The organism is Streptomyces sp. 8N114 (assembly GCF_052245835.1).
Taxonomy (GTDB): domain Bacteria; phylum Actinomycetota; class Actinomycetes; order Streptomycetales; family Streptomycetaceae; genus Streptomyces.
The window spans coordinates 1-56,014 of record NZ_JBQQBT010000012.1 but is presented as its reverse complement, the minus strand read 5'-3'; the positions used below and the strand labels follow the sequence as shown (position 1 = coordinate 56,014).

At 71.4% G+C, this 56,014-nt stretch carries 51 protein-coding genes and 1 pseudogene; 25 read left to right on the top strand and 27 right to left on the bottom strand.

The window, feature by feature from the left end:
• The first annotated feature begins 55 nt into the window (after positions 1-55).
• The 3 genes from ACTWQF_RS23380 to ACTWQF_RS23370 all read left to right on the top strand — a co-directional run bounded on the left by ACTWQF_RS23380 (position 56) and on the right by ACTWQF_RS23370 (position 2,306).
• Complete coding sequence (locus ACTWQF_RS23380) at positions 56-856, top strand: metal ABC transporter ATP-binding protein (protein ID WP_443281597.1); 801 nt, start codon at positions 56-58, stop codon at positions 854-856.
• The gene (locus ACTWQF_RS23375) at positions 853-1,785 is read left to right on the top strand and encodes a metal ABC transporter permease (RefSeq protein WP_443281596.1); all 933 of its coding nucleotides are present in this window, start codon (positions 853-855) and stop codon (positions 1,783-1,785) included. The genes ACTWQF_RS23380 and ACTWQF_RS23375 overlap by 4 nt, the downstream gene beginning before the upstream one ends.
• 107 nt (positions 1,786-1,892) lie before the next feature.
• Positions 1,893-2,306 (top strand): Fur family transcriptional regulator, encoded by a 414-nt coding sequence (locus ACTWQF_RS23370; protein ID WP_443281595.1) that lies wholly within the window; start codon positions 1,893-1,895, stop codon positions 2,304-2,306.
• Positions 2,307-2,540: 234 nt separating this feature from the next.
• On the opposite strand, the gene ACTWQF_RS23365 is transcribed toward ACTWQF_RS23370, so the two are convergent.
• Positions 2,541-3,365 (bottom strand): TetR/AcrR family transcriptional regulator, encoded by an 825-nt coding sequence (locus tag ACTWQF_RS23365; RefSeq protein ID WP_443281594.1) that lies wholly within the window; start codon positions 3,363-3,365, stop codon positions 2,541-2,543.
• Between the two features lie 86 nt (positions 3,366-3,451).
• Between ACTWQF_RS23365 and ACTWQF_RS23360 the strand changes: the two genes are divergently transcribed.
• Both ACTWQF_RS23360 and ACTWQF_RS23355 read left to right on the top strand, forming a co-directional pair.
• Positions 3,452-4,393, top strand: coding sequence for an ATP-binding cassette domain-containing protein (locus ACTWQF_RS23360; protein WP_443281593.1), 942 nt, complete (start codon positions 3,452-3,454; stop codon positions 4,391-4,393).
• A complete protein-coding gene (locus ACTWQF_RS23355; RefSeq protein WP_443281592.1) occupies positions 4,386-5,132 on the top strand; it encodes an ABC transporter permease in 747 nt (248 codons plus the stop codon). Before ACTWQF_RS23360 ends, ACTWQF_RS23355 begins: the two co-directional genes overlap by 8 nt.
• Positions 5,133-5,150: 18 nt before the next feature.
• On the opposite strand, the gene ACTWQF_RS23350 is transcribed toward ACTWQF_RS23355, so the two are convergent.
• Positions 5,151-5,813: a TetR family transcriptional regulator gene (locus ACTWQF_RS23350; RefSeq protein ID WP_443281590.1), complete on the bottom strand. Its 663-nt coding sequence runs from the start codon at positions 5,811-5,813 to the stop codon at positions 5,151-5,153.
• 139 nt (positions 5,814-5,952) lie between these two features.
• Between ACTWQF_RS23350 and ACTWQF_RS23345 the strand changes: the two genes are divergently transcribed.
• Together ACTWQF_RS23345 and ACTWQF_RS23340 are read left to right on the top strand one after the other, a co-directional pair.
• Positions 5,953-6,114 (top strand): hypothetical protein, encoded by a 162-nt coding sequence (locus tag ACTWQF_RS23345; RefSeq protein WP_443248531.1) that lies wholly within the window; start codon positions 5,953-5,955, stop codon positions 6,112-6,114.
• A gap of 2 nt (positions 6,115-6,116) precedes the next feature.
• Positions 6,117-6,389, top strand: coding sequence for a DUF4190 domain-containing protein (locus tag ACTWQF_RS23340; protein WP_443281589.1), 273 nt, complete (start codon positions 6,117-6,119; stop codon positions 6,387-6,389).
• Positions 6,390-6,487: 98 nt separating this feature from the next.
• Here the strand turns inward: ACTWQF_RS23340 and ACTWQF_RS23335 are convergent, their stop codons facing one another.
• The 8 genes from ACTWQF_RS23335 to leuA all read right to left on the bottom strand — a co-directional run bounded on the left by ACTWQF_RS23335 (position 6,488) and on the right by leuA (position 16,743).
• The gene (locus tag ACTWQF_RS23335) at positions 6,488-7,318 is read right to left on the bottom strand and encodes an isoprenyl transferase (protein ID WP_443281588.1); all 831 of its coding nucleotides are present in this window, start codon (positions 7,316-7,318) and stop codon (positions 6,488-6,490) included.
• A gap of 64 nt (positions 7,319-7,382) precedes the next feature.
• Complete coding sequence (recO, locus tag ACTWQF_RS23330; protein ID WP_443281587.1) at positions 7,383-8,141, bottom strand: DNA repair protein RecO; 759 nt, start codon at positions 8,139-8,141, stop codon at positions 7,383-7,385.
• Positions 8,142-8,243: 102 nt separating this feature from the next.
• On the bottom strand, positions 8,244-8,957 hold the full coding sequence (locus tag ACTWQF_RS23325) for a response regulator (RefSeq protein ID WP_443281586.1): 714 nt from the start codon (positions 8,955-8,957) through the stop codon (positions 8,244-8,246).
• The gene (locus ACTWQF_RS23320) at positions 8,954-10,237 is read right to left on the bottom strand and encodes a sensor histidine kinase (protein WP_443281585.1); all 1,284 of its coding nucleotides are present in this window, start codon (positions 10,235-10,237) and stop codon (positions 8,954-8,956) included. The genes ACTWQF_RS23325 and ACTWQF_RS23320 overlap by 4 nt, the downstream gene beginning before the upstream one ends.
• Positions 10,238-10,288: 51 nt before the next feature.
• Positions 10,289-12,448: an MMPL family transporter gene (locus ACTWQF_RS23315; RefSeq protein WP_443281584.1), complete on the bottom strand. Its 2,160-nt coding sequence runs from the start codon at positions 12,446-12,448 to the stop codon at positions 10,289-10,291.
• A gap of 129 nt (positions 12,449-12,577) precedes the next feature.
• The gene (locus ACTWQF_RS23310) at positions 12,578-13,948 is read right to left on the bottom strand and encodes a GH1 family beta-glucosidase (protein ID WP_443281583.1); all 1,371 of its coding nucleotides are present in this window, start codon (positions 13,946-13,948) and stop codon (positions 12,578-12,580) included.
• A 103-nt stretch (positions 13,949-14,051) separates the two neighbouring features.
• Entirely contained in the window at positions 14,052-14,720 is a 669-nt protein-coding gene (locus ACTWQF_RS23305) for a TerB family tellurite resistance protein (RefSeq protein ID WP_443281582.1), read from the bottom strand.
• Between the two features lie 223 nt (positions 14,721-14,943).
• The gene (gene leuA / locus ACTWQF_RS23300; protein ID WP_443281581.1) at positions 14,944-16,743 is read right to left on the bottom strand and encodes a 2-isopropylmalate synthase; all 1,800 of its coding nucleotides are present in this window, start codon (positions 16,741-16,743) and stop codon (positions 14,944-14,946) included.
• Between the two features lie 290 nt (positions 16,744-17,033).
• Between leuA and ACTWQF_RS23295 the strand changes: the two genes are divergently transcribed.
• Together ACTWQF_RS23295 and ACTWQF_RS23290 are read left to right on the top strand one after the other, a co-directional pair.
• Positions 17,034-18,131, top strand: coding sequence for a M4 family metallopeptidase (locus ACTWQF_RS23295; protein ID WP_443281580.1), 1,098 nt, complete (start codon positions 17,034-17,036; stop codon positions 18,129-18,131).
• A gap of 77 nt (positions 18,132-18,208) precedes the next feature.
• Positions 18,209-18,514, top strand: a complete 306-nt coding sequence (locus ACTWQF_RS23290) for a protealysin inhibitor emfourin (protein ID WP_443281579.1) — start codon at positions 18,209-18,211, stop codon at positions 18,512-18,514.
• 25 nt (positions 18,515-18,539) lie between these two features.
• On the opposite strand, the gene ACTWQF_RS23285 is transcribed toward ACTWQF_RS23290, so the two are convergent.
• Positions 18,540-19,343 carry an HAD family acid phosphatase gene (locus ACTWQF_RS23285; protein WP_443281578.1) on the bottom strand — a complete coding sequence of 268 codons (804 nt, stop codon included), beginning with the start codon at positions 19,341-19,343 and terminating at the stop codon, positions 18,540-18,542.
• 432 nt (positions 19,344-19,775) lie between these two features.
• Here ACTWQF_RS23285 and ACTWQF_RS23280 point away from each other — a divergent pair, with 432 nt between their 5' ends.
• The 7 genes from ACTWQF_RS23280 to ACTWQF_RS23250 all read left to right on the top strand — a co-directional run bounded on the left by ACTWQF_RS23280 (position 19,776) and on the right by ACTWQF_RS23250 (position 26,600).
• The gene (locus ACTWQF_RS23280; RefSeq protein ID WP_443281577.1) at positions 19,776-21,047 is read left to right on the top strand and encodes a PfkB family carbohydrate kinase; all 1,272 of its coding nucleotides are present in this window, start codon (positions 19,776-19,778) and stop codon (positions 21,045-21,047) included.
• A 190-nt stretch (positions 21,048-21,237) separates the two neighbouring features.
• Positions 21,238-22,104 (top strand): isocitrate lyase/PEP mutase family protein, encoded by an 867-nt coding sequence (locus ACTWQF_RS23275; protein WP_443281576.1) that lies wholly within the window; start codon positions 21,238-21,240, stop codon positions 22,102-22,104.
• A 156-nt stretch (positions 22,105-22,260) separates the two neighbouring features.
• The gene (locus ACTWQF_RS23270; protein WP_443281575.1) at positions 22,261-23,340 is read left to right on the top strand and encodes a PhoH family protein; all 1,080 of its coding nucleotides are present in this window, start codon (positions 22,261-22,263) and stop codon (positions 23,338-23,340) included.
• A gap of 12 nt (positions 23,341-23,352) precedes the next feature.
• Entirely contained in the window at positions 23,353-23,853 is a 501-nt protein-coding gene (gene ybeY, locus ACTWQF_RS23265) for an rRNA maturation RNase YbeY (protein ID WP_443281574.1), read from the top strand.
• Entirely contained in the window at positions 23,850-25,187 is a 1,338-nt protein-coding gene (locus tag ACTWQF_RS23260; protein WP_443281573.1) for a hemolysin family protein, read from the top strand. The genes ybeY and ACTWQF_RS23260 overlap by 4 nt, the downstream gene beginning before the upstream one ends.
• 131 nt (positions 25,188-25,318) lie before the next feature.
• Positions 25,319-25,681: an MmcQ/YjbR family DNA-binding protein gene (locus tag ACTWQF_RS23255; protein WP_443281572.1), complete on the top strand. Its 363-nt coding sequence runs from the start codon at positions 25,319-25,321 to the stop codon at positions 25,679-25,681.
• A 106-nt stretch (positions 25,682-25,787) separates the two neighbouring features.
• Positions 25,788-26,600, top strand: a complete 813-nt coding sequence (locus tag ACTWQF_RS23250; RefSeq protein ID WP_443281571.1) for a hypothetical protein — start codon at positions 25,788-25,790, stop codon at positions 26,598-26,600.
• Between the two features lie 149 nt (positions 26,601-26,749).
• Here the strand turns inward: ACTWQF_RS23250 and ACTWQF_RS23245 are convergent, their stop codons facing one another.
• Positions 26,750-28,234, bottom strand: coding sequence for an MFS transporter (locus ACTWQF_RS23245; protein ID WP_443281570.1), 1,485 nt, complete (start codon positions 28,232-28,234; stop codon positions 26,750-26,752).
• A gap of 84 nt (positions 28,235-28,318) precedes the next feature.
• Between ACTWQF_RS23245 and ACTWQF_RS23240 the strand changes: the two genes are divergently transcribed.
• From ACTWQF_RS23240 to era, 3 genes are all read left to right on the top strand, one after another.
• On the top strand, positions 28,319-29,200 hold the full coding sequence (locus ACTWQF_RS23240; protein ID WP_443281569.1) for a helix-turn-helix transcriptional regulator: 882 nt from the start codon (positions 28,319-28,321) through the stop codon (positions 29,198-29,200).
• Between the two features lie 67 nt (positions 29,201-29,267).
• Entirely contained in the window at positions 29,268-29,639 is a 372-nt protein-coding gene (locus tag ACTWQF_RS23235) for a cytidine deaminase (RefSeq protein ID WP_443281699.1), read from the top strand.
• Positions 29,640-29,790: 151 nt separating this feature from the next.
• Positions 29,791-30,765: a GTPase Era gene (gene era, locus ACTWQF_RS23230; protein ID WP_443281568.1), complete on the top strand. Its 975-nt coding sequence runs from the start codon at positions 29,791-29,793 to the stop codon at positions 30,763-30,765.
• Between the two features lie 15 nt (positions 30,766-30,780).
• Here era and ACTWQF_RS23225 read toward each other — a convergent pair whose 3' ends face one another.
• The 6 genes from ACTWQF_RS23225 to hrcA all read right to left on the bottom strand — a co-directional run bounded on the left by ACTWQF_RS23225 (position 30,781) and on the right by hrcA (position 36,391).
• Positions 30,781-31,701: a ribonuclease Z gene (locus ACTWQF_RS23225; protein ID WP_443281567.1), complete on the bottom strand. Its 921-nt coding sequence runs from the start codon at positions 31,699-31,701 to the stop codon at positions 30,781-30,783.
• Between the two features lie 13 nt (positions 31,702-31,714).
• Positions 31,715-32,098, bottom strand: a complete 384-nt coding sequence (locus tag ACTWQF_RS23220; protein ID WP_443281566.1) for a histidine triad nucleotide-binding protein — start codon at positions 32,096-32,098, stop codon at positions 31,715-31,717.
• Positions 32,099-32,202: 104 nt separating this feature from the next.
• Positions 32,203-32,940, bottom strand: a complete 738-nt coding sequence (locus tag ACTWQF_RS23215; RefSeq protein WP_443281565.1) for a 16S rRNA (uracil(1498)-N(3))-methyltransferase — start codon at positions 32,938-32,940, stop codon at positions 32,203-32,205.
• Complete coding sequence (locus ACTWQF_RS23210; RefSeq protein WP_443281564.1) at positions 32,937-34,022, bottom strand: nitronate monooxygenase; 1,086 nt, start codon at positions 34,020-34,022, stop codon at positions 32,937-32,939. Before ACTWQF_RS23210 ends, ACTWQF_RS23215 begins: the two co-directional genes overlap by 4 nt.
• 218 nt (positions 34,023-34,240) lie before the next feature.
• On the bottom strand, positions 34,241-35,374 hold the full coding sequence (dnaJ, locus tag ACTWQF_RS23205) for a molecular chaperone DnaJ (protein WP_443281563.1): 1,134 nt from the start codon (positions 35,372-35,374) through the stop codon (positions 34,241-34,243).
• Positions 35,375-36,391, bottom strand: coding sequence for a heat-inducible transcriptional repressor HrcA (gene hrcA / locus ACTWQF_RS23200; RefSeq protein ID WP_443281562.1), 1,017 nt, complete (start codon positions 36,389-36,391; stop codon positions 35,375-35,377).
• Positions 36,392-36,616: 225 nt separating this feature from the next.
• Here hrcA and ACTWQF_RS23195 point away from each other — a divergent pair, with 225 nt between their 5' ends.
• Both ACTWQF_RS23195 and ACTWQF_RS23190 read left to right on the top strand, forming a co-directional pair.
• Entirely contained in the window at positions 36,617-37,369 is a 753-nt protein-coding gene (locus ACTWQF_RS23195; protein ID WP_443281561.1) for an MBL fold metallo-hydrolase, read from the top strand.
• Between the two features lie 12 nt (positions 37,370-37,381).
• Complete coding sequence (locus tag ACTWQF_RS23190; RefSeq protein WP_443281560.1) at positions 37,382-38,251, top strand: DUF3097 domain-containing protein; 870 nt, start codon at positions 37,382-37,384, stop codon at positions 38,249-38,251.
• Here the strand turns inward: ACTWQF_RS23190 and ACTWQF_RS23185 are convergent.
• A complete protein-coding gene (locus ACTWQF_RS23185) occupies positions 38,223-38,828 on the bottom strand; it encodes a Uma2 family endonuclease (RefSeq protein ID WP_443281559.1) in 606 nt (201 codons plus the stop codon). The genes ACTWQF_RS23190 and ACTWQF_RS23185 overlap by 29 nt on opposite strands.
• A 106-nt stretch (positions 38,829-38,934) precedes the next feature.
• Between ACTWQF_RS23185 and hemW the strand changes: the two genes are divergently transcribed.
• Positions 38,935-40,158: a radical SAM family heme chaperone HemW gene (gene hemW / locus ACTWQF_RS23180; RefSeq protein ID WP_443281558.1), complete on the top strand. Its 1,224-nt coding sequence runs from the start codon at positions 38,935-38,937 to the stop codon at positions 40,156-40,158.
• Positions 40,159-40,237: 79 nt separating this feature from the next.
• Here hemW and ACTWQF_RS23175 read toward each other — a convergent pair whose 3' ends face one another.
• The gene (locus ACTWQF_RS23175; protein WP_443281557.1) at positions 40,238-42,091 is read right to left on the bottom strand and encodes a SpoIIE family protein phosphatase; all 1,854 of its coding nucleotides are present in this window, start codon (positions 42,089-42,091) and stop codon (positions 40,238-40,240) included.
• A 315-nt stretch (positions 42,092-42,406) separates the two neighbouring features.
• Here ACTWQF_RS23175 and ACTWQF_RS23170 point away from each other — a divergent pair, with 315 nt between their 5' ends.
• Entirely contained in the window at positions 42,407-43,003 is a 597-nt protein-coding gene (locus tag ACTWQF_RS23170; protein WP_443281556.1) for a response regulator, read from the top strand.
• A 102-nt stretch (positions 43,004-43,105) separates the two neighbouring features.
• Here ACTWQF_RS23170 and ACTWQF_RS23165 read toward each other — a convergent pair whose 3' ends face one another.
• Together ACTWQF_RS23165 and lepA are read right to left on the bottom strand one after the other, a co-directional pair.
• A complete protein-coding gene (locus ACTWQF_RS23165; RefSeq protein ID WP_443281555.1) occupies positions 43,106-44,998 on the bottom strand; it encodes an AMP-dependent synthetase/ligase in 1,893 nt (630 codons plus the stop codon).
• Between the two features lie 322 nt (positions 44,999-45,320).
• Positions 45,321-47,189, bottom strand: a complete 1,869-nt coding sequence (gene lepA, locus ACTWQF_RS23160) for a translation elongation factor 4 (RefSeq protein ID WP_443281554.1) — start codon at positions 47,187-47,189, stop codon at positions 45,321-45,323.
• 370 nt (positions 47,190-47,559) lie between these two features.
• Here lepA and rpsT point away from each other — a divergent pair, with 370 nt between their 5' ends.
• On the top strand, positions 47,560-47,826 hold the full coding sequence (gene rpsT / locus ACTWQF_RS23155) for a 30S ribosomal protein S20 (RefSeq protein ID WP_443281553.1): 267 nt from the start codon (positions 47,560-47,562) through the stop codon (positions 47,824-47,826).
• A 455-nt stretch (positions 47,827-48,281) separates the two neighbouring features.
• Here rpsT and holA read toward each other — a convergent pair whose 3' ends face one another.
• Entirely contained in the window at positions 48,282-49,271 is a 990-nt protein-coding gene (holA, locus tag ACTWQF_RS23150; protein WP_443281552.1) for a DNA polymerase III subunit delta, read from the bottom strand.
• Between the two features lie 91 nt (positions 49,272-49,362).
• On the opposite strand from holA, the gene ACTWQF_RS23145 reads away from it, so the two are divergent.
• Positions 49,363-49,608, top strand: coding sequence for a hypothetical protein (locus ACTWQF_RS23145; RefSeq protein WP_443281698.1), 246 nt, complete (start codon positions 49,363-49,365; stop codon positions 49,606-49,608).
• A gap of 124 nt (positions 49,609-49,732) precedes the next feature.
• On the opposite strand, the pseudogene ACTWQF_RS23140 reads toward ACTWQF_RS23145, so the two are convergent.
• The 4 genes and pseudogenes from ACTWQF_RS23140 to ACTWQF_RS23125 all read right to left on the bottom strand — a co-directional run.
• Positions 49,733-52,396 (bottom strand): annotated as a pseudogene (locus tag ACTWQF_RS23140) (ComEC/Rec2 family competence protein); the annotation flags it as partial.
• A 44-nt stretch (positions 52,397-52,440) separates the two neighbouring features.
• Positions 52,441-53,544 carry a helix-hairpin-helix domain-containing protein gene (locus ACTWQF_RS23135; RefSeq protein ID WP_443281551.1) on the bottom strand — a complete coding sequence of 368 codons (1,104 nt, stop codon included), beginning with the start codon at positions 53,542-53,544 and terminating at the stop codon, positions 52,441-52,443.
• A gap of 667 nt (positions 53,545-54,211) precedes the next feature.
• A complete protein-coding gene (locus tag ACTWQF_RS23130; protein WP_443281550.1) occupies positions 54,212-55,057 on the bottom strand; it encodes a DegV family protein in 846 nt (281 codons plus the stop codon).
• A gap of 35 nt (positions 55,058-55,092) precedes the next feature.
• A complete protein-coding gene (locus tag ACTWQF_RS23125) occupies positions 55,093-55,914 on the bottom strand; it encodes a hypothetical protein (RefSeq protein WP_443281549.1) in 822 nt (273 codons plus the stop codon).
• Positions 55,915-56,014: the final 100 nt, after the last annotated feature.

Here is a 56,014-nt window from a genome sequence, read left to right as displayed (position 1 = left end):
GCAGCGCTCTGCGCGTAGTCGCGTATCGCGTAGTCGCGTAGTGAGGACGTGAGGCATGACGAGGACGACAGCGGCCCCGGACGGCGCCGGCATAGCCGAGAAGCCGCCGGCCGTCGCCCTGCGCGGCGCCACCGCCGCGCTGGGCGGGCGGCCCGTACTGCGCGGAGTGGACCTGACGGTGGCGCGCGGCGAGACGGTCGCGCTGCTGGGTGCCAACGGCTCGGGCAAGTCCACCACCATCCGGGCCGTGCTGGGCCAGGTGCCGCTCACCGGCGGTGAACTGGAGCTGTTCGGCACCCCGTCGGCCCGCTTCCGCGAGTGGCGGCGGCTCGGCTATGTGCCGCAGCGCTCCACGGCCGCTGCCGGGGTCCCGGCGACCGTACGGGAGGTCGTCTCGGCCGGCCGGCTGGCGCGGCGCCGCTTCAGGCCGCTGGGCCGCGAGGACAAGGCCGCGGTGCGGCAAGCGCTGGAGCTGGTCGGCATGGCGGACCGGATGCGGGACCCGGTCGAGTCGCTCTCCGGCGGACAGCACCAGCGGGTGCTGATCGCCCGGGCGCTGGTCGCCGAACCGGAGCTGCTGATCATGGACGAGCCGCTGGCCGGCGTGGACGTGGCCAACCAGGAGGTACTGGCCGACACCCTGCGCCGCCAGGTGGAGCAGGGCACCTCCGTACTGCTCGTCCTGCACGAACTCGGCCCGCTCGCACCGCTGATCGACCATGCCGTGGTGCTGCGGGACGGGCAGGTCGAGCGGGTGGACAACCCCGACCGGCTGCACGACCTTGCCTGCCATCCGCACGGCTCCGTACCCGCCGCGGAGGCGGCACCGAGGATCGAGACGGGGTTGCTCTCATGATCGAGATGCTGGACTACCCGTTCATGCAGCGTGCGTTGCTCGCCGCGCTGCTGGTCGGCATCGCGGCGCCCGCCGTGGGCATCTACCTCGTACAGCGCCGCCAGGCGATCATGGGCGACGGTATCGGCCATGTCGCGCTCACCGGTGTGGCGCTGGGCTTCCTGCTGAGCGCCAACCCGGTGTGGATGGCCGTCCTCGTCTCGTCGCTGGGCGCGGTCACCATGGAGCTGATCCGCTGGTACGGCAAGGCGCGGGGCGATGTCGCACTGGCGATGCTGTTCTACGGCGGTATGGCGGGCGGCGTCCTGATCATCAATCTGTCGCCGAACGGCTCGAACGCCAACCTCACCACCTACCTCTTCGGCTCCATCACCACCGTCTCTCCCGAGGACATCGCCGCCATCGTCGGGCTGTCCGTATTCGTGCTGCTCGTCGCGCTCGGGCTGCGGAGGCAGTTGTTCGCCGTCTGCCAGGACGAGGAGTTCGCCCGGGTCACGGGGCTTCCGGTACGGCTGCTGAACCTGCTGCTGGCCGTCACGGCAGCGGTGACCGTCACGGTGGCGATGCGGGTGGTCGGGCTGCTGCTGGTCAGCGCGCTGATGGTGATCCCGGTGGCCGCGGCGCAGCAGGCCACCCGCGGCTTCGCCGCCACGCTGGGGCTGGCGATGGGTTTCGGCGTCGCCGTTACCCTCTCCGGCACGATGACGTCCTACTACGCCGACGTGCCGCCCGGCGCCAGCATCGTCGTCCTCGCGATCGCGCTTTTCGGCCTGGTCACGGTGCTGGCCGCGCCGCTGGCCCGGCGCAGGGCCTCGCGTGACCGAGGAAGGACTGTCGCCGGAGGGGAGTCAGAGGGCACCCTGGTAGCGGACGGGAACGAGAAGGCCGGCGACAGCAGGGGGCAGGTGGACCGCCCGAGCAGGGTGTAATACCCGGCCACGGGGAGCGCCTGGCACAATGGGGGTCCGCGAACGCCGCGCCGATCCGGAGCCGCCTCGGCGCCTCCCCGGAGCCGACGAACGTAAGGAGCCAGAGCGTGACCACCGCAGGTCCCCCCGTACGCGGCCGGTCGACCCGGCAACGCGCCGCCGTCTCGGCGGCACTCGCCGAGGTCGAGGAGTTCCGCAGCGCGCAGGAACTGCACGACATGCTCAAGCACCGGGGCGACTCGGTGGGGCTCACCACGGTCTACCGCACCCTCCAGTCCCTCGCCGACGCCGGCGAGGTCGACGTATTGCGTACGGACGACGGCGAGGCCGTCTACCGGCGCTGCCACAGTGACGACCACCACCACCATCTGGTCTGCCGCGTCTGCGGCAAGGCCGTGGAGGTCGAGGGCCCCGTGGTGGAGAAATGGGCCGCCTCGGTCGCGGCCGAGCACGGCTTCGTGAACGTGGGACACACGGTGGAGATCTTCGGCACGTGCGGGGAGTGCGCCGCCGCCGCTTAAGGCTTGCCCGGCGGATCCTGCGTACCCGGCATGGGGGGCTGCGCTTGCCCACCCTGCGCCCTGGGGGTACCCCCTGCTCGAAGAGCTTGGGGGAGCAGACTGCCCAAGCTTCGCAGCAGGGGATGCGCCCCGAAGGGGCGCGGGGAACTGCGCGACCAGCCATGGGGGTACCTCCCTGCTCGAAGAGCTTGGGGGAGCGCCCGCAGCCCGCGAGCTACGAGCAGGGGCACCCCCTCACCGGGACAACGGAGGGGCGGGGCGTTCGGAAACCAACGCTTCCACGCCGTCCAGGATCATGGCCAGGCCGAACTCGAAATCCGCGGTGCCCTCCGTGTCGTCGGCAGCGCCGTCGCTCAGTTCGCCGGAGGCGAGCAGTTCACGGATGGCCGGGAAGTCGCCGGTGGCGGTCAGGTCGGTCAGCAGGCGCCAGTACCGCTTTTCCACGTCCGCCCACTCGGTGGCGTTCGTGCGGCTCGCCTCGTCGATGTCCGCAAGAAGCGCGACGTTGCTGCGGACATAGCCGCTGAGGGTGATCAGGACGCCGAGCTTCTCCTCGGCGTCCAGTCCGGTGCCCCGCAGGTGGGTGAGGGCCTGTTCCATCCACTCCACGTTGTGCGGGGACAACGGCGGGGTGTTGATGGGGATACGGACGATCCACAGGTGACGCTGTAGGACGGCGCGGTAGGCGCGGGCCCACTGCTCCATGCCCGGGCGCCAGCCCTCATGCGCGGCTGCGGGACCCTGGGGCGGGGTGCCGATGGCGGCGTCCTCCATCAGGATCAGCAGGTCGTCCTTGCCCGAGATGTAGCGGTAGAGCGCCATGGTCGAGACGCCGATCTCGGAGGCGACGCGGCTCATCGAGAGCGCGCCGAGCCCCTCGGCGTCGGCGATGCCGATGCCGGCGGCGACGATCCGCCGTACGTCCAGCGCGCGTGCCGGGCCCTTGCCGGGCCGCTCCTTGAGCCCCCAGGCGGCGGCCACGCCTGCCGGGAGACCGCTCGGTGACTGCTGCTCCCGCTTCGCCATCGTTGCCGTTCCGCCCTTCGGGTTGCCCTTCACCGCTTGAAGCGTGTATAGCATACGCAGTAAAGTTTATGGCATACGCAGTAGCGCGTATCGGATACACAGAAGAGGGGGGACGTGCCATGTACCCAGCGCCAGAGGCGAGTTGGGCGATCGAGACTCACGGGCTGAGCAAGGCGTACGGCTCCGTACGGGTGCTCGAGGACCTCGATCTGCGGGTGTGGCGCGGCAGCGTCTTCGCACTGCTCGGACCGAACGGAGCAGGCAAGACCACCACCGTCCGCATCCTGGCGACGCTCACCGACGCCGACGCGGGGCAGGCCACCGTGGCCGGGCACGATGTGCTCACCGCCCGGTCCCGGGTGCGCCGCGCCATCAGCCTCACCGGCCAGTACGCGGCCCTCGACGAGGAGCAGACAGGGCTGGAGAACCTGCGGATGATGGCGCGGCTGCGCGGCCACTCCTGCGCTGCGGCACGCCACCGCGCCGAGGGACTGCTGGAGCGCTTCGCGCTCACCGAGGCGGGGGGCCGCCGGGTGTCGACGTACTCGGGCGGGATGCGGCGCAGGCTGGACATCGCGGCCGGATTGGTCGGCGACCCGGAGGTGGTCTTCCTGGACGAGCCGACGACGGGGCTCGACCCGCGCAGCCGCCGCACGATGTGGGAGACGGTCGGCTCACTGACCCAGGCAGGCGTGACGGTCTTTCTGACCACGCAGTATCTGGAGGAGGCCGATCAGTTGGCCGACCAGGTGGCCGTGCTGGACGGGGGCCGGGTCATCGCCCAGGGCACGCCGGAGGAGCTGAAGAAGACGGTCACGGCCCAGCGTCTCGATCTGACGATGGCCGGGCACGCGGCGTACGCGGAGCTGGCGGGCCGGCTCGGTGGACGGGTGCTGCACCAGGCGCGGGAGGAACTGGTGCTGGGGGTGGCGACCGACGGCAGCGCGGCCCATGTGCGGGCGCTGCTCGACGAGTTGGACCCCACGCGCGAGCACGTCGCGCGCTTCGCACTGCACAGCGCCACCCTCGACGACGTCTTCCTGGAGCTGACCCATGAGTGAGTACCTGGTGCTGGCGGGCCGGTCCGTCCGGCTGACCCGGCGCAACACGGACGCGGTGATCATGGCTCTGGTGCTGCCGGTGCTGCTGATGCTGGTGTTCGTCTACTTCTTCGGCGGCGCCATCGAGACGAGCACCGGGAAGTACGTGACCTATGTGGCGCCCGGCGTGCTGATCCTGTGCGCGGGATACGGTGCGTCGATGACGGCGACCACCGTCTCGAACGACATGACGGTCGGCATCATCGACCGCTTCCGCTCGATGGACACCGGCCCCACCGCCGTGCTGACCGGCCATGTCGCGGCAAGCATGGCACGTAACCTGGCAGCCACGGCGGCGGTGCTGGCCGTCGCGTTCGCGATCGGGTTCCGGCCGCAGGCGGATGTGGTGGGCTGGCTGGCGGCGAGCGGCATCCTGCTGCTCTACATCACCACGCTCTCCTGGCTGGGCGCCGCGGCAGGGCTGTTGGCCAGGACCCCGGAGGCGGCAGGCGGGTTCACCTTCGGCATGCTCTTCCTGCCGTACCCCAGCAGCGCGTTCGTACCGATCGACACCATGCCGGACTGGCTGCACGGCTTCGCCGACAACCAGCCGGTGACCCCCGTGATCGAGTCCCTGCGCGGGCTGCTGCTGGACCAGCCCGCCGGCAACAGCCCCTGGCTGGCCCTCGCCTGGTGCGTGGGGCTGCTGACGGTGACGCTGCCGCTGTGCGCGGTGCTGTTCCGGCGGCGCACCGGCTGACGGCGCCGGGCAACGGTGTTACGGGGTGAGGGTCGCCGGGTCGGAGGTCCAGTAGCGGCGGCCGAGACTGATCAGGCGGAGCTGGCGGCGGGCCGTGCGGGCCACGACGTCCTCCGGCGGACCCTCACCCTGGGCCGCCTCCAGGAAGGCGGAGGCGGTCATCACCATGTGGTCGACGTAGATCTCACCCAGCATGCGCAGGTCCTCCGCGCTCCAGCCCCGGGAGACCTCGTCGCGGGCGAGCGCGTCGGCCACCTCCTCGGCGAACCGGTCGAGTTGGGCGCCGATGGCGACCCGTACGGCGGCCACCCCGCCGTGCCGTTCGCGGCATACGAAGCGGATGTGCTCGGGGTGTTCGTGCACAAAGCGGGCGATGGCGTCGACGAGGTGGTCGATACGCTCACCGTCCTCGGTGCGCTCGGTCAGCCCGGCCTGTATCACCGCGTGCAGGCTGCCCAGCGACTCCTCGACCAGGGCGACTCCCAGGTCGCTCACATCCCGGAAGTGTCGGTAGAAGGCCGCGGGCGAGATGCCCACGGCGCGGGTGATCTCGCGCAGGCCGATGCTGCTGAGGCTCTGCTCCTCCAGCAGCGCCAGTCCGGCGTCCAGCAGTGCGCGGCGCGTCCGGGCCTTCTGGAGGTCCCGTTGCGAGTGGGCTGTCGAGTGGGGGGTGCTGCTCATAGTCTCAGTAAACAGTTGTGCGCCGAGCGCCGCAATGCTGTAGTCTCAAGCTCAGTGAACAGTTGTAACAACAGCTGTTCACTGAACATTCAAGCGCACGACGACCGCTCACACACAACGAGTTGAGAGAGAGGAACAGATGATCTTCCTCGTCGCAGCGTTCCTCCTGCTGGGCGTACTGGTGGGCCCGCCGGCCCAACTGCCGCCCCCGGTGACCCTCTCGGCAGCCGCGGTCATCGCCGCCTGGCTGCTGGTCTTCACCATCCGCGAGCGCACCCGCCGCAACCGGCAGAGGAGCTGACCATGAGCACCGTGCTGCTCCGCAAGGGCCGTACCCGGACGGGGGACGCCGACGACATGGCCGTGGCCTCGTTCGTCATGGGTCTGGTCGGGCTGCTGGTCTTCAACATCATCCTCGGCCCCTGCGCCCTGGTACTGGGCGGACTGGCCCTCGCCCGCGGCACCACCCGCCGCGGCCGCGCCCTCCTGGGCACCGCCCTGGGCGCCGCGGATCTTCTCGTGCTCGCCGTCCTCGTGACCGCGAACGGCACCGTCTCCTGGAGCTTCGGAGGCTGACACACCCCGAAGGGGCGCGGGGCTGTGTTCATATGCGGCTCCGCCGCGTGGGCGCGAGCAACCACAACGCACCCGCAGGCGGCGGGCAGGGGCACCCCCTACGCGCCCTTGGCGGACTGCTGCTCGTCGTCGTTGCGCGCACCGCCGAAGCGGCGGTCGCGCCGGGCGTACTCCAGGCAGGCCGCCCACAGATCACGCCGGTCGAAGTCCGGCCACAGCACGTCCTGGTAGACCATCTCCGCGTACGCGCTCTGCCAGATCAGGTAGTTGGACGTACGCTGCTCGCCCGACGGGCGCAGGAAGAGGTCCACGTCCGGCATGTCGCGGTAGTACAGATACTTCGCGAAGGTCTTCTCGTTGACCTTGGCCGGATCCAGCCGGCCCGCGGCCACGTCCTCGGCGATACCGCGCGCCGCGTCCGCGATCTCGGCACGGCCGCCGTAGTTGACGCAGAAGTACAGCGTCATCGCGTCGTTGTTCTTCGTCTGCTCCTGGGCGACCTGGAGTTCCTGCACGACGGACTTCCACAGCTTGGGCATCCGCCCCACCCAGCGGATGCGGATTCCCAGCGCGTCCATCTCGTCCCGGCGGCGGCGGATCACGTCCCGGTTGAAGTTCATCAGGAAGCGCACCTCTTCGGGCGAGCGCTTCCAGTTCTCGGTCGAGAAGGCGTACAGCGACAGGTTTTTCACGCCCATCTGGATGCAGCCCTTGAGCACGTCCATGACGACGCCTTCACCGACCTTGTGGCCCTCCGTGCGCGGCAGCCCCCGCTGCTTGGCCCACCGGCCGTTGCCGTCCATGACGACCGCCACATGGTTGGGGACCAGCTCGCCCGGGATCTTGGGCGGCCGGGCACCGGAAGGGTGCGGTTCGGGCGTCGCGTACTCGCGCTGCTGCGACCAGGACAGCATTCCGCGGCGTGCCATTCGGTACTCATCTCCAGCGGGCAGGACTCAGGGACAGTGCTGACCCGCCCGAGCCTAACCGCTCCTAGCCGCCCGCCGCCTGCCGGACGTAGCGCAGGGAGCGCAGCCCGCGCTCCAGGTGCCAGTGCAGATACGCCGAGACCAGACCCGAGCCCTCCCGGCAGTGCCGGGGCTCGGCGGCGTCCGCCGTCTCCCAGTCGCCGGTCAGCAGGGCACCCAGCAGCCGCAGCGCCTCCGGGGAGGGTACGACGCTGCCCGGCACCCGGCAGTCGGCGCACACCACGCCGCCCGACGCCACGGAGAAGAACCGGTTCGGCCCCGGCAGCCCGCACTTGGCGCAGTCCGCGAAGCTGGGCGCGTAGCCGCCCATCGCGAGGGAGCGCAGCAGGAAGGCGTCCAGCACCAGACCCGCCCCGTGCTCGCCCGACGCGAGGGTGCGCAGTCCGCCGACCAGCAGCAGATACTGCTGCACGTTCGGCTCGCCCTCGTGGTCGGTGAAGCGCTCGGCGGTCTCCAGCATCGCCGTCCCCGCGGTGTAGCGGTCGTAGTCCGCGACGATGCCCTGGCCGTACGGGGCGATCGTCTCCGTCTGCGTACAGAGGGGCAGACCGCGCCCCACCAGCTCACTGCCCCGCGCGAAGAACTGCACGTCGACATGGCTGAACGGCTCCAGCCGCGCCCCGAACTTCGACTTCGTCCGCCGCACCCCCCGCGCCACAGCCCGCACCCGCCCGTGCCCCCGCGTGAGCAACGTGATGATGCGGTCGGCTTCGCCGAGCTTCTGCGTGCGAAGGACGATGCCGTCATCACGGAACAGGGTCATGCCCTCATTCTCCCGCACCCGGCATGGGGGCTGCGCTTGCCCACCCTGCGCCCCTGGCGCAGACTGCCCAAGCGCCGCAGGGGGAAGCACACCCCCTCGGCATCAGGGGGCGCCCGGCGTGATGAGGGCGGACTCATAGGCGACGATCACCAATTGTGCGCGGTCACGCACGGAGAGCTTGCCCATGATGCGGCTCACATGGGTCTTCGCGGTGAGCGGCGAGAGCGCAAGCGCCTCGGCGATCTCGGTGTTGTTGAGGCCGCGCCCGACGAGGGCGAGGACCTGGCGCTCGCGGGCCGAGAGAGCGGCCAGGGCCTCCGGGTACGGCGTCCCCGGCACGTCCGGTGCCGGGGCGCGCAGCACGCGGGCGATCAGCCTGGCGGTCGGTCCGGGTGAGAGCAGCGCCTCGCCCGCGGCGACGGTTCGGATCGCATCCAGCAGCTCGGCGGGGCGGGTGTCCTTGACCAGGAAGCCGGAGGCCCCGGCACGCAGGGCCTCTACCACGTGCTCGTCGGTGTCGTAGGTGGTCAGGACGAGGACCTTCACCCCGGCCAGGTCCTCCTCGGCGGCGATCTGCCGGGTGGCCTCGATGCCGTCGAGGTCGGGCATACGGATGTCCATGACGACGAGGTCCGCGCGGGTGGAGCGGGCCAGCGCGACGGCTTCCCGGCCCGTCGCCGCCTCCCCCACCACGGTCATGTCCTGCGCGGAGGCGATGAGCATGGCGAACGCCGCCCGCACCAGCGTCTGATCGTCTGCGAGGACGATCCGGACGGGGCTGCTGCCGCCGGCTGTGTTTCGCGGGGTTTCCGTCATGACAGGGCCTCCCTCGGTACTGCGGCGGATGCCGGTGCTGCGGCGGACGGTCGGGCGGGCAGCAGGGCGGTCACGGCGAACCCGGGGCGGGGAGCGCGGGGCCCGGCCTCGAGGGAGCCGCCGACGCTGCGGGCCCGCTCCCGCATCCCGGCGATACCGAACCCGCCGGGACTGCTCGTCCCCTCCCTCTCATCCGCCGGGGCTGCACCCCCGCCGTCGTCGACGACGCTGACCCGCAGCGCCCCGCCCGCCGCCTCCACCCGGGCCCGTACGCAGACGGACGCACCGGCGTGCCGTACGGCGTTGGTCAGCGCCTCCTGGACGATGCGGTAGGCGGCGGCGCCCACAGCGGGCGCGGGCGCCAGGACGTGCGCCGAGTCGCTTACGGACAGCTCGACGTGCGCGCCCGCGTCACAGGCGGCCCTGGCCAGGTCGGGCAGTCCGGACAGGCCCGGCAGCGGCTCCATCCCTTCGGCGTCCCCGGCGCGCAGGACCTCCAGTGTGGTGCGCAGTTCGGCCCGCGCGCCCCGGCAGGTGTCGGAGATGCCCTCCAGCGCCTTGGCGACCGCCTCCCGGTCGAGCCGTTCGGGGTCGGCGACCAGCACATGTGCGGCGACGGACGTCTGCACTCCGATCAGGGTGATGCTGTGCGCGAGCAGATCGTGCAGATCGCGGGCGATGCGCAGGCGCTCCTGCGCGACGCGGCGGGCGGCCTCCTCCTCGCGGGTGCGTTCGGCCCGCTCGGCGCGCTCCACGACGGCGGCGAGATAGTCGCGGTGGATCCGCACCGTCTCGCCGAACAGCACACACACCACGATCCACCCGGAGGAGCGCAACATGTCGCTCAGCTCGTGGGTCCGGCCGGTACTGCTCATCACCGTCACCATGAAGCCGACGATCGTGCACAGGGTGACGAGCGAGCGCAGCGGCGGCCCGGCGACGGCCATCGAGTAGAGCCCGATCAGCGCAGCGGGCACGGCGGCCAGATGGGAGAAGTCCTGCGCGTGGTACGGGCCGACGCACACCAGAATCCCGAGGATCGTCAGCCACGGCGCCCGGCGGCGGAAGACCAACAGCGCGCCGGAGCAGGTCAGCAGCGCCCAGCCGAGCACCGTGGGGAAACGCCCGCCGGCGGGCGAGGCGGTCAGCGCCATCGCGGTCTGCACGGCGCAGATGACCACCGCGAGCACCACATCGCGCCGTGTGACGGGCGCTCCCCGCTGCTGCGGACGCAGGGAGCGCTGCACGAGGGTGTTCACCGGATTCCGGGGCAGCTGCACAGCCCCAATCCTGCGGTACGTGCCACGGGTTGCGGCAGCGGGGTGCGTCCCTCACTCACGGCGTGCGCCCTCGCCCTCGCCCGCCGTGCGGAACAGCCGGCCCGGCCACCACATCCACCGCTTCAGCAACAGGCTGGCGGAGGTGACCAGATACGTGCGCACCAAGAAGGTGTCCAGCAGCACGCCCACCGCGATGATCAGACCCATCTGGGCCATCAGCACCATCGGCAGCGTCGCCAGCACACAGAAGGTGGCGGCCAGCACGATGCCCGCCGAGGCGATCACCCCGCCCGTGGTGCGCAGCGCCACGAGTGCGGCATCGGTGACGGGCACCCCGCGCAGCGACTCCTCGCGGGTGCGGTGCATCAGGAAGATGCCGTAGTCGACGCCGAGTGCGACGAGGAAGACGAACGTCATCAGCGGGATGCCCGGGTCCAGCCCTTCGAAGCCCAGCACCGGCTCGAAGGCCAGCCCGCCCAGCCCCAGCGCGGCTCCCCAGGAGGCGACGACGGCGACCGTCAGGATGAGCGGCGCCACCAGGCTGCGCAGCAGCGCGATCAGGATGACCAGCACCGCCACCAGCACCAGCGGGATCACTCGCATACGGTCGTCCGCGTTGGTCTCCTGCAGGTCGAGCTGCTGGGCGCTGGGCCCGCCGACCATGGCCTCGGCCCCGGCCAGTCCGTCCAGTCCGTCGCGCAGCTGCCGGATGGTGGCCTTCTCACCCGCCGACTCCGGCTTGTCCTTCGCGTACGCGGAGAACTCCGTCCAGCCGCCGCCGCTGCGCCCCTTCTCGACCCGTACGACGCCGTCCGTGCCGCGTACCGTCCGCTCGACGTCCCCGGCCGCGCTGCTGCGGGCCAGCACCGTGACCGGCTGGCTGCTGCTTTCGGGGAACGCCTGCTGCACCGTCTCCTGCGCGGAGACCGACTCGGGCTTCTCGGTGAAGGTGTCCTGCTCGCGCAGATCGCCCGGCATCGCGAAGGAGCCGAGACAGAGCACACCGAGCAGCAGCGCACCGCCCACCAGCACGGTGACCGGGCGGCGCCCCGCCGAGCTGCCCATGAAGGTGAACAGCGTGCGGCGGACCGGCGGCTTGCTGCCGTACGCGGGAATCAGCGGCCAGAACAGCCGCCGCCCGAGCAGTACGAGCAGCGCGGGCAGCAGTGTCATCATCGCGGCGAGCGCACAGACGACACCGACGGCGCCTACCGGGCCCAGCGCGTTGACGCTGTTCAAGTCCGCCGCCAGCAGGCACAGCAGCCCCGCCGCGACCGTGCCGGACGAGGCGAGCACTGCGGGCCCGCAGCCGCGCAGCGCGGCGGTCATCGCGTCGAACGGCCGCTCATGGGTCCGCAGTTCGTCGCGGTAGCGCGACACCAGCAGGAGGGCGTAGTCGGTGCCGGCGCCGAAGATGAGCACCGTCATCACGGAGGTGTTCATGGTGGTGGCCGTCAGGTCGAACGCCTGCACAAGCCCGTAGACGAGCGCCCGGGCAGCCAGCGCCGCCACTCCGACCACCAGCAGCGGTACCAGCCACAGCACCGGGCTGCGGTAGGTGAGGATCAGCAGCAGCGCGACGACCACCGCCGTCCCCAGCATCAGTGTCCCGTCGACGGACTCGAAGATCTCGCTGCTGTCCGCCGCCATCGCTCCCGGGCCGCCCAGCTCCACCGTCAGCCCGCGCGGCGGATCAGCGCTCCCGTCCCGGATGATCCGGTCCCGGATGTGGTGCACCGCCTTGTCCCGTACGTCCTCGTCTCCCATCCCGGTGAGGGAGAACGCGGTGAGGAGGGTCTTCCCGTCCTTCGCGGGGACGGTGCGCGGGAGGGTGCCCTTCTTCTCACCCGCGAGGGCGTAGGTGGTGGCGATCTCGCGCGCCTGAGTGCGGGCCAGCTCCCGGTCCGCAGCCGTCAGCCCGCCGTCGCGGTGGTGTACGAGCAGCAGCGCGCTGGTGCCGCCACCGGGCAGCTGCTCCACCAGGTGCTGCACGCGGGTGGAGTCGGCGCCGCCGGGCAGGTAGTCGGTGGGCTTGTCGCGGGTGACGTCCATGAGTTTCCCCGCGAACGGCACGGCCAGCGCGAGGACGACGACCCACAGCGCTATGACGGCCCACGGAACGGCACGGGGCCGTCTGTTCTCGGGAGCTCGGCCCCCGGGTTGCGGCGTGGGCGTGGCCGCCCTCTCGGTCACTTCGGTCGCGGGTCCCATCCGGGCCCCCTTCTCGGTCTGTTACGTCGGGATGGCTGACTCCCGACCAGACTCCCGGCCCTCCGCGCCCCGATCGTCGCCCCAGCGACCGAACCCCCCACTACACCCCCGGTCGTCCCGGGGCACCCGTTACTCCCCCGGGCGTACTCCCCCGTTGTGCCCTCGCAGGGCCTGACGCAGCCAGTGGAAGGAGTCCTTCGGGGTGCGCTCCAGAGTCGTGTAGTCCACGTGGACGAGGCCGAAGCGCTGGGTGCAGCCCTCGGCCCACTCGAAGTTGTCCAGCAGCGACCATACGAAGTAGCCGCGTACGTCGGCCCCTTCGGCGAGGGCCGCGTGCAGCGCACGCAGGTGCGCGTCGAGGAAGGCGATGCGGCGGGTGTCCTCGGTCCGGTCCGGATACGCACAGCCGTTCTCGGTGATCATGACGGGCGGCAGCCGCTCGCCGTACCGTTCGCGCAGCGTGCGCAGTGTCTCCGTAAGCCCTTCGGGGACGACGGCCCAGCCGGACCCGGTGCGTTCCCGGTCCGGTATCCCGTGCAGGGCGACGGGGAGTTCGGCGGGAAGGTCGATGCCCGCGAAGTCACCGGCTGAGCCGTCCGCGCCGACCAGGGTGGGCTGGTAGTAGTTGACGCCGTACCAGTCGAGCGGCTCGCTGATCACCTTGAGGTCCTCGTCGACGGGCCCCGGCAGCAGCGCGGCAAGCCCCGGGTCGGGGTAGCGCCCCAGCAGCAGCGGATCGGCGAACAGCCGGTTGCTGAGGGTGTCGTAGAAGTCCGCGGCGCCGGTGTCCGCGGCGCTGTCGGACAGCGGCTGGACGGGACCGTGCGAGTTGGCGATGCCGATGGAGCGGGCGCCGTGGGCCCGCAGCGCGCGGACCGCCAGTCCATGCCCGAGCAACTGGTGGTGCGCGGCGGGCAGCGCGTCGAACAGCAGCCGTTCGCCGGGTGCGTGCACGCCGAGCCCGTATCCGAGCAGGGTCAGCTCGGCGGGTTCGTTGAGCGTGATCCAGTGCGCGACGCGGTCCCCGAGGCGGGCGGCGACCACCTCGGCGTAGTCGGCGAACCGCTGCGCCGTCTCACGCCGCAGCCAGCCGCCGCCCTCCTCGATCGCGAGCGGGGTGTCCCAGTGGAAGAGGGTGGGCGCCGGCCGGATACCGGCTTCGCACAGCGCGTCGACGAGCCGGTCGTAGAAATCGAGCCCCGGCGCGTTGATCCGTCCGTTGCCGGAGGGCAGGACGCGGGGCCAGGAGATCGAGAACCGGTAGGCGCCGACGCCGAGTTCACGCAGCAGCGCCACGTCCTCGGGCCAGCGGTGGTAGTGGTCGGTGGCGACGGTGGCGTCGCTGCCGTCCTTGATCCGGCCGGGTCGGCGGACGAATGCGTCCCAGGCCGACGGTCCGCGCCCGTCCCCCTCCGGCGCGCCTTCGATCTGGAACGCGGAGGTCGATACGCCCCACAGGAACCCGTCGGGGAAGGTGGGTAACGGCTGCTGGCTCGTCATGCCAGGGGAGCCCACCAGCGTCCTGACGAGGAGTCAATACCCGTGCGTAACCTGGAAGTACGAACGGGCGTAACCAGTAAGCCGGAACGACGGTGACAGCCCGTCAGGATGGAGTACGGGCCTGGGCCAGCAGCCGGTCCACGTCCGCGGCCCCGAGCTCCAGCGCCCGCCCGATGGTGGCCAGCACCTCGCGCTCGGCCGCGCAGTACACCCCGTCGGCCAGCGCGATCCGCGCTCCTTGCAGCAGCAGGCTTTCGCGGCCGGGCACGGCCAGATGCGGGGTGAGCGGGGCGAGCACCTCGTGCAGCTCGATCTCCAGGGAGATCCCGCCGCGGCCGTGCTGTCTGCTCTCCGCGGTGAGCACGGCGAGCAGCGCGGTCAACTCCTCCTCGGTGCAGCCCGGAAAGCCCGCGGCCCGTACGGTCTCCGCGGCCGTCTCGCGCGCTGCCCGTGCGTCCGAGCCGCCGGCGGCCAGCACGGCGAGCGCCACACTGTGCACCGCCTCGCGCAGCATGGCGGCGAGGCGCCCGGTGGTGGGCCGGTCGAGGGTGTCGGCGCCGAAGTGGCCCCGGCAGGCGACGCATTCGACGACGGGCCCCGCGAGGCCGCGCGGGATCAGCGGGAGGCCCAGAACGACGAACCGGCGCCGGCCCGTGCGCCTGCGGTAGCGACGGTCACCTCCACAGCCGGGGCAGAAGAAGTCGCCGTCATCGAGGGTGCGCCAGCTCGTGCGGACCCCTGCGAGACGTACACGGAAGGGTCGTTGGCGCATGACCCTCGCACCTCCATCACGATTCGGCAACGTCGCCGGGTGACGTGATATTAACCACAGCCGAGCGCCGGAGACAGCCCCTGGAGCCGTTTTCGGCCGTGCCGGTCACGTTCGGCACGCGCAGCTCCGCCATAAGGGGGTGGAGCCGGGCCCGCTCCGGTACGGAAAGCGGACCCGGCACCCCCAACGCGAGGGCGAGCCCTGGGAGATGGGGCCCAGGTGCTCAGCGGTAGGCGCGGTTCACGGCGGAGACGGCGGCCTTGATGGAGGCCCGCACGATGTTGGCGTCGATGCCCACCCCCCACAGGACCTGGTCGCCGATGGCGCACTCGATGTAGGCGGCGGCCTGGGCGCCGACGCCCTCGCTCATGGTGTGCTCCACGTAGTCGAGCAGCCGTACGTCCACGTCGATGGCGTGCAGGGCGTCGAAGAAGGCGGCCAGCGGGCCGTTGCCGGTGCCGCTCAGCACCACAGGCTCACCGTCGACCACGGCCTCGACGGTCAGTGCGTCGGCGCCCTCGCTGGTGGTGGAGGTCTGCGCGCCGCGCAGCGCGATGCGGCCCCAGCTCTTCTCGGGGGTCGGCAGGTACTCGTCCTGGAAGGCCACCCAGATGTCGGCCGGCGTCACCTCGCCGCCCTCGGTGTCGGTCTTCTCCTGGATGATCTTGGAGAACTCCACCTGCATCCGGCGGGGCAGATCCAGGCTGTGCTCACCCTTGAGCACATAGGCGATACCGCCCTTGCCGGACTGCGAGTTGACGCGGATGACGGCCTCGTAGGAGCGGCCCACGTCCTTGGGGTCGATGGGCAGGTACGGGACGGCCCACTCGATCTCGTCCACACTCTTGCCGGCCTCGGCCGCGCGGGCCTCCATGGCATCGAAGCCCTTCTTGATGGCGTCCTGGTGGGAGCCGGAGAAGGCGGTGTAGACCAGGTCACCCACGTACGGGTGGCGCGGGTGGACCTCCATCTGGTTGCAGTACTCGTAGGTACGCCGGATCTCGTCGATCTGCGAGAAGTCGATCATCGGGTCGACGCCCTGGCTGAACAGGTTCATGCCCAGAGTCACCAGGTCGACGTTGCCGGTGCGCTCGCCCTGGCCGAACAGACAGCCCTCGACGCGGTCGGCGCCCGCCATCACGGCCAGCTCGGCGGCGGCGACAGCGGTGCCCCGGTCGTTGTGCGGGTGCACGGACAGGCACACGTGCTCGCGGCGGGAGAGGTGACGGCCCATCCACTCGAAACGGTCGGCGTGGGTGCTGGGCGTGGAGCGCTCGACGGTGGCGGGCAGGTTCAGGATGATCTCGCGGCCGTTCTCGGGCTGCCATACGTCCATGACGCCCTCGCAGACCTCCAGCGCGAAGTCCAGCTCGGTGTCGGTGAAGATCTCCGGGCTGTACTGGTAGCCGAAGACAGTGCGGTCGTCCAGCAGCTTCTCGGCGTACTCCATCACCAGCCGGGTGCCGTCCACGGCGATCTGCTTGACCTGGTCGCGGGTGCCGCGGAAGACGACCTCGCGGAAGACCGGAGCCGTGGCGTTGTACAGGTGGACCGTGGCGTGGTGGGCGCCCTTCAGCGACTCGACGGTCCGCTCGATCAGCTCCTCGCGGGCCTGGGTGAGGACGGAGATCGTCACGTCCTCGGGGATCGCGTCCTCCTCGATGATGGAGCGCACGAAGTCGAAGTCAGTCTGGCCGGAGGAGGGGAAGCCGACCTCGATCTCCTTGTAGCCCATCCGGACCAGCAGGTCGAACATCTCCCGCTTACGGGCCGGGGACATCGGGTCGATCAGCGCCTGGTTGCCGTCCCGCAGATCGGTCGACAGCCAGCGCGGGGCCTTGGTGATCCGGCTGCCGGGCCAGGTGCGGTCGGGCAGGTCGACGGCCTCGTACTGTCCGTACCGGTGGACCGGCATGCCGGAGGGGCGCTGGCGTACGGACGCTGAGGTCAGCGGGGTGGCACGGCCGATGGGGGTGTGGGGCGAGCGGGCGGGCCGGGCAGAGGCCGACTGCTGGGATGTCATGGCGTTCAGGGCTCCTGTGGTGGCTGTTCCAAGACCGACGACAGCACTGAACTCCGCGGGGAGGGGGTCGGCCTTGCGGTGGCTACAGACCCTCGCCGCGGCAGCTAAGAAGAAGCAGCCCGAAACGCATGATGTTGGCAGCATAACCGAGGCCCGCCGGGCAGCCAGGGTCGTATCACCATGCGGGACACCGGCGAAAAGGACATCCCGCCGCCCCGTTCAACACCGTTTTGTGCGAATCATGGCCGCTACCGGTGACAGCTCGGTAACCCAGTGCCACATTGCTCTCTATGAACGCACACCGCGCGCACTCACCGCAGGCCCATCCCGTCTTCTGCACGATCGTGCCTCCGCACCTTCTCGACCAGGTATCCAGGCACAGCGACGACGTCCTCTCCAGGCCGGCCCGGCGCACCCTGGAGCGGGACGCGACCCAGCGCACCCGGCGCCGGATCACCACGGTGCGTCACGGCCTCCTCGCGGCAGCACCGGCCGCGTCGGAAGTCGACCCTGCGGACCGCAAGCCGCAGCGCACCATCTCCGACGCGGAGAACAAGGAGCAGCTGCCCGGCAAGACGGTCCGCGAGGAGGGTTCCGAGCCCGTTCAGGACGCCTCGGTCAACCGCGCCTACGCGGGCCTGGGTGCCACCTTCGAGCTGTTTCTGAGCGTCTACGACCGCTACTCGATCGACGGCGCGGGGCTTCCCCTGGACGCGACCGTGCACTACGGCGAGGAGTACGGCAACGCCTTCTGGGACGGCGAACGCATGGTGTTCGGCGACGGTGACGGCGAGCTCTTCCGCGACTTCACGCTGCCGGTCGAGGTCATCGGCCACGAGCTGACCCACGGAGTGACGCAGTACACCGCCAACCTGGAGTACTTCGGCCAGTCCGGAGCGCTCAACGAGTCGGTCTCCGACGTCTTCGGCTCGCTGATCAAGCAGCACGGCCTGGGCCAGAGCGCGCAGGAGGCAGACTGGCTGATCGGCTCCGGACTGTTCACCGACCGGGTGGAGGGCGAGGCCCTGCGCTCGATGAAGGCGCCCGGCACGGCCTACGACGACGACGTGCTCGGCAAGGACCCGCAGCCGGCGACGATGGAGGACTACGTCGAGACCGGCACGGACAACGGCGGGGTGCACATCAACTCCGGCATCCCCAACCACGCCTTCTACAAGCTCGCCGTGGACCTGGGCGGCAACGCCTGGGAACGCGCGGGCCAGATCTGGTACGACACCCTCACCGGTGGCTCGCTGCAGGCGGACGCGGACTTCGCGGCGTTCGCCGCGGCGACCACCGAGACCGCCAAGTCCCGATACGGCGACGGCAGCGACGAGCACGAGGCGGTACGCAAGTGCTGGTCCGAGGTGGGTGTGACGACGGAGTGACGGAGCGCTGACGCCGTCGGCCCGAAGCCGCCCTTCCGGTACTTAACGTGCGGCCGGACGGCCGGGAAGATGGACGTATGCGTATCACTGTCATTCGCACGGGTGGCTTCGGCGGGCTCTCCCGCCGGGCCACCCTCGACACCGCGGGCCGGCCCGACGCCGAGGAGCTCGCGCACCTGGCCGACCAGGCGGTGCGCGAGGGCCTCAGCGAGGCGCCGATGGGCGTGCCCGACGGGTTCCACTACGAGGTGAGCATCGAGAGCGGCTCCTCCGGCCACCGGCCTGGAGGCGCCTCCAGGCCCGCCACCGCCCACTTCGCCGACCCCAAGCTCACCGAGGCCCAGTCGGCGCTGGTGAGAAAGGTGCTCAAGGAGGGAGCATGAGCGCCCTGCCCTGATCCGTGCCTGGTCAGGGCAGGTAGTACATGGGGTTGGGCAGCTTGACCTTCCGGTCGGCGTACCCGCCCTTCAGATCGCTGTACTGGTCGCCGAAGTTGGCGAGGATGTCGTAGCCCCGGCCCTCGATGTGTTTGCGTGTGCCCGACTTGTACTCGACGGTCGTGCAGTCGCTGCCGCAGTCGAGGTAGGGCGGCGGGTGCTCCTCGTTCTTGAGGAAGAAGCGGTCCTTGCCCACCGGGTTCTTGTAGCCGGCCTTCTTGAGGTTCCGCACGCTCCAGTCGCGCTGGTACTCCTTGCGCCCGGTGACCAGAAACACCGTGACGCCCTTACTGTGGGCCCAGTTGACGAGCTTCCGCATGCCGAAGACCGGGTCCATGTTCTTGGTGCGCAGGTACTCGTCCTGCGCCTGCGGCGTGAAGTGGTAGCCGATCTCGCGCTCGAAGTTGTAGGTGAGCAGCGTGGTGTCGTCCACGTCGAGCACCACGGCGGGCTTGTTCCGGGAGCCGGCTGCGGAGCCGTGCCCGGAGTCGTACTTGCGCAGATCGCGTTCGAGGTCCTTGCGGGCCTTCGCGGCAATGCCGCGGGTCTGCTTGGCGTAATTGCTGTGCGGTGAGGCGTAGTGCTCGCCGTCCGGGGTCTCGATGTCGCCGTAGTACGCCTCGATCTTGGTCTTCACCTGGTCGAGGTTGGGGATCTCCTTGTCGGTCCTGGGCGCCGCGTGGTCGGCCGTGGCCTGCCCGACCCCGAAGAAGGCCGTGCCGGCGACGGCGGCGACGGCCACGAGGGACAGAACTGAACGGAGAGAACGGGGCATTGCGCGGCTCCTCGCGGCACTTGGCAAGTTGGCAGGGGCATGAGAACCCGGTGAAGTTCCTGGGGAACGTAGCAGCGCACTCAACCGGTCATCTACGCGCGGAGATTCAACGATGCGTAAAACCTGCGCGGCTGCGACGGCGTCGCGGCCAGGGCGGGTGGCCGAGCCGGGGCGATATCACTCTGAGTGCTGCATGGATTGCGCTTTGCTGGGCAGCCGGACGCGTCTTACGGCCACCTCTTCGGTCTCCCGCCTCGCCCACCTCTCCCGCTACGGGATTCCGCGCGGGGGCACGCCCTTGCGCAGGCACCGGCCGCGTCCCGGAAGCACTATGGTCGGTGGCACGCCGCACGGTCGGTGGCATTCCCCGGCCTCCGGCCGGAGGCCGGGGCGGACGGGGACAGCGAGTCGACGGTCTACGGGGAAGGCACGGTGAGCACGGTGAGCACGCGCAGGACCCATGAGGCCGGTCCTCCCGCAGCCCCCGGTCAGGGGGATCACCAGCCCGGCCGGCCTGGAGGCGGTTCCGTACATCCCCCGCGCCACGGGCACACGGCGCCCTGCCCGAACCCCGCCCGCGCGCACCCGCGGCAGCCGCACCGGGCCGCGCTCTCCCGCCCGCTGTTCGACCCGCTGGCAGCGGTCCGCGCGCCGGGCGACCCGCGCTGGGACGTCTATCTGACCGGCACCGTCTTCCTCGACATCATCTTCACGGGGCTCGACTCCGCGCCCGTACGCGGCACCGAGTCCTGGGCCCGCGGCATGGGCTCCTCGCCCGGCGGCATCGCAAACATGGCCACCGCGCTCGCCCGACTCGGCCTGCGCACCTCGCTCGCCGCCGCATTCGGCGACGACATGTACGGCGACTACTGCCGTGAGGAGATGGAGACGGGCGAGGGCATCGACCTCTCCCTCTCGCACACCGTCCCCGGCTGGCACTCGCCCGTCACCGTCTCGATGGCGTACGAGGGCGAACGCACGATGATCTCGCACGGTCACGAGGCACCGCCCAAGAACGCGGCCACCGCCTACGACCCGGACGCGCCCGAATGCCCGCCCCCGGCCACCGCGTGCGTCTCCTCGCTGGTGCCGGGGCGCACCCAGGAGTGGATCGCGACGGCCGCGCGGCGCGGCAGCCGCATCTTCGCCGATGTCGGCTGGGACGAGACCGGCCGCTGGGACCTCGCGGCGCTGGCCGAACTGCCCGACTGCGAGGCGTTCCTGCCCAACGCGGCCGAGGCGATGCGCTACACCCGCACCGAGACCCCGCACGCCGCCGCGCACGCACTCGCCGAGCACGTACCGGTCGCCGTCGTGACCATGGGAGCGGACGGTGCGTACGCCGTGGACGCACGCACCGGGGAGACCGCGACGGTGCCGGGCATCTCCGTCGAGGCGTTGGACACCACGGGCGCGGGCGATGTGTTCGTCGCGGGCTTCGTGACCGGCAGCCTCGCCGGGTGGCCGCTGACCGACCGGCTCGCCTTCGCCGGACTGACCGCCGCGCTGTCCGTCCAGGAGTTCGGCGGCTCCCTCTCGGCGCCCGGCTGGCCGGAGATCGCCGCCTGGTGGCGCGAGGCCGGCTCCGAGGACTCCGGGTGCGCGCGGTACGCATTTCTGGAGCGCATCCTCACCAACTGCGCCGCCTCGGCTCCCCCGCGCAGGGCGGTACCGACGCTGGGGTTCCGCCCCCCGGCGGGCTGACCCTCGCGGGCGGCAAGGACCCTGACACTCGGAGGTCACTGCCGAGGTAAAGCCTGCCGTTCCGAAGAGTAAAGAAATAGCAACTCTCCGCGTATGCATGCACATGCCCGTAAAGTGCCTGCTGACCCCTTTCGGTGGGTTCACTGCACTGTGCCCTGCTCCTTCCACTGCCCCTTCGAAAGGACGCGGCATGCCCTACGGAAACGCGCTGCGGGAGGACGTCCGCTCCCCAGGAACCACACCGCTCATCGGCATCTACGACATGTACTCGGCGTCGATCGCCGCCCAGCACTACAGCGGGCTGTTCGTCTCCGGGTTCGGGTTCGCCGCCTCGTACTACGGGCTGCCCGACATGGGCTTCATCGCCTGGCCGGACATGGTGGCCTTCGTGGAAAGGCTGCGGCTGGCCTTTCCAACCCATCATCTGCTGGTCGACATCGATGACGGCTACGTGGACCCCGAGGTCGCCTGCCACGTCGTGCAGCATCTGGAGCGGATCGGCGCGTCCGGAGTCGTCCTGGAGGACCAGAAACGCCCGCGCCGGTGCGGCCACGCCGACGGGAAACAGGTGCTTCCCTTGGAGGAGTACCTCGAAAAGCTCCAGCTCGTGCTGGAGAGCAGGCGGGACCTGGTGGTCGTCGCCCGTACCGACGCCACGGAGGAGGCCGACGTCCTGCGCCGTGCCCAGGCACTGGCGGAGACCGACGCGGACGTCGTCCTGGTCGACGGGGTACGCAGCGTGGAGTGGATCCGCCGCGTCCGGAACGTCATCGGCGACAAGCCGTTGCTGTTCAACCAGATCGCGGGCGGGAAGTCCCCCCGGCTCTCGCTGAGCGAACTGGCGGAACTGGGGTGCCAGGTGGCGATCTACAGCACGCCCTGTCTGTTCGCCGCACACTCCGCCATCGACACCGCGCTGAGCGAGCTCAAGGCGTCCGACGGACGCCTGCCCGAGTTCTCCGTACCCGGATCGATCGGCGTACGGGCGTCCACGGGACTGCTGGAGAAGAACATCAGCAGGCACCACCCGTCCGCCTCCCGGCTCGTCTCCGGCTGAGTTCGCCGCGACCGCCCCTGTCCGCACCCGCAGTCCCGTCCGCCCCGTCCGCCCCCTCCGCAAAATCAGTGAGCCGTGTCAGAGGGCCGTCGTACCCTGGGAGCCGTAGAGAACAACACCGCAGCGAGGGAGATGAGCAGGCCCCTGAGGCCGCCCATGACGCAGACAACCCCACCCCAGGCCGGATCCGGGCAGCAGACAGCCCGCTTCACCGTGCCACCCAAGCACCCCATGGTGACGGTGCTGGGCTCCGGAGACTCTCTGCTGCGCGTGATCGAAGATGCGTTCCCCGGTACGGACATCCATGTCCGGGGCAACGAGATCAGCGCGACCGGTAACCCCGCGGAGGTCGCCCTTGTCCAGCGCCTTTTCGACGAGATGATGCTGGTGCTCCGCGCCGGCCAGCCGATGACGGAGGACGCGGTGGAGCGCTCGATCTCCATGCTGCGCGCGCAGGAGAACGGCACGGGTGCCGTCGACGAGACGCCCGCCGAGGTGCTCACCCAGAACATCCTCTCCAACCGAGGCCGCACGATCCGCCCCAAGACGCTCAACCAGAAGCGCTATGTGGACGCGATCGACAAGCACACGGTCGTCTTCGGCATCGGCCCGGCCGGCACCGGCAAGACGTATCTCGCGATGGCCAAGGCGGTGCAGGCGCTCCAGGCCAAGCAGGTCACACGCATCATCCTGACCCGGCCCGCGGTCGAGGCGGGCGAGCGACTCGGCTATCTGCCCGGCACGCTCTACGAAAAGATCGACCCGTATCTGCGGCCGCTGTACGACGCGCTGCACGACATGCTCGACCCCGACTCGATCCCCCGTCTGATGGCGGCCGGGACGATCGAGGTGGCGCCGCTGGCGTATATGCGCGGCCGGACGCTGAACGACGCGTTCATCATCCTGGACGAGGCGCAGAACACGAACCCCGAGCAGATGAAGATGTTCCTCACCCGGCTCGGCTTCGACTCGAAGATAGTGATCACGGGCGATGTGACCCAGATCGATCTGCCGGGCGGGACGAAGAGCGGGCTGCGCCAGGTGCGGGAGATCCTGGAGGGCGTCGAGGATGTCCACTTCTCGCTGCTGACCAGCACGGACGTGGTCCGGCACAAGCTGGTGGGCCGTATTGTCGACGCGTACGACCGCTACGACAACGACCAGCAGCAGACCGGTCCGGCCGAAGGCGCGGGCGCGGGCGCGCACGCGAACCGCGGCAACCGCAAGAGGAAGTAACCGGCACCCACCATGTCGATCGACGTCAACAACGAGTCCGGCCGCCAGGTCGACGAGGAAGCGGTGCTCGACATCGCCCGCTACTCACTGGCCCGGATGCGTATCCATCCGCTGTCGGAGCTTTCGGTGATCGCCGTCGATGCGGCCACCATGGAGCAACTGCACCGGCAGTGGATGGAACTGCCGGGACCCACGGATGTGATGTCCTTCCCGATGGACGAGCTGCGCCCGCCGTCCCGGGACGAGGAGGAGCCCCCGCAGGGCCTCCTCGGTGACATCGTGCTGTGTCCCGAGGTGGCCGAGAAGCAGGGCGCGGACGCGCCGACGCAGCACTCCATGGACGAGGAGCTGCAACTGCTCACCGTGCACGGAGTGCTGCACCTGCTGGGCTACGACCACGAGGAGCCCGGCGAGCGGGCCGAGATGTTCGGTCTCCAGTCCGCGATCGTCGACGGCTGGCGCGCCGAGCGCGGCCTGACCGGCCCCTCACCCGCCCCCACGACGACATCGTGAGCACCCCGCTCGTCGCCGCCGTCGTCCTGCTGGTGATCGTCGCGTGGCTGGCCGCCTGCGCGGAGGCCGGGCTGGCGCGTACGACCAGTTACCGGGCCGAGGAGGCCGTACGCCAAGGGCGGCGCGGCGGCGCGAAGCTCGCGGCGGTCGCCGCCGAGCCGACCCGCTATCTCAACCTGGCCCTGCTGCTGCGGGTGGCCTGCGAGGTGGCGGCCGGTTCGCTGGTGACGTACGCCTGTCTGCGCGCCATCGACGGGACCTGGCAGGCGCTTGCCGTCGCGATAGGAGTGATGGTCTTCGTCTCCTACGTCGCCATCGGCGTCTCGCCCCGCACCATCGGCCGCCAGCACCCGCTGAACACGGCGACGGCCGCCTCGTACGTACTGCTGCCGCTGGCCCGCATCCTGGGCCCTGTGCCGCAGCTGCTGATCCTGCTCGGCAACGCGCTCACCCCGGGTAAGGGCTTCCGCAAGGGACCGTTCGCCAGTGAGGCGGAGCTGCGCGCGATGGTGGACCTCGCGGAGCGGGAGTCGCTGATCGAGGCGGATGAGCGGAAGATGGTGCACTCCGTCTTCCAGCTCGGCGACCGGCTGGTGCGCGAGGTGATGGTGCCGCGCACGGACCTGATCACCATCGAGCGGTTCAAGACGATCCGGCAGGCGCTGACGCTGGCGCTGCGCTCGGGTTTCTCGCGGATCCCGGTGGTCGGGGAGAGCGAGGACGACGTGGTGGGCGTCGTCTACCTCAAGGACCTGGCCCGGAAGGTGCACATCAGCCGGGACGCGGAGACCGAGCTGGTCTCCACCGCGATGCGGCCCGCCACGTTCGTGCCGGACACCAAGAACGCGGGCGATCTGCTGCGGGAGATGCAGAAGGACCGGATCCATGTCTCCGTGGTGATCGACGAGTACGGCGGCACGGCCGGGATCGTCACCATCGAGGACATCCTGGAGGAGATCGTCGGTGAGATCGCCGACGAGTACGACCGCGAACTGCCGCCGGTCGAGGAGCTGGGCGAGGGGCGCTACCGGGTCACCGCGCGGCTGGACATCGGCGATCTGGGCGAGCTGTTCGGGCTGACGGGACTGGATGACGAGGACGTGGAGACGGTCGGCGGGCTGCTGGCCAAGTCGCTGGGCCGGGTGCCGATCGCCGGTGCCACCACCACGGTCGATGTGTCCGAGGACCGCTCCGCACCCACCCTGACGGGCCTTCGGCTGACCGCAGAGTCCCCGGCGGGCCGCCGGAACAAGATCGTGACGGTGCTCGTCGAACCGGTACGGGAGCCGGTGCGCACGGACGGCGAGGAGAGCACGGCGCTCAGCGAGAGCTGACTCTCCGGCAGTTGACGCCGCAGCGGTCGACCGTCCGGCGGCTGATGCCCCAGAGGCCGACCGTCCGGTGGTAGATGCCGCAGCGATCGGCTGTCCGGCGGTTGTCATAGGCGGCGCCTACGCTGAGTGCCATGACGCCGGAAGAGCTCAGAGCCTGCTGCCTGGAGCAGAACGGTGCGTGGGAGGACTTTCCGTTCCCCGGGAATCCGGGGCTCTCCACGTTCAAGATCAAGGAGAAGATCTTCGCCTTCAGCGCCCTGGACGAGGCCCCGCTCCGGGTGAGCCTCAAGTGCGACCCGGAGATCGCGGTGCGGCTGCGCGAGTCGTATCCGGCGGTGCGGCCGGGCTGGCACCTCAACAAACGCCACTGGAACACGGTGCTCCTCGACGGGAGCCTCCCGGACCGGACGGTGCGGGAGATGATCGAGGACTCCTACGACCTGGTGGTCGCCGGGCTGCCGCGGTGGGAGCGGCTGCGGCTGGGCCAGAGCTGAGGGCACGGCCGCGCGCCGCCGTCCGCCACCTGTTCGGCGGCCGTCCGCTCGCGGTCCGGCGCTGCGGCTGGTGGGTTGAGTCAGAGGCCGTCCGAAAGGCGATCCCATGCGCGCTGCACGCTGCTCTCCCGTCGCGGGTGTCCTGGTCGCCGCCGTCTTGCTGACCCTGGCGGGCTGCGGCGACGACGGCGGCGTGAACTCCGGCGAGACCTCCTCGCCCTCGCCGCCGCCGTCGACGCCCGGCGCCACGCCCACCGGTTCGCCCTCGAAAGTGACCGGGCCGCTCAGCGAACAGCAGGCCCGGGCCGCGCTGCTGGTGGAGGGCAACCTGCCCGCCGGGTGGCGGCACGCGGATCTGGACGACGGCACCGCTGCGGGAGACGCGCCCGACGATCTGAGCACCAAGGACCGCAACTGCAAGCAACTGCTCGACGCGCTCGGCGGCGACCTGGACCGGCACGAGGCACGGACCGACGCCTCCCGCGACTACCGCAGAAGTGCGAACGGTCCGTACCTCTCCAGCGAGATCGCCTCCTACGACAAGGAGGAGGGCGACGGCTCGAAGCGGGCGCTGAGCACCTTCAAGAGCGTGCGCGCCAGCTGCAAGAAGTTCACCGCCGAGAACAACGCGGTCACCGTCGACTTCACCGTCTCCCCGCTGAAGGTCAAGCCCGGCGCCGACAGCGCGTGCGCCCGGCTGCGGGGGACCGCCAGGGGCGGGCCTGCCGACGGGAAGCAGCTCACCCTCGATCTCGTGCTGTCGCGGGTGGAGCAGTCCACGACGGGGCTGGCACTGCTCTTTGAGGGGGACGGCGATACGGGGCTGACCGCGCGGGCAGCGCGGGGCGCCGCCGCGCGGCTTGAAGCCGTGACCGCGGGGCGCACCCCTTCTCCGACCGTGCCGCCGGAGGGCGACTAGGGCTTGCCCGACGCCCTCGCCTTTTCTGGGTAGGAGCTGCCCCTGCCTGGCGCCCGCAGGCTGCGGGTGCTTGGTGGCTGGGCGCGCAGTTCCCCGCGCCCCTTCGGGGCGCAGCCCCCATGCCGGGTGCAACATCCACCGGGCACGGACTAGCGCCGCTCCGCTGTCCGGCGGCGGCCCAGGGTGAGGGCCACCAACGTGCCGATGGCGAGCAGAACAACGGTGTCGGCGCCGAGACCCAGCTTGATCCCTCCGAGGGTGGCATCCGCGGCAGGGGTGCCACCCTCCCGCAGGACGCCCGCCCAGCCGACGGACAGGGCGCTCAGCAGCGGGATACCGAGGGCCAGACCGAGTTGCATGGCGCTGGTGACCAGGGAGGTGGCGCGGCCCTGGTCGGCGTCGTCGAGGCCGGAGGTGGCGGTGACGCCGTAGGTGACGACGGCCACCAGGTGCAGCCCGCTGGCCAGCGAGACGGCGACCACGACCAGCCACAGCCCGCTCTCGACGCCCAGGCCCAGCAGCGCCGCCGTCAGCACGCCCTGGCCGATCAGCCCCAGCGCGAGGGTGCGCGGGGCACCGATCCGGCGGGCGATCCGGGGTGCGAGGGCGCCGCCCGCGACGGAGGCGAGCCCCTGCACACCGAAGACGAGCCCGGAGACGAGCGCGGAGACCCCCAGCAGGTCCTGGAGATAGAGCGTCATCAGAAAGACGACGGCGGTCATCATCGAGACGGTGACGAGCCCGGCCAGGTTGCCGAAGGCGACGGAGGGCCGGCGCAGCATCCACAGCGGCAGCAGCGGCTCGGCGCTGCGGGCCTCCACCCGGACGAACAGGGCGAGCAGCGCCAGTCCGGCAATGATCGCGACCAGCACGTCGGGCCGGGTGAAGCCCTCCTCGGCAGCGGTGGACAGCCCGTAGACGATGCCGAAAAGCCCGCCGGTCACGGTCAGCGCGCCGGGGACGTCCAGCCGGGCGCGCTCCCCCCGGCTCTCACTCAGCAGCCGGGGTGCGGCCAGCAGCACCAGCACGCCTCCCACTCCGAGCAGGCCCATGGTGGAGCGCCAGCCGAGGGTGTCGGTGAGGATGCCGCCGAGGACCATGCCGACGGTGAAGCCCAGCGCCATCAGGGAGCCGTTGATGCTCAGCGCCTTGGTGCGCTTGGGGCCCTCGGCGAACGAGGTGGTGATCAGCGCCATACCGGTGGGCACCAGCGCGGCGGCGCCGAGCCCCTGGAGTGCGCGCCCGGCCAGGAAGAGCGGTGCACTGGGCGCGAGCGCTGCCAGCACCGAGGCGCCGGTGAAGAGGGCCAGCCCGGTCAGGAACGTACGGCGGCGGCCCAGCTGGTCGCCCAGCCGGCCGAAGAGCAGCAGGAAACTGCCGGTGGGCAGCGCGAACGCGGTCACGGCCCACTGCAGTCCGGCCTCGCCCAGCCCCAGGTCGGGGCCGAGGACGGGCAGCGCGACGTTCAGTACGGAGAAGTCGAGCGCGACGAGGAACTGCGAGGCGCACAGCACCACGAGGAGCAGCACCTCGCGCGGGGTGAAGCGGTGGGAATCAGCCGGCTGTTCGGAACGGGCAGAGTCGGTGACCGGCTCGGGCGCGGTCGTCTCCGGTACGGAAGCGGTCGTTGGCATGGTCACAGCCTGCTGGCGCGGAACAGACCGTGGGGAGCTGCTGTTTATGGTGGTGCCCGCACCACCACTCAGGGAGGGGACCAGGTGGCCAGCACTCCAAGGAGTCGACCGGAGAAAAGCCGACGCGGTGAGGAGCTGCGCACGTTCCTGCGCTCCCGCCGGGCGCGGGTCTCCCCCGCCGAGGCCGGGCTGCCGGACGGGGGTGCGCGGCGCAGGACCCCGGGGCTGCGCCGCGAGGAGGTGGCGGTGCTGGCCGGCGTGGGCGCCTCCTGGTACCAGTGGCTGGAGCAGGGCCGGGACATCACCGTCTCGCCGCAGGTCCTCGACGCGGTGGCACGGGTGCTGCGGATGAACCCCGCCGAGCGCCGGCACCTGTACGTCCTGGCGGGCCTCAACCCGCCGCTGCCCGAGTCCGAGTACGACCGCGCCCACCTGTGCGACGGGATGCAGCGGCTCATCGACGGCTGGATGCCGTACCCGGCACACATCATGGACCCGTACTTCAGCGCCGTCGGGCTCAACGAGTCGGCGCGGCTGGTGATGGGCATCGACGCGCAGGAGAACTGCATCATCAACTTCTTCTGCGACGAGCGCTACCGCGCCCGCTCGAAGAGCTGGGAGCAGAACGCTCCGGGCGTCGTCGCGGAGCTGCGCGCCTCGCTGGCGGAGTGGCCCGAGGACGAGGGGTTCCAGCTGCTGCTGGAGGAGCTGCTGGCGAACAGCGAGGACTTCCGCCGGCTGTGGGAGCTGGGCGATGTGTCCCGCCCCGGACAACGGCTCAAGGAGCTGGACCATCCGGTGGTGGGCGCGCTGCACTTCGAGTCGACGACGCTCCAGGTGCCGGCCCGCCCCGACCTCAGGCTCATCCTGCACAACCCGGTCGCGGGCACCGGCACCGCCGAGAAGCTCCAGCGGCTGGCAGAGCCCGAGGTACGCCGCGCCACGATCCACCGGGTCGCGGGATGAGGCACCCCCGGCGGCCAAGGGGATGCGAGGGCCGAGGCACCCGGCAAGCGTGTCGTGGCCACCGCATATGCTCGCCGTCATGAGTGACCAGAGCACCGCCGGGCTGGATCCGGAAGACCGCAAGATCGTCACCCTGGCGCGCAGCGCCCGCGCCCGTAACGCCGTCCCGGAGGGCGCCGCCGTACGGGACGAGACGGGCCGCACCTACGTCGCGGGGTCGGTCGGGCTGCCCTCGCTCCAGCTGTCCGCGCTGCGTACGGCGGTGGCGATGGCGGTGGCCTCGGGCGCTACGTCCCTGGAGGCGGCGGCCGTGGTCTCGCAGGCCGAGCAGGTCCCGGCCGAGGACCTGGCGACCGTACGGGACCTGGGCGGGCCCGCCACCCCGGTGCACCTCGCCGGTCCGGACGGCGAGGTGCACTCGACGGTGACGGCGGGCTGAGCAGGAAGAGTGACGCGCCCCGTAAGGGGCGCGGGGAACTGCGCGAGCAACCTGGGGGCACCTCCCGGCCGGAGGCTGGGGGAGGGCCCGCAGCCGGCAGCGGCGCAGCACCCCCACTCACCGGCTGCCGCCGTCAGGGACAATGGTCGTCATGAACGCATCTTCTGCCACTGCCGGCACCACAGAAGGCGGTACTCCGCGCGAAGCGCACCCGCATCGGTCGGGCTTCGCCTGCTTCGTCGGCCGTCCGAACGCGGGCAAGTCGACGTTGACCAACGCGCTGGTGGGCACGAAGGTCGCGATCACCTCCACCCGTCCGCAGACCACCCGGCACACGGTGCGCGGCATCGTGCACCGCCCGGAGGCACAGCTCGTCCTGGTGGACACCCCGGGCCTGCACAAGCCCCGCACCCTGCTCGGCGAACGCCTCAACGACGTGGTGCGCACCACCTGGGCCGAGGTCGACGTCATCGGCTTCTGCGTGCCCGCCGACCAGAAGATCGGCCCGGGTGACCGCTTCATCGCGGGCGAGCTGGCCGAGCTGAGGAAGCGCACGCCGAAGGTGGCCGTCGTCACCAAGACCGACCTGGTTTCGGGCAAGGCGCTGGCGGAGCAGCTGCTCGCCGTCGACCAGCTCGGGCGGGAGCTGGGTGTCGAGTGGGCGGAGATCGTCCCGGTCTCCGCCACCGAGGGCTCCCAGGTGGGCCTGCTGGCCGATCTGCTGGCGCCGCTGCTGCCTGAGGGCCCGCCGCTGTACCCGGACGGCGATCTGACGGACGAGCCCGAGCAGGTCATGGTCGCCGAGCTGATCCGCGAGGCGGCGCTGGAGGGCGTACGGGACGAGCTGCCGCACTCGATCGCGGTGGTGGTCGAGGAGATGGTGCCCCGCGAGGACCGCCCCGCGGACCGCCCGCTGCTGGACGTCCACGCCAACATCTACATCGAGCGGCCCAGCCAGAAGGGCATCGTCATCGGCCCCAAGGGCAAGCGCCTCAAGGAGGTCGGCAGCAGCTCGCGACGGCACATCGAGGCGCTGCTGGGCACGCCTGTCTATCTCGACCTGCACGTCAAGGTCGCCAAGGACTGGCAGCGCGACCCCAAGCAGCTGCGCCGGCTGGGCTTCTGAGCCGACCGGCCCGCGTCAGACCCGCTTGGGCACCGGCACACGCATCAGATCCTGGGCCGCCGTCAGTTCGCCCTCGAACCCGGCGGCGCGGGCCTCGGCAGCGAACAGGGCGGTGTCCTGGTAGCGCTGCGAGAAGTGTGTCAGCACCAGGTGCCGTACGCCCGACTCGGCGGCGACCCGGCCCGCCTGAAAGGCCGTCAGGTGGCCGGAGACCTCGGCCAGCTCGGTGTCGGCCTGCAGGAACGTCGACTCGATGACGAGCATGTCGCAGCCCGCGGCCAGCTCATGGACCCCCTCGCACAGCCGGGTGTCCATGACGAAGGCGAAGCGCTGGCCCCGCCGCGGCTCGCTGACCTCCTCCAGCCGTACCCCGCGCAGCTCCCCCTCCCGCTGGAGACGGCCCACGTCCGGACCGCTGATGCCGCGCTCCGCCAGCAGGTCGGGCAGCATACGGCGCGCGTCGGGCTCCGTGAGCCGGTATCCGAAGGTGTCGATACGGTGCGAGAGCCGACGCGCCTCCAGGGTGAAGGGCGCCTGAGGCTCCTCGGCGCCGCCGGCGATCACCCCGGGCGCAGCGATGGGCACCTCGCGCAGCCGGATCGTGTCGTGGAACGGCGTGGCATTGCGCAGCCGGTCGAAGTAGTCGCGCCCGCTCTCCGGAAAGTAGGCCGTCACCTCGTGGGGCACCCCGTCGAGGCTCATGTGCTGGATGACGCCGGGCAGCCCGAGCGTGTGGTCCCCGTGAAAGTGCGTCAGGCAGATACGGGTCAGATCGTGTGCGGCGACCGAGGTGTGCAGCATCTGCCGCTGGGTGCCTTCACCGGGGTCGAACAGGATGCCCTCGCCGTCCCACAGCAGGACGTACCCGTTGTGGTTGCGCTCCCGGGTGGGTACCTGGCTGGCGGTGCCCAGCACGACCAGTTCTCGCACGGACATCGCGGCTACCGCCTCACCCGGGCGGCCATTCGAGGCCACGGCCCCCGAGAACGTGCGCATGTGCGTGGAAGACCGTCTGCCCCGCGCCCGAACCGGTGTTGAAGACCACCCGGTAGCCGGTGCCCGGGCCGCCGTGCGGCACGGCGATCTTCTCCATCTGCGCCACCTCACCGGCCTCCTGCACCACATCGGCGAGCAGCTGCGGGGAGGCCGCCGCGAGGGAGGCCGCGTCCGGGTAGTGCGCCCTCGGGATCACCAGCACATGGGTGGGCGCCTGCGGGTTGATGTCCCGGAACGCGACGGTCGTCTCGGTCTCCCGCACCAGCGTCGCCGGCACCTCACCCGCGGCAATCTTGCAGAACAGGCAGTCCTGCTGCGGTTCTCCGTTGGAAGCCATGCCGGGATGTTACCCGAGCACCGGTCGGGGCCCCGGCGTTCGCCAGGGCCCGTGCCCGTCGTCCCCAGCGGCCGTGGGAGCTCCACCCCAGCAGGCGCAGGAGCTCACCCCCAGCGGCCGCAGCGCGCGAGCACCACGGCGGTGGCGGCCGTCCCGGCGGTGGAGGTCCGCAACACGCTCGGCCCGAGCCGGAAGGGCGCGGCGCCGGCTCCGGCGAACAGCTCCAGCTCCTCCGGAGCAACCCCGCCCTCGGGGCCCACCACCAGCACGATCTCCCCTGCCGAGGGCAACTCGGCGGTGGCCAGCGGCGTGCTGCCTTCCTCATGCAGCACGCCCGCGAAGTCGGCGGCCCGCAACAGCTCCGCGACCTCCCGCGACGATGCGAGGTCGGCCACCTCCGGAAAGCGCAGGCGCCGCGCCTGCTTCCCCGCCTCCCGAGCCGTGTTCCGCCACTTGGCGAGCGACTTGGCAGCGCGCTCCCCCTTCCACCGGGTCACCGCCCGCGAAGCCGCCCACGGCACGACGGCGTCCACCCCCGTCTCCGTCATCGTCTCCACGGCCAACTCCCCCCGGTCCCCCTTGGGAAGCGCCTGTACGACGGTGATCCGGGGGCGCGGTTCCGGCTCCGTACGGATCTCGCGGACGGCGACCTCCAGCCGGTCCTTGCCCTCGGCAGCGGTCACGCTCCCGTACGCGCCGGTGCCCGCGCCGTCCGTGAGCACGACCTCCTCCCCCGGCCGCAGCCTGCGGACGGAGACGGCGTGCCGACCCTCCGGCCCGTCGAGCACCACTGTGCCGGGATGCAGCAGACCGGAGTCGGCGAGGAAGACCGGCGCGCTCACGAGGGCACCTCCCGCAGTGCCGCACGCGCCTCGGCGAGCTCGGCCGCCAGCACCTCCACCAGTTGTCCGGCGGGCAACTCCCGGGCCAGCCGGTGCCCCTGACCCGCCCACAGCGCCATCGCCTGCGGGTCTCCCGCCTTCGCCGCCGCCTTGCGCAGCCCGGCCGTCAGATAGTGGAGCTGCGGATAGGCGGCGGGCGCGTACGGGCCGTGCTCGCGCAGGAAGCGGTTGACCAGTCCCCGCGCCGGGCGCCCCGAGAAGGCCCGGGTCAGCTCGGTACGGGTGAACAGCGGGTTGGTCAGCGCCTGCTTGTGCAGCGGGTGGGCGCCGGACTCCTCGGTGGCCAGAAAGGCGGTGCCCAACTGCGCCGCCACAGCGCCGGCCGCGAGCACGGCGGCGATCTGCTCACCGCGCATCAGTCCGCCCGCGGCGACGAGAGGCAGCTGCACGGCTTCCCTGACCTGCGTGATCAGCGACAACAGTCCGATGCCGCCGCTCCCCCGGTCGCTCTGCGGGTCGTCGCGGTGCGTGCCCTGGTGCCCGCCCGCCTCTATGCCTTGCAGACACACCGCGTGCGCACCGGCCGTCTGCACCGCCCTCGCCTCCGCGACCGAGGTCGCGGTGACGAGGGTGCGGGTGCCCAGCTCCGCGAGACGCTCCAGTACCCGGCTGGTGGGGCAGCCGAAGTGGAAGGAGACGACGGGGACGGGGTCGTCGTAGAGGATCGCGAGCTTCGCCTCGTACGCGTCGTCCGTCATGCCGTCGGTGTCGCCCAGTTCGGTCTCGTACCAGGTGGCCTCGCCCGCGAGCTGTTCGCGGTAGACGACGACTGCTGACGGGTCGGTGGTACGGGGCTGCGGCATGAAGAGGTTGACGCCGAACGGGCGCTCTGTGAGCCGCCGCAGCTGTCTGATCTCCTCGTACATCGCCTCCGGCGTCTTGTACCCGGCGGCGAGGAAGCCCAGGCCCCCCGCCTCGCTCACCGCTGCAGCCAGCGCGGGCCGGGAGACCCCGCCCGCCATCGGTGCCTGGATGACGGGATGCGCAGTCAGCTCGTAGAGCGAAGACGACGAGGTCGACATGACCACATCCTGTCACGCCCCCACCACAGCCCCGGCCCAACCCCCGACGCCCCAGAAGACCACCCCCGCCCCCCAGGCCAAGCCCGAACGGCCCCGCCTTCAGCGCGATCTGACAGCCTCGCCTCAGCGCGGTCGAACAGCCCCGCCTCAGCGGCCGTTACTGCATCCACCGGGGGACAACCCCCAGACCCCCGGCCGATCCCGAATGGCGGCCCGCCTCAGCGGCCGTTGAAGGCGTCCTTCAGCCGGGAGAACAACCCCTGCTGGCCCGGCTGGAACTGACCCGTGGGCCGCTCCTCGCCGCGGAGTTTGGCCAGGCGGCGCAGGAGCTCCTCCTGGTCCGGCTCCAGCTTGGTCGGCGTCGTCACCTCGACGTGCACGATGAGCTGGCCACGGCCACCACCGCGCAGGTGGGTGATGCCACGCTCGTGGAGCGGGATCGACTGACCGGACTGGGTGCCGGGGCGGATGTCGACCTCCTCCATGCCGTCCAGCGTCTCCAGCGGCACCTTGGTGCCGAGGGCCGCGGCCGTCATGGGGATGGTGACAGTGCAGTGCAGGTCGTCACCACGGCGCTGGAAGACCGGGTGGGCGTTCTCGTGGATCTCCACGTACAGATCACCGGCCGGGCCGCCGCCCGGGCCGACCTCGCCCTCGCCCGCGAGCTGGATGCGGGTGCCGTTGTCGACACCGGCGGGGATCTTCACGGTGAGGCTGCGCCGCGAGCGCACCCGCCCGTCGCCCGCGCACTCCGGGCAGGGGGTGGGCACGACGGTGCCGAAGCCCTGGCACTGGGGGCACGGCCGGGAGGTCATGACCTGGCCCAGGAAGGACCGGGTGACCTGGGAGACCTCACCACGGCCGCGGCACATGTCGCAGGTCTGCGCCGAGGTGCCCGGCGCGGCACCGTCGCCGCTGCAGGTGCCGCAGACGATGGCGGTGTCGACCTGGATGTCCTTGGTGGTGCCGAACGCGGCCTCTTCCAGGTCGATGTCCAGCCGGATCATGGCGTCCTGGCCCCGACGGGTACGCGAGCGCGGCCCGCGCTGCGCCGCCGTGCCGAAGAAGGCGTCCATGATGTCGCTGAAGTTGCCGAAGCCCCCGCCGAAGCCGCCGGCACCGGCGCCCGCGGCGCCCGCGGCCGGGTCCCCGCCGAGGTCGTAGACCTGCTTCTTCTGCGGGTCCGAGAGCACCTCGTAAGCGGTGTTGATCTCCTTGAACCGCTCCTGGGTCTTCGGATCCGGGTTGACGTCCGGGTGCAGCTCGCGCGCGAGTCTGCGGAACGCCTTCTTGATCTCGTCCTGCGAGGCGTCACGCTGCACGCCGAGGACCGCGTAGTAGTCCGTCGCCACTTATGACTCCGCCAGGATCTGTCCGACGTACCGTGCCACTGCGCGTACAGCTCCCATCGTTCCGGGGTAGTCCATGCGGGTCGGTCCGACCACACCGAGCTTGGCGACCGCTTCGTCGCCCGAACCGTAGCCGACCGAGACGACCGATGTGGAACTCAGTCCCTCATGCTGGTTCTCATGCCCGATTCGTACGGTCATGCCGGGGTCCTTGGCCTCTCCGAGCAGCTTCAGCAGAACGACCTGCTCCTCCAGCGCCTCCAGTACGGGCCGGATGGTGAGCGGGAAGTCGTGCCCGAAGCGGGTCAGATTGGCGGTGCCGCCGATCATCAGCCGCTCCTCGGTCTCCTCGACCAGGGTCTCCAGCAGGGTGGCCAGCACCGTCTGGATCGTGCCTCTGTCGTCGGCGTCGAACGCCTCGGGCAGGTCCTGCACCAAGGACGGGACCTCGGTGAAGCGCTCGCCGACCACCCGGCTGTTGAGCCGGGCACGCAGGTCGGCCAGTACCGTCTCGCCGATCGGCGCCGGGCAGTCGATCATCCGCTGCTCGACCCGGCCGGTGTCGGTGATCAGCACCAGCATCAGCCGCGCGGGCGCCAGCGCCAGCAGCTCCACGTGCCGCACCGTCGAGCGGGTCAGCGACGGATACTGCACCACCGCGACCTGCCGGGTGAGCTGGGCGAGCAGCCGGACCGTACGGCCGACGACGTCGTCGAGGTCGACGGCGCCCTCCAGGAAGTTCTGGATGGCGCGCCGCTCGGGGGGCGACAGCGGCTTGACCCCGGCGAGCTTGTCGACGAAGAGGCGGTAACCCTTGTCGGTGGGGATCCGGCCCGCGCTGGTGTGGGGCTGGGCGATGTACCCATCCTCCTCCAGCGCCGCCATGTCGTTGCGGACGGTGGCCGGGGACACCTTCAGGTTGTGGCGCTCCGTGAGGGCCTTGGAGCCCACCGGCTCCTCCGTGCCCACGTAGTCCTGGACGATGGCGCGGAGGACTTCAAGTCGACGCTCGCTGAGCAAGGCGCACACCTCCCGTCCGGCCGCTGGTCTGGAGTCCGATCCCCTGGCGGTCTCTGGCACTCTTCATGCCGGAGTGCCAAGTCCCTGAGCCAGTGTACGGCCGGTCACCACGGCCAGGGCAAGGGCCGCCTGATCGCAGGCCCGACCGTACCGCGCCGCTGCGGCGGCGGCGCTGCTTCCGCGCGGCCGAGGGCGCGGTGGTCGGGCTGCCGCTAGCGTCGTCGTATGCAGCCGTTCGGTAAAGACGCGAAGCAGGATTCGCCGGCCGACGACCGGCGCTGGGAGCGGATCGCGCCCGGGGTGCTGCGGCGCAGACTGCCGCAGTGGGACGCGACGGTCGGCGCCGTCGGGGGCGACAACGAGGCGCTGGTGGTCGACACCGGGTCCTCGCTGCTGGAAGGCTCGGAGATCCGTGCCGAGGTGACCGCACTGCTGGGGCGCCGGGTGACGCGGGTGGTCCTCACCCATCCGCACTTCGACCACATCTTCGGCGCGGCCGTCTTCTCCGGCGCCGAGGTGTACGCGGCGGTCGGCGTCAGCGAGCTGCTGGCCCGCAACACCGACCTGCTGCGGGACGACGCCGTGGCACACGGCCTGCTGGAGGACGAGGCCGGGGAGGCGGCGGACGTGCTGGTGCGCCCGCACCATCCGGTCAGCGGGCAGCTGACCCTCGACCTGGGCGGGCGGGAGGTCGTGCTGGTCAACGTCGGCCCCGCGCACACCGAGCACGACCTGGCCGTGCTGGTGCCCGGCACCCCCGATGTCGTCTTCTGCGGGGACCTCGTGGAGGAGTCCGGCGCCCCCCAGGCCGGCGCCGACGCCCACCCCTCCCGCTGGCCGGCCGCGCTGGACCGGCTGCTGGCGCTGGGCGGCGAGGACGCGGTGTACGTACCGGGGCACGGGGCACTGGTGGACGCGGCGTTCGTACGGGCACAACGGGAGGAGCTGGCACGCCGGTTCGCGTCGTACGGCGCGTAGCAGAATGTGCGCATGCGCAGCCGTTACGACAATCCCGATCTGACCCCTCCCTGGAAGCGGGCTCGGAGCGTGCCCGAAGTGGCCGCCGAGCCGGATCTGGTGGTGGAGGAGGTCACCACCGGGTTCTGCGGAGCGGTCGTGCGCTGCGAGAAGACGGCTGAGGGGCCGACGGTCACGCTGGAGGACCGCTTCGGCAAGCACCGGGTCTTCCCGATGACGTCGGCGGGCTTCCTGCTGGAGGGGCGGACGGTGACGCTCGTACGTCCCCGCGCGGGTGCGGGCGCGGGTGCGGATCCCGGGGCTGGTGTCCCGGCGGCCGGGCGGCGGCTGACGGCTTCCGGCTCCGTCGCCGTCCCCGGCGCGCGGGCCAGGGTGGCGCGGGCTGCGCGTATCTATGTCGAGGGGCGGCACGACGCCGAGCTGGTCGAGAAGGTGTGGGGCGACGACCTGCGGATCGAGGGGGTGGTCGTGGAGTACCTGGAGGGCGTCGACGATCTGCCCGCCGTCGTGGAAGCCTTCTCCCCCGGCCCCGGGGCCCGGCTCGGGGTGCTGGTCGACCATCTGGTCCCCGGTTCGAAGGAATCGCGGATCGCCGCCCAGGTGAGCGGGGACCACGTCCTGGTGGTGGGGCATCCGTACATCGACATCTGGGAGGCCGTGAAGCCTGCCTCGGCGGGCATCCGGTCCTGGCCGCGCGTCCCGCACGGCCAGGACTGGAAGACCGGCGTGTGCAGCGCGCTGGGGTGGCCCCGGAACACCGGCGCGGCCTGGCAGCACCTGCTCGGCCGCGTCCGCTCCTACAAGGACCTGGAGCCCGCGCTGCTGGGCCGGGTCGAGGAGCTGATCGACTTCGTCACTGCTCCGGCTTCTCCGACTGCTTGACCGGGAGGGTCTGGAACTCCTCGGTCTCCAGCTTCACCCCGAGAAGGTCGAGCGGGAGCGACTCGCCGAACCGCGCCCGGCGCTCCACCCGGTAGTCGGCCTCCTCGCCCTTGCCTGCCGGTTCGGTGAGCAGGACGCACTCGCCCTTGAATGGGTCGATGATCAGGTATCCGGGGACGCCGCCCGCCGCGTAGAGCGTGCGCTTGGTGACGTAGTCCCGGTGCTTACTGGTCTTGGAGACGACCTCCAGGAGGAGGGTGATCTCCTCGGGGGGCATCAGCCTGCCCGACTCCGGGCCGGCGTCACGCGGAATCACGACGAGATCCGGCTGGGGCTCGCTCGTCTGGGCGAGGAGGCCGACGTCCTGGGTCTGGAGCCGCTGCCAGCGCTTACGGGGGATCTGGTCCGCCACGGCCTCCACGATCCGGTTATGGACCAGATCCGGCCCCGCCATCATCACGATTTCCCCCCACAGCAACTCCGCCTTGAAACCCTCCGGTACTTCGAGTTCCTCGAAGGCGTTTATCGCGTGGGAGTCGGTCATCGGGACATCCATCCGTTCGGCTACGGCAGTCATTGCCAGCCCCCTCGCGGTCGCTGCGATCACGTACGCACTCAGCGTAGCCGCGGGGTGTGACACCGCGCACGCGGGCAACGGGCGCACAAGTGGTGCAATGGAAAGCATGCCCTCCGCACTCCCTGACGGCGAGCCCATGCCCGCAGACGGCGCGCTGCCTCCGCGCGCGTTCGACGGGGCCGAGGCCCGCGCGCTCGGCTTCTATCTGCACGTTCCGTACTGCGCCACCCGCTGCGGCTACTGCGACTTCAACACCTACACCGCCACCGAGCTGGGGGGATTCTCCCGGGAGCGGTACGCGGAGCAGGCCGTCGAGGAGATCCGGCTGGCCCGCAGGGTGCTCGGCGACGATCCGCGCCGGGTGGAGACGGTGTTCGTCGGGGGCGGCACCCCCACCCTGCTCCCGGCCGCCGAGCTGGGCCGGATGCTGGCGGCGATCAGGGACGAGTTCGGGCTGGCCGAGAACGCCGAGGTCACCACCGAGGCGAATCCCGAGTCGGTGGACACCGGCTACCTCGGCGAGCTGCGGGAGGCCGGCTTCAACCGGGTCTCGTTCGGTATGCAGAGCGCCCGCCCGCACGTGCTGCGGGTACTGGACCGTACGCACACTCCGGGGCGCCCCGAGGAGTGCGTCGCGGAGGCACGTAAGGCGGGCTTCTCGCATGTGAACCTCGACCTGATCTACGGCACGCCGGGCGAGACCGACGAGGACTGGCGCGCCTCCCTGGACGCCGCGCTCGGCGCCGGCCCGGACCACATCTCGGCGTACGCGCTGATCGTGGAGGAGGGCACCCAGCTCGCCCGGCGCATCCGGCGGGGCGAGGTGCCGATGACCGACGACGATGTGCACGCGGACCGCTATCTGATCGCGGAGGAGCGGCTGACGGCGGCCGGTATGGAGTGGTACGAGGTCTCCAACTGGGCGGTGGCCGGCGACGCGGCGGCACGGTGCCGGCACAACGAGCTGTACTGGACGGGTGCCGACTGGTGGGGCGCGGGCCCTGGCGCGCACAGCCACGTCGGCGGGGTGCGCTGGTGGAACGTCAAGCACCCCGCGGCCTATGCGCAGGCGCTGGCCGAGGGCCGTTCGCCCGGCGCAGGCCGCGAGGTGCTCACCGCGGAGGACAGGCGCGTCGAGCGGATCCTGCTGGAGCTGCGGCTCGGCCGGGGCTGCCCGCTCTCGCTGCTCGCGCCGCAGGGCGCGAAGGCCGCCGAGCGGGCCCGCGAGGAGGGTCTGCTGGAGCCGGGCCCTTACGAGGAGGGCCGCGCGGTGCTCACGCTGCGGGGTCGGCTGCTGGCGGACGCGGTGGTCCGGGGGCTGGTGGACTGATCGGGTCGGGCCTGTGTCGTAAAGCCGGTGGGGCCTGTCTCGGAAAGCCGGTGGGGGCCTGTCTCGCACACCGGGCCGGTCAGCCGTCGGGCGCGGCTTCGGCCCGCTCGGGGACCCGCAGCACCAGCATGGCCAGGTCGTCGGCGGGCAGATCGGGTGCGAAGGCGTACACCGCACGGCGCAGGCGCTCGGCCGTGCCGCCCGCGTCCAGGCCCGCGCAGTCGGCGAAGCGGGTCGCGAGGCCGTCGCCGTCGTCGAACAGCCGGCGGCCGGAGCGGCGTTCGGTCACTCCGTCGGTGACGCACAGGAGGGTGTCGCCAGGGTGCAGCGTGAAGGACTGGGACTCGTAGCTGACCTGCTGGGCGACACCGAGGAGTAACTGCGGCGCAGCGGCCGTCCGTACGGCGCCGGAGGCGTCCCGTACCAGCGGCAGCGGGTGTCCGGCGCAGGTGAGAGTGCAGTCCACGAGCCCGTCGCGGAAGGCCAGTTCGCCGTAGACGACGGAGAGGAACCGCGCCTGCTCGCCCACCTCCCGGTTGAGCCGGTCCAGGGTCTCGGGCACGGAGTGACCCTCCCTGGCCAGCAGCCGCAGCACCGGGCGGGCCAGTCCGGTGACCACGGCCGCCTCCGGACCGTTGCCGCACACGTCGCCGAGCGCGAAGCGCCAGCGGCCGTCGGGCAGTCGCAGCAGGTCGTAGAAGTCGCCGCCCGCCCAGGCGCCCTCGCCTGCGGGCTCGTAGACGAGCGCGGTGTCGAGACCGGGTACGCGCACCTCCTCGCTGGGCAGCAGCCCGCGCTGGAGAATCTGGCTGATGTTCGCCTGGAGCGTGTAGCGGCGCGCGGAGAGCACGGCGAGCGCCACCCGGCGTGCGAAGTCCTCGACCAGTCCCATCACTTCGTCCGGAATCCGCAGCAGCCCGGCCCGGCCGATCACCAGCGTGCCGACCTGACGGCCGCCGACGACCAGGTCGCACAGGACCGAGGCACCACTGCCGCTGCCCGTCGCGGCACCGGCGGGCCAGCGCGAAGGGGCGGCCTGGCCCGGCAGTACGCGGGACGCGGCGACGGGCGGCTCCCCGGCGAGCTGGGCCCGCAGCTCCTCGATGCGGCTCTCCTGCGCATGCCACACCCGGGCCAGCCGGGGCAGCCGGGAGCGTTCGCCGTCCCACAGCCATACGGCGCACCAGTCGGCGAAGCGCGGCACCATCAACTGCCCGGCGAGCGAGGCGACCTTGTCCTCGTCGGTGTGCCCGGCCAGCAGATCGGACGCCTCGGCGAGGAAGCAGGGCGCGCCGCTGTTCGTCCACTCGCGGTACGGATCCGGGTGGAGGGCGGAGGGCGCCGCGGGGGGCTCGGCGCAGGGCGGGGGCGCGGCGTCTTCGGGATGAGCCTCGGCGGGGAGGGATTCCCCGGGGAGGGCGTCGCCGGGGAGGGCCTCGCCCGTGTGGAGCTCGGCTGCGGCGTCCAGGGGCTGCGGCGCGGTGCCGAGCTGGAACCACACGGCCTTGCGGTCCCTGCGGTAGCTGATGCCCCACTCCTTGGCGAGGGCACCGACCAAGCGCAGGCCGAGGCCGTGGCCCTCCTCGCCGGGTGCGGCCACCCGGCGTGCCGGATGGCGGTCGGCGACCTCCGCGTAGACGACCCCGGCGGCGTAGCGGCACTCCAGCCCTACGGACGTACCCGCGTGCACGACGGCATTGGTGACCAGTTCGCTGACCAGCAACACCATGTCGTCGGCCGCGTCACCGCGGACATGCCACCTGGCGAGCGCCGCCCGGGTGAAGCCACGGGCTGCCGCCGCCGCGAGCGCGTTGGGCGGCAGTTCGGTACGGACCGCGTGCGGCATCTCGCTCCCGGTCTGTACGGCACCTGTCGGTGGCGTCGCGGCCGGCCTGTCCGGCCCTGTGGCATCCGCATCGTGCGCGCTGTCCATCGCACCCCTCCCCGGGAGTTCCCGGGCGCTCCCCCGGTCGTTCGGTCACCACGCTCGGCGCGGTAGAGCAAGGGTGACAGAAGGGGCCCGGTCATACGCGCCGAGTCACGGAAATCGTGGCTGAACACCGCCGTTTCCGTCCCTGAACGGTTGACATCGGTCGGCCGCCCGGTACTCTGCTCGCCTTCCTCGGTCCCATTTCCCGATCCGCGAACGGCGATCGGTTCGCGATCGGCACTCGCTTTACGCGCACCGCCGTCCTCACCGGCCCGTGACCGGGTGACCGGCCAGAACACGACAGCCAACGGGGCAGCGATGACCACAGAATCCCCTGGGCGTACCAGCGCCACAGCACACGAACCCGGCATCCTGCTCGTCGACGATATGGAGGACAATCTCGTCGCACTGGAGGCCGTGCTCGGCGTGCTCCAGGTGCCGCTGGTGCGGGCGCGCTCGGGCGAGGAGGCGATGCAGGCGCTGCTGCGGCGGGAGTTCGCGCTGGTCCTGCTGGATGTGGTGATGCCGGGGATGGACGGTTTCGAGACAGCGCAGCGCATCAAACGGTGCGAGCAGACCAAGGACGTCCCGATCATCTTCCTGACCGGGGCCGAGACGGCACAGGACAGCGGGTACGCGTACCGCGGGTACGCGACAGGTGCCGTGGGCTACTTGACCAAACCGTTCGACCCGTGGGTGCTGCGCACCAAGGTGGCGGTCTTCCTCGATCTGCACCGCAAGAACCGCGAGTTACGGCAGTTGCGCGAGGAGGAGCAGCACCGGCTGGACGACTTCGCCGGCCGCCTGGCAGCGGTCGAGAGCCACCTGGCGGCCGGCAGCACGCCCGACACCGCCCGCCTGGCCCGCGATGTCGCTGCGCTGGCAGACGCGTTGGATGAGTTGCGCGGCGCCTGACAGCCGCCTGGGAAGGGGGTGCCCCTGCCCGGCGTCTGCAGACTGCCGGTGCTTTGTGGCTGATCGCGCAGTTCCCCGCGCCCCTAACGGGGCGCGTCCCCGTCAGCGTTCGCGCGCGCCGTCGTACATCTCCTCGATCAGGTCGCCGAACTCCTTCTCCACCACCGGGCGCTTCATCTTCAGGCTCGGGGTCAGTTCGCCGTGCTCGATGTCGAGATCGCGGGGCAGGATCCGGAACTTCTTGATCGTCTGCCAGCGCTGCAGCCCCGTGTTGAGCTGTTCGACGTAGCCGTCCACCAGGCTGCGCACCTGCTCGGAGGCGACCACCTCGGCGTAGGGCTTGCCCTTGAGGTCCTCGTGGTCCGCCGCCCAGGCCGTGATGGCGGGCTCGTCCAGCGTGATCAGGGCGGTGCAGTAGTTCCGGCCCGCGCCGTGCACCAGGATGTTGGAGACGTACGGACAGATCGCCTTGAACTGGCCCTCCACCTCGGCAGGCGCGATGTACTTGCCGCTGGAGGTCTTGATCAGGTCCTTCTTGCGGTCGGTGATGCGCAGATAGCCGTCGTCGGACAGCTCGCCGATGTCGCCGGTGTGGAACCAGCCGTCCTCCTCGAGGACTTCGGCGGTCTTCTCGGGCAGCCCGTGGTAGCCCAGCATGATGCCGGGGCCGCGCAGCAGGATCTCGCCGTCGTCCGCGATCCGCACCTCTGTGCCGGGCATCGGCTTGCCGACGGTGCCGGTACGGAAGTTGTCCGTGCGGTTGCAGAAGCTCGCAGCCGACGACTCGGTGAGCCCGTAGCCCTCCAGCACGGGAATGCCCGCGCCCGCGAAGAAGTAGCCCAGATCGGGTGCGAGCGCGGCCGAGCCGGAGACGCAGCCGACCATCCGGCCGCCGAACGCGTCCCGCAGCTTGCTGTAGACGAGCCGGTCGGCGATGGTGTGCTTGACCTTGAGCCCGGTGGGCGCGTCGGCCACCCCGGTGCGGCGCTGGTTGTCCTGCGTCGTACGCGCGTACTCACGGGCGACCTCGGCCGCCCACTGGAAGATCTTGTACTTGGCGGCCCCTCCGGCGCGCGCCTTCTGCGCGACACCGTTGTAGACCTTCTCGAAGATCCGCGGCACCGCGCACATCTTCGTCGGCTGGACGACCGGCAGATTTTCGATGATCTTGTCGACCCTGCCGTCCACGGCGATGACGTGCCCGGAGTCGATCTGCACCGAGATCAGCATCTTGCCGAAGACATGCGCCAGCGGAAGCCACAGGTACTGCACGTCGTCCTGGTTGAGCAGGCCCGTCTGCGGGACCGCGCGGGCCATGTACGACCAGGCGTCCTGTGCCAGCCGGACGCCCTTCGGCTTTCCTGTCGTACCGGAGGTGTAGATCAGCGTGGCCAGCTGGTCGGAGCGCAGCCCGTGCACGGTCTCGGTGACGGCGTCGGGGTGCTTCTCCCGATAGGCGGTACCGCGCCGCTCCAGCTCCGCGAAGGTCAGTACCCAGTCGCCCTCGGCGTCCTCGGCCGTAGGCTCACCGTCGATCAGCACGACATGCGCGAGGTTCGGCAGCTCGTCCCGGTGCGCGCGGACCTTCGCGAGCTGGGTGGGGTCCTCGGCGATCAGCACCCGGCTGTCGGAGTCGGCGAGGATGTAGGCCGTCTCGGAGTCGTTGGTGCTGGGGTAGACGGTGGTCGTGGCCGCGCCGGCGCACAGAATGCCCAGGTCGGAGAGGATCCACTCGATCCGGGTGCCGGAAGCGATACCGACCCGCTCCTCGGGACGCACACCCAGGTCCATCAGCCCCGCCGCGATCGAGTAGACCCGCTCGGCCGCCTCGCGCCAGCTGTAGGAGCGCCACTCGTCGGGCCCCTCACTCTCACCCGCGGGGCGGATCAACGGATAGCGGTACGCCTCCGCGTCGGGGGTGGCCTCGACCCGCTCCAGGAAGAGCGTCGCCACGGAAGGCGGCCGGTTCTCGATCAGGGACTGTGTGTCGCTCACGACATCCTCCGGGACCCGCGTCCTGCTTGTCGTCCTGCTTGGGTTGCGTCCTGCTTGACTGCGTCCAGCTTGGTTGCGTCCTGCTTGTGGGGCACGCACGCCTCGTCGGGCTTGTGGGGGATCGCACGGCGTGTGGGGGGCGCGCGCTTGTCGACTCGCTTGTCGACGCACTTATTGACTCACGAGTAACTACTGGGCAATGATCAGAGTAAAGGCAGCAGCCCCCTTACGTAAGGGGTCTGCCGCTACGTAAGGGGGCTGCTGCTGAGTGCTGTCGCGACGGGCCGCCACAAAAGGACGCGCCGCCGCAAAAGGTACGCGGCTACTTCTTGGCCTTGGCCTCGCCGGTGCTGTCGTCGCTGGACAGCGCCGCGATGAACGCCTCCTGCGGCACCTCCACACGCCCGACGACCTTCATCCGCTTCTTGCCTTCCTTCTGCTTCTCCAGCAGCTTCCGCTTACGGGAGATGTCACCGCCGTAGCACTTGGCGAGCACGTCCTTGCGGATGGCCCGGATCGTCTCGCGGGCGATGACGCGGGCGCCGATGGCGGCCTGGATGGGCACCTCGAACTGCTGCCGGGGGATCAGCTCGCGCAGCTTGTTGGCCATCCGGGTGCCGTAGGCGTACGCCTTCTCCTTGTGGACGATCGCGGAGAACGCGTCCACCTTGTCGCCCTGCAGCAGGATGTCGACCTTGACCAGGTCGGCCGTCTGCTCGCCAGTGGGCTCGTAGTCCAGCGAGGCGTAGCCGCGGGTCTTCGACTTCAGCGCGTCGAAGAAGTCGAAGACGATCTCCGCCAGCGGCAGCGTGTAGCGCAGCTCGACCCGCTCCTCGGACAGATAGTCCATGCCCTGCAGGTTGCCGCGCCGCGACTGGCACAGCTCCATGATCGCGCCGATGAACTCGCTGGGCGCGATGAGCGTGGCCCGTACCACCGGCTCGTGCACCGTGGCGAGCTTCCCGGTCGGGAACTCGCTCGGGTTGGTCACCACGTGCTCGGTGCCGTCCTCCATCTCGACGCGGTAGATCACGTTGGGCGCCGTGGCGATCAGGTCGAGGCCGAACTCGCGCTCCAGCCGCTCGCGGATCACCTCCAGATGCAGCAGTCCGAGGAAACCCACCCGGAAGCCGAAGCCCAGCGCCGCCGAGGTCTCCGGCTCGTAGGTGAGCGCGGCGTCGTTGAGCAGCAGCTTGTCCAGCGCTTCACGCAACTCGGGGTAGTCGGAGCCGTCCAGCGGATACAGCCCCGAGAACACCATCGGCTTCGGGTCCTTGTAGCCGGGCAGCGGCTGCTCGGCGCCCTTGGTGAACAGGGTGACCGTGTCACCGACCTTGGACTGGCGGACGTCCTTCACGCCGGTGATCAGATAGCCGACCTCGCCCACGCCCAGCCCGTCGGCGGGCGTCATCTCCGGCGAGTTCGCACCGATCTCCAGCAGCTCGTGGGTGGCACCGGTGGACATCATCCGGATCCGCTCGCGCTTGCTGAGCATGCCGTCGACAACCTTGATGTAGGTGACGACACCTCGGTACGCGTCGTAGACCGAGTCGAAGATCATCGCGCGGGCCGGCGCCTGGGCGTTCCCGGTCGGCGGGGTGACCTGGCGTACGACGTGGTCCAGCAGCTCCTCGACGCCCTCCCCGGTCTTGGCCGAGACGCGCAGCACCTCCTCCGGCTCACAGCCGATGAGGTGCGCCAGCTCGGCCGCGAACTTCTCGGGCTGGGCCGCGGGCAGGTCGATCTTGTTGAGCACGGGGATGATCGTGAGGTCGTGCTCCATCGCCAGATAGAGGTTGGCGAGGGTCTGCGCCTCGATCCCCTGCGCGGCGTCGACCAGCAGGATGCAGCCCTCACAGGCCGCCAGCGAGCGGGAGACCTCGTAGGTGAAGTCGACGTGCCCCGGGGTGTCGATCATGTTCAGGACGTTCGGGGCGTCCGGATTGTCCGTGGGCGCCCAGGGCATCCGCACGGCCTGGGACTTGATCGTGATGCCCCGCTCGCGCTCGATGTCCATACGGTCGAGGTACTGCGCACGCATCTGCCTCTTGTCCACGACGCCGGTCAGCTGGAGCATCCGGTCGGCAAGCGTGGACTTGCCGTGGTCGATGTGCGCGATGATGCAGAAGTTACGGATCAGCGCCGGGTCGGTACGGCTCGGCTCCGGCGCGTTCGTTGGGGTCGCGGGCACGCAGTGTCCTGTCGGTTCTGGCCTGTCGGTTTCGGGCTGTCGGGTCTTGCGGCTTTTCGGGGTGTCGGGTCTCGTGGCGTTTCGCTGTCGGTCTTGCGGCGAGGTCCCGGACGTGTCCCCGTCCGGTCGCGCAGACCGGTCGCACGGAGACGCCTCCGGGGGGCGTCCCGGACGCTTTCGGGGGCCCGTACGGGCCCGCCGAGACGGTGGTCGAGACGGTGTGTCGCATCCCATGGTCCCATGCGCGCGCGGTACCGACCGATTGGGAGGGCCGGTACCCCGGCTGGTAGCCTGAGCGACTGTGCCTTATGGCACTGGACGGTGCCTGTCGGCACCGGCGTTTGAAACTCCGAACCGCAAAGGCTCATTCGTGGCGAACATCAAGTCCCAGATCAAGCGGATCAAGACCAACGAGAAGGCACGGCAGCGCAACAAGGCCGTGAAGTCCGAGCTGAAGACCGCGATCCGTCGCACCCGCGAGGCCGTGGCCGCCGGTGACGCCGAGAAGGCGCTCGAGGCCCAGCAGCTCGCCGCCCGGAAGCTCGACAAGGCCGCCAGCAAGGGTGTGCTGCACAAGAACAACGCTGCCAACAAGAAGGCGGCGCTGGCCAAGCAGGTGGCCTCCCTCAAGGGCTGACCACCTCGTCGCAGCTTCTCTCAGCTCGTCGGTCTCCCGACCGCTCGGACGTTGTGAGGCGGGCCCTCTCTCATCCGCCGTACGCCCGAGCAACCGCTTGAGACAGCGCGCCGCACGCGGCCTGCGTTCGCCACGCGGGTGCGGCGCACCACACAGTACGAAGCGAGGCCCCGTCCCGAGCCCCTCCCCAGGGCTCCGGGACGGGGCCTTCGCCATGCGGGGGGCCTGGTGTACGGCGCGTTCGGGGTGCCGCAGGTGGTGGCTCGGTCAGCGGTTGCCGGTCCAGCGAGTCGGGGAACCGCCCGGCGGGAGGGGGCGGTGGCACGCTCAGCGGGAGCGGGACAGTGACTGGCTCAGCGGGAGCGGGGCAGGGACTCGCTCAGCGGGAGCGGGGCAGCGACTCGCTCAGCGGGAGCGCGCGACGCCCGTTCAGCGGGAACCGGACAGTGGCTCACTCAGCGGGAGCGCGCGGCGCCGGCGATGGTGACGACGGCCTTCTCCAGCGCGTACTCGGGGTCCATCCCGCCGCCCTTGACGGCCGCGTCCGCCTCGGCGACAGCCCGCAGCGCGGCGGCCACCCCGTCCGGCGTCCAGCCACGCATCTGCTGCCGCACCCGGTCGATCTTCCACGGGGGCATACCGAGCTCACGCGCCAGATCGCCCGCCCGCGCTCCGCGCGGGGCCCCGGCCAGCTTGCCGATGGCCCGCACCCCCTGCGCCAGCGCGCTGGTGATCAGCACCGGCGCGACCCCGGTGGCGACGGCCCAGCGCAGCGTCTCCAACGCCTCGGCCGCCTTCCCCTCGACGGCCCGGTCGGCGACGGTGAAGCTGGACGCCTCCGCACGGCCCGTGTAATAGCGCCCGACCACCGCCTCGTCGATGGTGCCCTCGATATCCGCGGTGAGCTGGGCACAGGCCGAGGCCAGCTCGCGCAGATCGCTGCCGATGGCATCCACCAGCGCCTGGCACGCCTCGGGCGTCGCCGCCCGGCCCAACGCGCGGAACTCCCCCCGGACGAACGCCAGCCGGTCGGCGGGCCTCGTCATCTTCGGGCACTCGACCTCGCGTGCCCCCGCCTTCCGTGCGGCATCCAGCAGGCCCTTGCCCTTGGCGCCGCCCGCGTGCACCAGAACGAGCGTGATCTCCTCCACCGGGGCCGTCAGAAACGCCTTCACGTCCTTGACGGTGTCAGCGCCCAGGTCCTGCGCCCCGCGCACCACGACGACCTTCCGCTCGGCGAAGAGCGAGGGACTGGTCAGCTCGGCCAGCGTGCCGGGCTGGAGGTCCCCCGGCGCCAGGTCCCGCACGTCCGTGTCGGCGTCGGCGGCACGTGCGGCGTCGATCACGACCCGCACGGCACGCTCGACGAGCAGCTCCTCCTGCCCCACCGCCACGGTCACGGGGGCGAGCGGATCGTCCGAGGTCTTCCTACGCGTACCAGCCATCGCGACCAGCATCCCACGCCGCACCGACACCGCCGCCTGCGGAGCGACCCTCCACCAGCCACCCTCCGGGTGCCATTGAGAGAATGCCCCGGTGAACGACGTACGTCATGTGCTGGTACTGCCCGACAGGGACGCGGCCGAGGAGGTCGCCGAGCAGCTGGAACTGCGCCTCGAGCCAGCCGAGGAACCCCGACTCGTCCGGGAGGCGCTCGCCGGGGAGGACGACGCCGAGGACGCCCAATGGCTGGTGGTCCTCGAAGACCCGCACGCCGACTACGACCCCGCCATGCTGGACTCCCTCGCCGCAGCCCACGAAGGCTGGCTGGAACGCGACTGACCCGGCTGGTGCTGCCAAGAGCGAGCGGGCGGTGACCCTCTGCGCCCCGTGACGGCGGTGCGTGCTCCCCCGTCCCCGGGCTGCCCCGCTGGGTCACCACTGCGGGGGTGCCGTCCGGGCGCCGCGTCACCGCCAGCGCCCCGTTCCGGTCCGTCCGCGCCACGAGAGCTCCCCCGGCAGCCAGCGCACCCAGCGTCTCGGGGGCCGGATGCCCGTACGGGTTCTCCCGGCCCGCCGACACCAGAGCCACCCGCGGCCGGAGCCGCCGCAACAGCGCCGGATCCTGGAAGCGCGAACCATGGTGGGAGACCTTGAGCACATCGACCTGCGGCAAGCCCGGCCGGGCGGCCAACAGCGCCTGCTGCGCTCTCGGTTCGAGGTCACCGGGAAGGAAGAGCCTGAGGCCCGACGTACGGACGAGCAGCGTGACGCTCGCGTCGTTGGCGCCTCCGCCTTCCTCCCCGTCGTCCTCGGACGGCGGCAGCTGCGGCGGCGAGGGCTGGGGCGGCAGCCGGGGCTGGGGCGGCGGCTCGGGCTCGGGCCACACCACCTCCCAGCGCAGATCCCCCGCCTTTCGCTGCTCCCCCATGTGCGAGGCGCGCACCGGCACTCCCGCCCGCCGGGCCGTCCGGCGCACGAACTCCGCCTGGTCCGACGGCTCCTCCAGCCCGGTCGTCCGGATCGCTCCCACGCTCCGCCCCCGCAGCAGCCCGGAAAGCCCCGCTACATGGTCGGCGTGGAAGTGGGTCAGCACGAGCAGCGGGACCGTACTCACCTCCAGCTCGCGCAGGCACCGGTCGACAGCGGCAGGCTCGGGCCCCACGTCCACCACGACTGCCCCGCCCGCGCCGCCCCGCTCCCCGTCCACAGCCAGCACCAGCGCGTCCCCCTGCCCCACGTCGCAGGCCACCATCCGCCACCCCGTCGGCGGCCACCCGGTGAACGGCCGCACCAGCGGCACCGGGCGCAGGACCGCCACCAGCAACCCCAGCACGCAGGCCGCGCACAACCACGGCCGGTACGGCAACGACAACCGCGCCCCCACCAACAACACCCCGGCCAGCACGACCGTGAGCCCCAGCGCACCCGCCCACGTACCGGGCCAGCCGATCTCCGCACCGGGCAGCCCCGCGCCCGTTCTCGCGATGCCCGCGATGGCCCGCACCGGCCAACTCGCCAGCCAGGCCAGGCCCTTCGCCACGGGCATCGCCACCGGCGCCGCGGCCAGCGCGGCGAACCCCAGCACCGTGGCCGGCGCGACCGCGAATTCCGCCAGCAGATTGCACGGCACCGCCACCAGGCTGACGTGCGCGGCCAGCACCACGACCACCGGCGCACACGCCGCCTGCGCCGCAGCCGCCGCGGCCAGCGCTTCCGCCGCTCTGCCCGGACAGCCGCGCCGCCGCAGCGCCTCCGACCAGCGCGGCGCCACCGTCAGCAGGGACGCCGTGGCCAGCACGGAGAGCAGGAAGCCGAAGTCCCGCGCCAGCCAGGGGTCGTAGAACACCAGCAGCAACACCGCCGCTGCCAGCGCGGGCAGCAGCGAGCGCCGCCGTCCGGTGCCGATCGCCCACACCGTGATCAGTCCGCAGGCCGCCGCCCGCAGCACGCTTGGTTCCGGCCTGCACACCACCACGAAGCCGAGCGTCAGCAGCGCTGCCACCACCGCGGTCGCCCGCAGCGGGAGACCGAGCCGCGGCGCAAGGCCCCCTCGCTCCGCCCGGTGCGCACGGCCCGGCGGTCCGATGAGAACCACCAGCAGCACGGAGAGGTTTGCTCCGCTCACCGCCAGCAAGTGCGTCATGTCCGTGGCCCGGAAGGCATCGGCCAGCTCCGGGCTCAGCCGGGAGGTGTCCCCGACCACCAGCCCTGGCAGCAGTCCCCGCGCATCCCCGTCGAGCCCCTCGCTCGCCTCGCGCAGCCCTGCCCGCAGCTCACCCGCCGCCCGCTGCACGGCAGTTGGTCCGGCAACGATCTCGGGCGCACCGGGCCCCACCCGCAGCACCGCCGCGATGTCCTGGCCCCCTCGCCGACCGGCGGCAGGCGGCGCCGCCTCGGCCTGCACCCGGAGCCTGGTCGAGGGCAGCACCCGCAACCACGCGGCCCGCGAGGTGTCGGCCGTCGCCTGCCCCCGGCCCCCGGCGCCGTCCTGCTCCAGCCGGACAAGGAGCAGCACCGGCGTACGCAGACGGGTTCCGGCGCCGTCCTCGCCCACCAGCGCGACCGCTTCCGCGGGGACCACCACCATCCCGGCCAGCTGCCGTGCGCCCTGCGTCCTGGGCCGCGTCATCCTTGGATCCTTGGTGACAGTGACCTCGACGGTTGCCCGCGCATGGCGCTCCGCCAGCCCGGGTAACGGCCCTCGATGCAGGTCGGCAGCGTGCAGCGCCGCGCTGCCACCCGCAGCCGCGGCGCACAGCAGGGCGCCTGCTGCCCCCACCAGCAGCGTCCGGCTTCCTCGCCGGAGCCGGACCCGTCGCCCGACGGCACCTTGCGTCGCATCCGGCAGCCTTCCGGGCCTCCCGTTCCGTGACACCGCGGCCGCTGCGGCGCCGCCCCTGACCGCCCAGCCCAGCAGCACGAGCCCCGCGACCCCGCACAGCGCGACGCCGATCACAGCACGCTCCGCGGAAACACCCAGGGCCAGGGCAGCTGCGGCCCATGCCGCCAGGGCCGGCAGCACCAGCCGCAGGTCCGTCGGCTCTTCCCGCACCGGCCGCCCGTTGGCCGTCGCCAGGTCCGGTCCAGGCGCCCCGTCCCAGGCACCGGGGGCCGCCCTTCCGTCGCGCCGGTGCGGTCCGGCCCGGGCCCCGGCTGCCGGTCCGGAGCTGCTCACGGCGTCACCTGCGGCTTGATGTCCGCGAACCGCTTCTGCCCGATGCCGTTGACTTCCTGAAGCTGGTCGACGGAGCGGAAACCACCTTTCTCCGTGCGGTAGTCCACGATGTGCTGCGCCAGGACGGGTCCGACACCCGGCAGGCTTTCCAACTGCTCCGGGGTCGCCGAGCTGAGGCTGATCAGCGCGCCGGATGGGCCCCTCGCGCTCCCTGAGCCGGCCGCACCACCCGCTGCGGAGCCCGGTCCCGGCGCCGAGCCCCCCGGCGCGGCGCCGACGGCGGATCCGCCCCGGCCGGGCGCGCCCACCACGATCTGCTCACCGTCCACCAGCAGCCGCGCCCGGTTCAGTCCGCTCGTGTCCGCCCCCTTGCGCAGCCCGCCGGCGGCCTCCAGTGCGTCAGCTACCCGGGAGCCCGCGGGCAGATGCTGCACACCCGGTTCGCGCACCTTCCCCGACACGTCCACCACCAGCCGCTTGCCCCGTGCGGCTCCCTGGGCCCCAGGGGCTGCCCCGCCCGCGACGGGTGCCGCTGATGCGCCGCCGCCCTCCCGGGGGCGCCCGGAGGGACCCTCCGCGCTCGGCGTACTCGGGACCGCCACGCCCTGGGGTCGCCCGGTCCAGAAGTGGTGGACGGCGAACCCGACAGCGACCAGCAACACCAGGCAGAGCGCCACCAGGGTCTTCGGCTCGATCCCACACCTCACCCGCAGCCACACCGGCAGTCGGTCCTCAAGAGCGAGCCTCCAGCGCTCCCTCCACGACAGCCGGGCCGACGCCTCGTCCAGTGGCTCTAGCCCCTCCTCCCGCCGCTCTCGCCGCTCCTGCTGCCGCTCGGTGAAGAAGCCGCCGCCCACCCGCCCCGGTTCGGAGCCGTCCCCCGGCCCCAGCTCCGGCTCCGGCCCCAACTCCGGCTCCGGCCCCAACTCCGGCTCCGGCTCCGGCTCCGGCCACGGCTCCCGCCCCTCCCGCTCCCGTCCCGGCGCCGGTACGGGGCTCGATGGGCCGACTGGGCCCGCGTCCCCCTCCCGTTGGTGCCTGCGCTCCCGGCCGCGCCGCACGGCGGTACGTGCCGCCGCGATGGCATCGGCACGGGCCATGACGGGGAGGTCCGGCTCATCGGCAGGTCGCTCGATGGCGGGCCGCTCGACGATGGGCCGGGTCCTCGTACGGGGCTCGGGCGCAGGCGCTGCCTCGGGCGCCGGCTCCGTCAGAAGCGACCGGGCACGCTCCGCAGCACGAGGCTCGGGAGCTGACGGACGCAAGCGCCGTGGCGTGCGGTGGGCACCCCGTCGGCCCGGGCCCGTGCTCGGGGCCGCGCGAGGGCCTCGGGGCGGCCGACGGCGTGCGGGGCGACGGGTCCGGGTACCGACGCCCGGGTCGTCAGCTCCCTCGCTCGCCGCCCGCTCCCCCTGCTGCCCACCCGGCTCGCCGTCCCTGCCCCGGACGGTCTCGCGATCCGGGCCCCGGCCCTCAAGACCGCCCCGCTCCTCGTTGCCGCCCGCGACGGTCCGTCCGCCCGCAGCGATCCGTCCACGCCCGGCAGTCCGTCCGCCCCCGGCGGTCCGTCCATCCCCGGCGGTCCGTCCGTCCCCGTCCGTTCGTCCGTCCCACATCTCGTCCGGCGGCCACCCACCCGCAGGCCGCGGACGTGCTGTTTCTGCTGCTCGTTCGCTCATGCCCACCGACGGTAGGCAGTCGGCACCCACCGCGGTGATCTTGCTCGATTACCGTGGATAACCCGCGAGTTGTGGATAACTCCCTCACTCATCTGAGGGAAAGTACGGCCCCCAGCAGTCCCGGACCGGTGTGGGCGCCGATGACCGCGCCGACCTCGCTCACATGCAGCTCGCGCAGGCCGGGCACCCGTGTGCGGAAGCGCTCCGCGAGCTGCTCGGCACGTTCGGCGGCGGCGAGATGGTGTACGGCGATGTCTACCCGGGCGTCTCCGGCCCGCTCCACCACGATTTCCTCGAGCCGCGCGATGGCCTTGGAAGCGGTTCTGACCTTCTCCAGCATCCCGATCCGGCCGTCAGCCACCTCGAGAAGCGGTTTGACGGCGAGCGCGGAGCCCAACAGCGCCTGGGCCGCGCCGATGCGGCCACCCCTGCGCAGATACTCGAGCGTGGCGACGTAGAAGACCGCAGAGGTGCCCTCGGCGCGCTTCTCGGCAGCCGCGACCGCCTCGTCCAGCGACGCACCCGCCTCGGCCGCCTCCGCAGCAGCCAGCGCGCAGAACCCCAGCGCCATGGCCACCACTCCGGTGTCGACGACGCGCACGGGCACGGGCGCCTCCCTGGCGGCCAGCAGCGCGGCGTCGTACGTCCCGGAGAACTCGGCCGACAGGTGCAACGAAACGATTCCGACGGCGCCCGCCTCGGCCGCGGCTCGATAGGTGCGCGCGAAGGTCTCCGGGCTGGGCCGGGAGGTAGTGACCGGGCGCCGCTCGCGCAGCGCGGCCGCCAGCGAGCGCGCGGAGATATCCGTGCCCTCCTCCAGGGCTTCCTCACCGAGTACGACGGTCAGCGGCACGGCTTCGATTCCATGCCGTCGCAGCGCCTCGGGCGGTAGGTAGGCGGTGGAATCGGTGACGATCGCGAGGGGGCCGTGCATGGAACGGAGGGTATCGGGCGGGCGAACGGAGCGCTTCAGGAGGCGTTCCGAGGGCGGCGCTTCCCGAACGCCGTCACCGAATCCCTCCGGCCGGCTGTCGGATCCGTCAGCGACGGGTCGAGGCCCTGCCCGGACGGCCCCAGCTCGGGCTGCGCAGGCTGCGCGGCCGACTGCCCGGCGGCGGAGGGCGTCTCCGTGGCAGGCGACGAGTCCTCGGCAGGCGACGAGCCACTGCCGGACGCATCCACCGGTGAGCTGCCGACAGCTGAACCGCCGACGGATGAGGCGCCCGCCGACGGGTCGCTCGCCGGGCCGGGGGTCCAGTGCCGCAGGGCGCCGGACTCGATGTCGATCCGGTCGCGCAGTGCGTTCAGCCCCTCGGCGTCGAACTGGCGTGCCCGGTCCTGCGCGGCGTGGCGCAGTGAGTCCGCGGACTCCTTGATGTGCCGCATCCGTTCCCGTGCCTCGGGCAGTCGGGAGGCGACCCGGGAGTGGTCCGGCTCGCGCTCCATCAGCAGCCGCAGTTCGCCATCCAGGTGGCGGGCGTGCTCGTGGAGCTTGTCCAGAAGGTCGACGGCTTCGGTGAGACTCGGGTCGTTGCGGGCGCCTGCCTCCAGCTCGGCACGTGTGCTGTCGATGGAGGCGCGCAACTCCAGGCGGATGCGGGCGGCTTCACCGACCGGCCCGGGCTGTACGGAGCGCGCCTTGAGCACGGTCTCCTCCGCCGTGCGCCGGACCTGCGCCCCGGTACGCTCCACGCCCCGCTTGACCGCCCGCACGACCCGCAGCGTGACGACTGTGCCGAAGATGAGGACGGCCAGTGCAAATACCAGGCCGATGACGACTGCCACGTCCACAGGTCGCTCCTCTGTCGTCCGTCCGTGAGCCCGTCTCCGTTCAGCGTAAACGGCCGGGGGCTGCTCCTGGTTCCTCAGAACCCAGAGCAGCCCACGCGAA

What these genes read in the sequence shown, in the direction of transcription:
- ACTWQF_RS23325 (WP_443281586.1), bottom strand. Translation starts at nt 8,957, where the DNA reads ATGACGGAAACCCCGCGAAACACAGCCGGCGGCAGCAGCCCCGTCCGG.
- ACTWQF_RS23315 (WP_443281584.1), bottom strand. Translation starts at nt 12,448, where the DNA reads ATGGGACCCGCGACCGAAGTGACCGAGAGGGCGGCCACGCCCACGCCG.
- ACTWQF_RS23350 (WP_443281590.1), bottom strand. Translation starts at nt 5,813, where the DNA reads ATGAGCAGCACCCCCCACTCGACAGCCCACTCGCAACGGGACCTCCAG.
- ACTWQF_RS23275 (WP_443281576.1), top strand. Translation starts at nt 21,238, where the DNA reads ATGCCCTACGGAAACGCGCTGCGGGAGGACGTCCGCTCCCCAGGAACC.
- hemW (WP_443281558.1), top strand. Translation starts at nt 38,935, where the DNA reads ATGCCCTCCGCACTCCCTGACGGCGAGCCCATGCCCGCAGACGGCGCG.
- ACTWQF_RS23305 (WP_443281582.1), bottom strand. Translation starts at nt 14,720, where the DNA reads ATGCGCCAACGACCCTTCCGTGTACGTCTCGCAGGGGTCCGCACGAGC.
- ACTWQF_RS23190 (WP_443281560.1), top strand. Translation starts at nt 37,382, where the DNA reads ATGCGCAGCCGTTACGACAATCCCGATCTGACCCCTCCCTGGAAGCGG.
- ACTWQF_RS23170 (WP_443281556.1), top strand. Translation starts at nt 42,407, where the DNA reads ATGACCACAGAATCCCCTGGGCGTACCAGCGCCACAGCACACGAACCC.
- ACTWQF_RS23245 (WP_443281570.1), bottom strand. Translation starts at nt 28,234, where the DNA reads ATGCCAACGACCGCTTCCGTACCGGAGACGACCGCGCCCGAGCCGGTC.
- ACTWQF_RS23335 (WP_443281588.1), bottom strand. Translation starts at nt 7,318, where the DNA reads ATGGCACGCCGCGGAATGCTGTCCTGGTCGCAGCAGCGCGAGTACGCG.
- ACTWQF_RS23295 (WP_443281580.1), top strand. Translation starts at nt 17,034, where the DNA reads ATGAACGCACACCGCGCGCACTCACCGCAGGCCCATCCCGTCTTCTGC.
- recO (WP_443281587.1), bottom strand. Translation starts at nt 8,141, where the DNA reads ATGACCCTGTTCCGTGATGACGGCATCGTCCTTCGCACGCAGAAGCTC.
- ACTWQF_RS23175 (WP_443281557.1), bottom strand. Translation starts at nt 42,091, where the DNA reads ATGGACAGCGCGCACGATGCGGATGCCACAGGGCCGGACAGGCCGGCC.
- ACTWQF_RS23220 (WP_443281566.1), bottom strand. Translation starts at nt 32,098, where the DNA reads ATGGCTTCCAACGGAGAACCGCAGCAGGACTGCCTGTTCTGCAAGATT.
- ACTWQF_RS23130 (WP_443281550.1), bottom strand. Translation starts at nt 55,057, where the DNA reads ATGCACGGCCCCCTCGCGATCGTCACCGATTCCACCGCCTACCTACCG.
- ACTWQF_RS23210 (WP_443281564.1), bottom strand. Translation starts at nt 34,022, where the DNA reads ATGTCGACCTCGTCGTCTTCGCTCTACGAGCTGACTGCGCATCCCGTC.
- era (WP_443281568.1), top strand. Translation starts at nt 29,791, where the DNA reads ATGAACGCATCTTCTGCCACTGCCGGCACCACAGAAGGCGGTACTCCG.
- ACTWQF_RS23255 (WP_443281572.1), top strand. Translation starts at nt 25,319, where the DNA reads ATGACGCCGGAAGAGCTCAGAGCCTGCTGCCTGGAGCAGAACGGTGCG.
- ACTWQF_RS23250 (WP_443281571.1), top strand. Translation starts at nt 25,788, where the DNA reads ATGCGCGCTGCACGCTGCTCTCCCGTCGCGGGTGTCCTGGTCGCCGCC.
- ACTWQF_RS23195 (WP_443281561.1), top strand. Translation starts at nt 36,617, where the DNA reads ATGCAGCCGTTCGGTAAAGACGCGAAGCAGGATTCGCCGGCCGACGAC.
- ACTWQF_RS23355 (WP_443281592.1), top strand. Translation starts at nt 4,386, where the DNA reads ATGAGTGAGTACCTGGTGCTGGCGGGCCGGTCCGTCCGGCTGACCCGG.
- ACTWQF_RS23270 (WP_443281575.1), top strand. Translation starts at nt 22,261, where the DNA reads ATGACGCAGACAACCCCACCCCAGGCCGGATCCGGGCAGCAGACAGCC.
- ACTWQF_RS23360 (WP_443281593.1), top strand. Translation starts at nt 3,452, where the DNA reads ATGTACCCAGCGCCAGAGGCGAGTTGGGCGATCGAGACTCACGGGCTG.
- leuA (WP_443281581.1), bottom strand. Translation starts at nt 16,743, where the DNA reads ATGACATCCCAGCAGTCGGCCTCTGCCCGGCCCGCCCGCTCGCCCCAC.
- ACTWQF_RS23235 (WP_443281699.1), top strand. Translation starts at nt 29,268, where the DNA reads ATGCTCGCCGTCATGAGTGACCAGAGCACCGCCGGGCTGGATCCGGAA.
- ACTWQF_RS23290 (WP_443281579.1), top strand. Translation starts at nt 18,209, where the DNA reads ATGCGTATCACTGTCATTCGCACGGGTGGCTTCGGCGGGCTCTCCCGC.
- ACTWQF_RS23310 (WP_443281583.1), bottom strand. Translation starts at nt 13,948, where the DNA reads ATGACGAGCCAGCAGCCGTTACCCACCTTCCCCGACGGGTTCCTGTGG.
- holA (WP_443281552.1), bottom strand. Translation starts at nt 49,271, where the DNA reads ATGGCTGGTACGCGTAGGAAGACCTCGGACGATCCGCTCGCCCCCGTG.
- ACTWQF_RS23135 (WP_443281551.1), bottom strand. Translation starts at nt 53,544, where the DNA reads ATGGCCCGTGCCGATGCCATCGCGGCGGCACGTACCGCCGTGCGGCGC.
- ACTWQF_RS23185 (WP_443281559.1), bottom strand. Translation starts at nt 38,828, where the DNA reads ATGACTGCCGTAGCCGAACGGATGGATGTCCCGATGACCGACTCCCAC.
- ACTWQF_RS23345 (WP_443248531.1), top strand. Translation starts at nt 5,953, where the DNA reads ATGATCTTCCTCGTCGCAGCGTTCCTCCTGCTGGGCGTACTGGTGGGC.
- ACTWQF_RS23340 (WP_443281589.1), top strand. Translation starts at nt 6,117, where the DNA reads ATGAGCACCGTGCTGCTCCGCAAGGGCCGTACCCGGACGGGGGACGCC.
- ACTWQF_RS23225 (WP_443281567.1), bottom strand. Translation starts at nt 31,701, where the DNA reads ATGTCCGTGCGAGAACTGGTCGTGCTGGGCACCGCCAGCCAGGTACCC.
- ACTWQF_RS23285 (WP_443281578.1), bottom strand. Translation starts at nt 19,343, where the DNA reads ATGCCCCGTTCTCTCCGTTCAGTTCTGTCCCTCGTGGCCGTCGCCGCC.
- ACTWQF_RS23375 (WP_443281596.1), top strand. Translation starts at nt 853, where the DNA reads ATGATCGAGATGCTGGACTACCCGTTCATGCAGCGTGCGTTGCTCGCC.
- ACTWQF_RS23380 (WP_443281597.1), top strand. Translation starts at nt 56, where the DNA reads ATGACGAGGACGACAGCGGCCCCGGACGGCGCCGGCATAGCCGAGAAG.
- ybeY (WP_443281574.1), top strand. Translation starts at nt 23,353, where the DNA reads ATGTCGATCGACGTCAACAACGAGTCCGGCCGCCAGGTCGACGAGGAA.